Here is a 57,671-nt window from a genome sequence, read left to right as displayed (position 1 = left end):
GAGTGAGCATCGCTGCTCACTCGAATTTACCATATTCGATCTAAAAAAATTATAACAGAAATTTTCCCACTTGTAAATAAGAAGCTCTTAGAAGAGGGAAAGTTGGTTCTGGTCAGGCATCCCCTCTAAGACATTGTTGTTTTCAAAGAAGTCCATGATCTTCTGGGAAACCTTGCCACGAACCTGCAGGTCTTCCTTTGACAAAAATGGCGCTTCACTTCGGGCAGCCACGATCTGCTTGGCCGCGGAGTCACCTAAGCCGTCAACGGCGTTAAACGGTGCCAGAATGGTGTGCTTGTCCACGATCTTGTAAGTCGTAGCTTCAGACTCGTTGATGTCGACCATCTTGAAGTTGATCCCCCGCTCAATGGCTTCGTTGACCAGTTCCATGTAGGTCTGCAGGTCCTTTTCCAGCTTGGTCGCTGCCGTCCCTTTTTCCTTGATCCGGTTGATCAAGGCCACAACCGTGTTCTTGCCCCGGCTCATGGCTTCCAGGTCGACCTTGTCGGCTCTGACTGAGAAGTAGGCGGCATAGTAGATCTCTGGATAGTAGACCTTGAACCAGGCCACCCGGAGAGCCATCAAGATGTAGGCGGCCGCGTGGGCCTTCGGGAACATGTACTTGATCTTCAAGCAAGACGGAATATACCAGTCAGGAATGTTCTTATTTTCCTTTAAGACGGCCATGTTCTCATCAGAAATCCCCTTCCCCTTCCGGACAGTTTCCATGGTTGAAAAGGCAACTTCTTCCTTAACTCCCCAGCGGATCAAGTCAGTCATGATGTTGTCCCGGCAGCCGATCACGCTCTTTAACTTGCAAGTGCCGTTGTTGATCAGTTCCTCGGCATTGCCTAGCCAGACGTCCGTCCCGTGTGACAGGCCGGAAATCTGCAAAAGCTCGGCAAAGGTCGACGGCTTGGTCTCTTCCAGCATACCCCGGACAAAGGGGGTCCCGAATTCCGGCAGGCCCAGGGTCCCGGTCTTGGAATTGATCTGCTCTGGAGTAACGCCTAGGGCTTCCGGGCTGGAGAAAAGGGACATGACCTTAGGGTCATCAGTTGGAATCGTCAAAGGATCAATCCCGGACAAGTCCTGCAGCATTCTGATCATGGTCGGGTCCTGGTGACCCAGGATGTCGAACTTCAAGAGGTTGTCGTGGATCTGGTGGAAGTCAAAGTGGGTCGTCTTCCATTCCTTGGAGATATCGTCTGAGGGATACTGCAGGGGAGTCAGTTCATAGATGTCCTTATCATCCGGCAAAACGACGATCCCGGCCGGGTGCTGGCCGGTCGTGGCCTTGACCCCGGTAACCCCGATGGCCAGGCGGTCAACTTCCGCGTTGTTCATCTTGATTTCCGGGTGCTCGTCTTGATAGTGCTTGGCATAGCCAATCGCCTTTTTATCGGCCAGGGTACCTACGGTGCCGGCCTTAAAGGAGTGGTTTGGCCCAAACATAACTCTGATGAAATTATGGGCAACTGGCTGGTAGTCACCAGAGAAGTTCAAGTCGATGTCGGGCACCTTGTCACCATGGAAGCCCAGGAAGGTTTCAAATGGGATGTTCTGCCCGTCTTTAACCATCATGACCTGGCAGTCAGGACACTTTTTATCCGGCAGGTCAAAACCGGAGGCGTATTCGCCGTTTTCAAAAAATTCTGACTGCTTGCACTTCGGGCAGCGGTAGTGAGGCGGCATAGGGTTGATTTCAGTGATACCCATCATGGTGGCAACCAGGCTGGAACCAACGGAACCCCGGGAGCCAACCAAGTAGCCGTCCTTAACTGACTTGGCCACCAGCATCTGGGAAATCAGGTAAACAACCCCGTAGCCGTTACCGATAATGGCATCCAGCTCCCGGTCCAGACGGGCCTGGATATTGTCCGGCAAAGGATCACCATAAAGTTCGTGGGCCTTGTCATAGGTCAGCTTGCGTACCCGTTCAGCCGTATGCGGGATCTTTGGCGGGAAGCTTTCGTCTTGGACCGGCTGCACTCCCTCATCGATCATGGCATTGATCTTGTTCGGGTTGCTAATGACCACTTCTTTAGCAATGTCTTCGCCCATGAAGCTGAATTCATCCAGCATCTCCTGGGTGGTATAGAAGTGCAAGTCAGGGTGCTGCTTGTTGCGGTTTGGGTTACCCCTTTGAGCAGCCAGCAATACGTCCCGGTAGATGGCTTCATGCTTGTCAATGTAGTGGGCATCGCTAGTTGCCACGACCGGCTTGTTCAGCTCCTTGCCCAGCTTGTAAATATTGGTCAGAATTTCTTCCAGCTGGGCTTCATCAGCAATCAAGCCATCGGCAATTAAGCTGGAGTAGTTTGACGGCGGCTGGATTTCCAAAAAGTCGTAGAATTCCGCCTTCTTTTTGGCTTCTTCATAGCCCTTCTGCATCATGGCAATAAAGACCTCCCCCTGGCTGCAGGCAGACCCGTACAAAAGGCCGGCGTGCAGGCGGCGGAGTTCTGACTTAGGGGTTCTCAGCCCCTTGAAGTTGTATTTGATCCCGGCCAGGGAGACCAGTTCATATAAATTCCGCAGGCCTGGCTTTTGGTTCTGGGCTAAGACCGTAATATGGGTCGGCCGGGCCCGCTTGTAGCCTTCCCCGTTGCTGTAGTCGTTCATCTTGCCCAGGTCATCTTCCTGGTACTTGTCGTTAAAGGCATCCAAAAGCTTGAACATCAGGTAGCCGGTTGCTTCAGCGTCCTGGTTGGCCCGGTGGTGGTGCTCCAGGGCCACATTGTACTTGCGGCAAAGCGAATCCAGAGTGTGACGGGACTGTTCCGGGTGCAGGAGGCGGGAAACTTCCAAAGTGTCGACGACCGGCTGGCTGATTTCCGGATAACCGCAGCGCTTCAAGGCCGCATTAACAAAGCCCACGTCAAACTGGACATTGTGCCCGCAGAGCGGGTCATTGCCGTAAAAGTCCATGAACTGCTTAATTACGACAGCTTCGTCGTCAGCCGCCTGGACCATCTCGTCCGTAATTGAAGTCAAGTTAATCGTAGTTTCAGACAATGGATGGTGAGGGTTGATGAACTTGTCAAAGCGGTCGATAACTTCACCGTTTTTCATCTTGACCGCCCCGATTTCGATAATCGTATCGTAAACAGAAGACAGACCGGTCGTTTCAACGTCGAAAATGACGAATTCCTGGTCTTCATACTTCATGCTGGCGGGGTTTAAAACCAGCAGGCCGTGGTCTTCAACCATGTTGGCCTCCAGGCCCATGATGACCTTCATCCCGGTCTTTTTGCCCGCTTCAAAAGCATTCGGCAGGGCCTGCAGGCCAGCATGGTCAGTGATGGCGACGGCCGGCTGACCGAACTTCTTGGCTGTCTTGATGATGTCTGCTACATCGCTAGTCGCGTCCAGCTGACTCATGTTGGTGTGGACGTGCAATTCCACATGCTTTTCTTCACCTTGGTAGGCTTCTTGCCGGCCCACGTGCTCGGTTAATTCCATGCTGTAGATGTTGAAGATCAAGTCATGGGCATACTGGTCATCCTTAAGGCTGCCCTGCATGCGGATCCAGACACCAGGCTTAATGCCTTTCAAATATTCGATTTCTTCCTTGTCGGAATCACGGACGAACTTCTTAAAAGAAATAGAACCGGTATAGTCAGTCATTTCCCCGTAAAAAATAAAGGAGCCCGACCGCAGTTCCTGCATTTCCGCTTTGAAGACATGGCCTTCGACAACCGCGCTGCGCTGGTCTTCTGACAAGTCTTTCAACTGGGTAATCTCTGCCTTGTCGCTGATGGCGCCTGGGCCAAAACTGGTCTTCTTCCCCCGCCGGCCCTGGTAGCTGGGCCGGGGAGCTGGCTTTGGCTTGACCGGGGCCTGCTGGAAGGCTTCCTGCATGTTCTTCTCATGGGCTTCCACCAGCTGGGCCAGGCTTTCAAAGTCGCTTTGCCCGCCCTGGTCAGTAACTTCCGTCAAAAGCTTGACGTTAAAGAAGCCGTAATCGCGCAGCTCTAAAGAGAAGCTGTCCAAGAGCCGCTGCTCCAGAATCTTGTCAAAAAGCTGGCCATTGATTGGAATAACCCAGCGGCCACTATCTTCATGGGGCGCCTGCCCGACCAGGAAGTTCTGGGCTGCCGGATTGGCGGACAAGACTTCTGAATTTTCAACCGCGTACTGCCAGTAGTCTGGCAGGTATTGCTGCTGGCCATCAGCCGTTTCAACTATGAGCCGAGTATCAACAAAGTCATTAAATTCATGCTTAATTGCCTGGTTCAAGGCATTGTAGCTTTCAAAACGCAGTGGAGTAGTAAAAAAAACGTGGATATCCCATCTACGTTCTTTTCTGTAGACATCCACGTTTTTTATCTCCCCTGCCTGTAAAACCGCTTCGTCAGCTCCCCCTGCCGAAAAGCCGACTTGTTTTAACAATTTGAGAAAAAGTTGGTTTTTATCAGTCACGAGAGTTCAATCCTAATCTAATTCGTTGGCAATAAAGTCTTCCAAGTCGGCAACGGCCAGCTTTTGTGCCTGGTCGTCGCCTGGACGCTTGACTTCAACGATCCCGTCAGCCGCGTCGCGGCCAACAGTAATTCTGATTGGCGCGCCAACCAGGTCAGCATCGTTGAACTTGACGCCTGGCCGTTCGTTACGGTCGTCATAAAGGACGTCATACTTGGCAAACTTGGCTTCCAGGTCTTCGGCCAGCTTGCTTTGGATTTCATCCTTCATCTTCATCTGGATGATGTGAATCCCGAATGGCGCGATTTCCTTTGGCCAGGCAACCCCATTTTCAGTCGCGTGCTGTTCAACGACGGCTGAAAGCAGGCGGGTAACCCCAATCCCGTATGAGCCCATGATGACTGGCTGGGACTTGCCGTTCTGGTCCAGGAACTTGGCCCCCATGGTTTCCGTGTAGTAGGTCCCCAGCTTGAAGATATGACCAACTTCAATTGAGGTAGTAAACTTGAGCGGTTCATGGTCAACCGGGTCAGGTTCGCCTTCGTTGGCAACCCGGAGGTCAGCAAAGCGGTCAGCCTTGAAGTCCCGGTCCAAGTTAGCGTTGATGAATTGAGCATCGCTTTCGCCAGCACCAACGACCACGTTATAGAGGCCCTTGACAGTTTCGTCAGCCACGATTTCGTCAGCCCAGTCAGCATTTACCGGGCCAACGCCGCCCTTTCCGGCCCCGGTCAGTTCTTCCAGGTCGCTAGTTTCAGCAACCCGCAGGCTGTCGCAGTCCAAGAGGTGAGTCAGCTTGACTTCGTTGACTTCCTTGTCAGCCCGGATCAAAACCAGAACCTTCTTCTTTTCATCAACGATGTAGAGGACGCTCTTGACAATTCTGGTGGCTGGCACTTGCAAGAATTCTGCCAGCTTGTCAATGGAGTCGCAGCCTGGAGTAGCAACCTTTTCCATCGCCTTCAGTTCTTCAGGCTCTTGCTTGAAGGTATCAACGCTGACGGCCATTTCCAAGTTAGCGGCGTAGGTACCGGAAGCGTTGGTTGCAATAGTGTCTTCACCAACAGCGGCAGGTGCCTGGAACTCAATAGAGTTCTTGCCCCCCATAGTCCCGGAGTCAGCGATAACTGGCCGGACTTCAACGCCTGTGCGCTTGAAGATCTTGAGGTAGGCTGCCTTTTCATTATCAAACTGCTTGTCCAGCTGTTCTTGGCTGGCCGCGAAGCTGTAGCCGTCCAGCATTACAAATTCTCTGCCCCGGAGAAGACCGAAACGTGGCCGGTTTTCATCCCGGAACTTGGTTTGAATCTGGTAAAGGTGCAGGGGCATTTGCTTGTAAGACTTGAGGCTCTTAGCCACCACGTCAGTGAAGGTTTCTTCGTGGGTTGGCCCCAGCAGCATTTCCCGGCCATGCCGGTCCTTCAGACGGAACATTTCCGGGCCATACTTTGGCAGACGGCCTGATTCTTCCCACATTGAAGATGGCAGCATGTGCGGCATGATCATTTCAACGACGCCGGCATTAGCCATTTCTTCTTCAATGATCTTTTCAGTCTTGCGCAAGACCTTGTAACCCAGCGGCAGGTATGAGTAGACACCAGCCGTAACCTGCCGGATGTATCCGCCCCGCAGCATTACTTGGTGGCTCTTTGCAACCGCGTCGGCTGGAGTTTCCTTCAGCGTCGGCATGAAAAAGATTGATTGACGCATAATTAATTAAATTCTCCTAAACATTTATTATTTCAAGGACTACTTGATAAAGTAGCGGTAGATGTCGTTGCCAGTTACGGCGATAATCAAAATCAGCAAGAAGACCACTCCGATCAAGTCAACGACTGTCTCATGCTCCTCTGGAATCGGCTTGCCCCGCAGGAGCTCGATGAGTTCCAGCAAAAGCTTGCCCCCGTCCAGACCTGGAATTGGGATCAAGTTGACGATCCCCAGGTTGATGGACAGCATGCCAACAAAGGCCAGCATGTAGGTCAGACCCATGGAAGTTGCCTTTGAAGTTTCCGAGTAGATCCCGACTGGGCCAGACAATTTGTTTAAGCTGAAGTGCTTGAACAAGTTGCCCAGGGCCTGGAAGATCATTCCTGTTACCTGCCAGCTCAAGTCCCAGCCCCGCTTCAGCTTAGCGGAAAATGAGTTGTCGGCCTTAGCCACAATGCCAACCAGGTATGACTTGGTCTTCTTTGAGTACTTTGGCGTCAGCTGGACTGACTTTTCGCTTCCCTGCCGCTTGACCTTGACCGTCAGGGTCTTACCCTTAGAAGAGTCAATCGCCTGGCTGACCTGGTCAAAAGTATTAATCTTCCGGCCGTTGATGGCCACGATCCGGTCGCCTTTTTGCAAAACGTGCTGGGCCGGGGAGTTTGCCGCTACCTGGCCCACGGTCGTTGTTGCCGGGCCAACTGAAGCAAAGCTGTAGATCATCAAGACCACAAAGCCCAAAACAACATTCATAAACGGTCCGGCAAAAGAGGTTGCCAGTTTCTTCCATGGTTTGGCTGCCGGCAGCTGCACGTCCCGGGGGGTAATCTGCAGCTCGGTGCCTGTGTCGTCGATCATGGTCGCGTCATGGTCGACCTTGTAGGTCACCAGCTGGCTCTCATCGCCATTTTCATACCCTGCAATGGTCAGGTCATCAACCAGATCGGCCTTAGTCACCCGCAAGGGACGGCCTTCGATCGGCAGGTCTGATTCTGAAGCATCGATTCGCGTAACAATTCCAGCCTCATTCAGTTCCAAGACAACTGCCGTCCCCGGGTCGATTTCACTCTGCTCGTCAGGACCAGCCAGGCGGACATAGCCGCCCAGCGGCAGCCAGCGGATGGTATAAGTCGTTTGACCAGGCCGCCACTGAACCAATTTTGGCCCCATGCCGATTGAAAACTCGCGCACCAAAATACCGGCCTTTTTCGCCACGAAAAAGTGCCCGAATTCGTGGACAAAGACCACCAGGCCAAAAACTATAATGAAGGCTAGAATACTTTTCACAGCGACCTCCTAAATTCCAAAGATCAAGGCAACGATTGGCAAAACGAAAAGCGTGCTGTCAAACCGGTCCAGGATCCCGCCGTGGCCCGGCAGGATCTTGCCGGAGTCCTTAACCCCGTAGAAGCGCTTGTAGGCTGATTCAACCAGGTCGCCCATCTGGCCGGCGATTGACAGGAAGAAGGAAGCAATGATCAAGCTGGTCTTGTCGCCGCCGACTGGAGCCAGGTTGACATAAATTGCCGTCACGATAACCGCGATGATCACGGCCCCGATTGACCCTTCCCAAGTCTTGTTCGGGCTGATTACTGGCCAAAGCTTGTGCTTGCCGAACTTGCGGCCAACCATATAGGCAGCCGTGTCAGTAGTCCAGACAATCACGAAGGCAAAGAGCAAGCGCCACAAACCATGGACTGGATCGCTGTTTCTGATCGCAGCCAGGTAGTGGAAACCAGTCCCGATGTACAAACTTGACAGGACGTAAACGCCGATATCGTCAAAAGTCGTCTTGTTCTTAGACAGAACCGTCCAGGTCAAAAGAATCATTACGAAGGCATAGAAGACGCCCCACTTGCTCCAGTTTTTTGGCAAAAAGCCAAAGAAGGAGTTGGGCACGGTCCAGGTCAAGGTGGCCAGGGCAGCCAGGGTAAAGCCAACTGAGACCAGGATCTGCTTCTTCATCAAGAAGACTTCACTGATGCCGACGGCAGCTAAAAAGGCAGCCAGCCAGTCAATCCACATGCCCCCGGCAACCAGGACCGGGATAAAAATCAATAAAGCAACAACTGCTGTAATTACTCTTTGTTTCATATTACCTAACCATCTGTTTCATCTAATTTACCAAAGCGCCGATCCCGGTGCTGGTAGATCTTAACCATTTCGGCCAAGTCGTTTTCGTCGAAGTCCGGCCAGGCCTTGTCCGTAAAGGCAAGCTCTGAGTAAGCAATCTGCCAGAGCAGGAAGTTGCTGATTCTCTGCTCGCCAGATGTTCTGATCAAGAGGTCTGGATCAGAATAAGGGGCAAACTTGGCGGTCATCAGCTTGGCGGAGACCATGTCTTCAGTAATTTCTTCCGGCGTGATTTCCCCGCTGGCGGCCTCTTTTGCCAGAGCCTGCACGGCTGAAACAATTTCTTTTCTTGACCCGTAATTAAAAGCAAAGTTCAAAACCAGACCGGTATTGGCCGCGGTTTCCGCCATGGCCCGCTCAACCACTTCCCTGGTTGATTCCGGCAGGGCATCCAGATAGCCCATGATGTTGACCTTAACATTGTGGGCCTGCAGGCGGGGCATGAACTTGTCAAAGAACTTGACCGGCAGGTTCATCAAATAATTGACCTCATCCTTGGGCCGGGCCCAGTTTTCCGTCGAAAAAGCATAAAGAGTCAGGACTTTAATTCCCAACTCATCTGCCGCGAGCGCAATCTTTTCAACGTTGTCCATCCCGGCCTTGTGGCCCATGAAGCGCGGCATTTTCCGCTTCTTTGCCCAGCGGCCATTGCCGTCCATGATGATCGCCAAATGATTCAGCTGCTTATTCTTATCCATAATTAACCCTGAGTGATTTCCTTGCGCTTGTTGTCAGCCATCTGGTCAATCTTCTTGGTTGATTCGTCAGTAATCTTCTGGACTTCCTTTTCCAGGCGCCGTTCTTCGTCTTCAGTGATTTCGCCGTCTTTTTCCTGCTTCTTCAAAGCCTTCATGGCTTCCTGGCGGACATTGCGGACAGCAATCTTGGCTTCTTCAGCCAGCTTGCCGACTTCCTTGGCAATTTCCTGCCGCCGTTCCCCGGTCAGTTGCGGGATAACCAGGCGGATGACGTTACCGTCGTTAGCTGGCGTAAGGCCCAGGTCTGAAGCCAAAATGGCGTGTTCAATATCGTTCAAAGAAGTCTTGTCATATGGAGTGATTACCAAAACCCGTGGTTCTGGAATGGTGATCCCGGCCATTTGCACCAGCGGAGTTGGTACCCCGTAGTATTCAACCATCACCCGGTCCAAAAGGGAGGCGTTGGCTACCCCGGCCCGGACAGTTGCCAGATTGCTCTGGTAGACTTCGATCGACTTGTTCATGTTGCTCTTGGCTTTAGCAATCGTTTCGTTGTTCATTACTTGTCACCTCTGATAATCGTCCCGATGTTTTCGCCTTCAACTACCCGCTTGATATTGCCTGGAGTGTTGACGTTGAAGACGATCAATGGAATATGAGTGTCCATGGACAAGGAGCTGGCAGTTCTGTCCATAACTTGCAGGCCCTTGGAGATCATGTCCAGCTGGGTCAGTTCAGCAAACTTCTTGGCACTTGGGTCCAGGTTCGGGTCAGCAGTGTAAACCCCGTCAACCCCGTTCTTGGCCATCAAGATCACGTCAGCGTTAATTTCCGCTGCCCGCAAAGCAGCCGTGGTGTCAGTTGAGAAGTATGGGTTGCCAGTGCCGCCGCCGAAGATAACGACCCGGTTCTTTTCCATGTGGCTGATTGCGACCCGGCGGATGTAAGGTTCAGCTACCTGCCGCATGGAGATTGAGGTTTGCAGTCTGGTCTGCACGCCAGCAGTTTCCAGGCCATCTTGCAGGGCCAGGCCATTCATGATCGTGGCCAGCATGCCCATGTAGTCAGCTTGAGCTCTTTCCATGCCCAGCTTGGCCCCGGTTTCCCCGCGCCACATATTGCCGCCGCCGCAGACGACGCCGATTTGCACGCCCATTTCATGAACCAGCTTGATTTCGTGCGCCAATTTCTTGATCACAGTTGGGTCAATGCCAGTTCCCTTTTCCCCGGCCAAAGCTTCGCCGGAAATTTTCAAAATGATACGATTATATTTAACTTGACTCATAATGCCCTCCTAATTAGCTCTAACTATTTTACCATAAAACAGAAAACTGTCTCTCCTATTTATCCTATTTCACCAGCTTAAATTTGTAAAAGCAAATTTGCCGACAAAAAAAGGATGGGTTTTCCCATCCTTTTTCTTGCTAGAAGAAATTAGTTCTTCATTTGTGCAGCAACTTCAGCAGCAAAGTCTTCTTGCTTCTTTTCGATGCCTTCGCCGACTTCGAAACGAACAAAGCTTACTACGGAAGCATTGACTGATTCAAGGTATTGTTCAACAGTCTTGCTGTCGTCCATAACGTAAAGTTGAGCGAGCAAGGTGTTTTCTTGGTCAACTTTAGTATTGTCCAGCATGAAGCGGGCCATCTTGCCTGGGATGATCTTGTCCCAGATCTTTTCTGGCTTGCCTTCAGCCTTCAGTTCTGCCTTGATGTCTTCTTCAGCTTGAGCAATGACTTCGTCAGTCAATTGCGCCTTTGAACCATACTTAAGGTGTGGCAAAGCTGGCTTGTTGACCATGGCACGTGATTCGTTTTCTTGGTCAATCTTGTGGTTAAGTTGAGCCAGTTCTTCGAGGACGAAAGCTGGGTCAAGTTCCTTGTAGGACAGAACCTTTGGGCTCATTGCGGCAATGTGCATTGCAATGTGCTTAGCCACGGCTTCGTCGCCGCCTTCAACAACAGTCAAAACGCCGATGTGGCCGCCATTGTGTTGGTAAGCGCCAAAGTGTTGGTCATCAGTCTTTTCAAGAACAGCGAAACGGCGGAAGGAAATCTTTTCACCGATAGTCGCAGTAGCATTTACGTATGCTTCTTCAAGGCTTTCGCCTGAAGGCATGGTCAATGCCAAAGCTTCTTCGTTGTTAGCTGGCTTGCCCTTGGCAATAGTTTCAGCAGTTTCGTTGACCAAAGTCTTGAACTGTTCGTTTTGCGCAACGAAGTCAGTTTCAGCGTTGACTTCAACGATAGCAGCAACGTTGCCGTCTACGTAAACGCCAGTCAAACCTTCAGCAGCGATCCGGTTAGCCTTCTTGGCAGCCTTTGCTTCACCCTTTTCGTGGATGATTTCGATAGCTCTTTGCATGTCGCCTTCGGCTTCAACCAGTGCCTTCTTGGCGTCCATGACGCCGGCACCAGTGGTTTCACGCAATTCCTTGACTTGCTTAGCAGTAATGTTTGCCATTTAAAAAAGTCCTCCAGGTCAAACTAAATAACAGAATTCTTCCAAAGATAGTTTACGACAAATTATTCAGCGTCGTCTACTTCTTCAGCAGAGTTTTCTTCAGCGCTTTCAGACAATTCCTTTTCAACGTCGGCGTTATCTGCACCTTGCTTGCCTTCGATTACGGCGTCAGCCATAGCACCGGCGATCAAGCGGATAGCACGGATAGCGTCATCGTTTGAAGGGATGATTACGTCGATCGGAGTTGGGTCAGTGTTGGTGTCAACCATGGCTACAACTGGGATACCAAGCTTGTTAGCTTCGTGAACGGCGATCTTTTCCTTCTTAGGGTCAACGACGAACATTACGTCAGGAATCCGAGGCATGTCTTCGATACCGCCCAGGAACTTTTGCAGCTTGTCCATTTCCTTGGTCAGCAAAGAAACTTCCTTCTTTGGCAGTACGTCGAAGGTGCCGTCTTCAGCCATCTTCTTCAAGTCCTTCAGACGCTTAACCCGGCTTTGGATAGTAGTCCAGTTGGTCAAAGTACCACCCAACCAGCGTTGGTTGACGTAGTATTGACCTGCACGGGTAGCTTCTTCAGCGATTGCTTCTTGAGCTTGCTTCTTGGTACCAACGAACAGGAAAACACCGTCGTCTTGAGCAACAGCCTTAACGTAGTTGTAGGCGTCGTCAAGCATCTTGATGGTCTTTTGCAGGTCGATGATGTAGATCCCGTTTCTTTGAGTGAAGATGTATGGCTTCATCTTCGGGTCCCATCTTCTAGTTTGGTGACCAAAGTGTACACCAGCTTCAAGCAATTGCTTCATAGATACAACTGACATAAATAAATTCCTCCTAGGTTATTTCCTCTCAAGCGTTCATTTCAGCATTCAACCGTTTGTCTTTAGGCACCTGAACACCGATCGCTCTTGATGTGTTTTCTAGCGTGCAATCGCACGCTTATCTAGCTTACTCGATTTTTCCTTTAAGCGCAAGCTTTTCCGCCTAAAATTTAACCCCTTGCTCGTGCAAAAATTTTTCCTTCCAGGCCCGGTCATGATGCTTGAACCAATATTCCCGCTGCATGGCCGTCCGCTTGTCGGCATATTCTTCAAGATAGATCATTTCAACCGGCCGCCGGCTCTTGGTGTACTTGGCCCCTTTACCAGAATTATGAGCCTCCAGCCTTTTCTTTAAATCATTGGTGTAGCCGCCGTAAAAGCTGCCGTCGCTGCATAAAAGGACATAAAAGTAATGCTTTTCCTCTGGCAATTTGGCCTCTAAAATTTCCTTGATGGCCGGGGTATTGCTGCCGTCTGCCTCATGGACTTCGATGGCGTCGCGCAGAACCAGCCCGTCGCCTTTCCCGCTTCTGACCGCTTCAACGATGACTAAATTGGCGTCTTGCCCTCTTCTGGAGACAAAGGGCTGAACAGTCTTAACGGCCAGGTCATGCTTAAAGCCGTAATTGATGATCTCACCCAGCCGCTCTGGCCGGTGGACCATGAACATCTTCCCCTTCATTTTCAAGAGGCCGGCGGAAACGGCGATGATTTCTTCCAGGTTGATCTCCAGTTCATGGCGTGCAATGGCTTTAGACCGGTCCGGGTTCAGCTTGTGGCCGGCCGGGGCCTTGAAATATGGCGGATTGACCACGACGACGTCATAGCTGTCTTTTCGCAAAAAGCTGCCCGCGTCTTTGACATTGCCCTGGTAGACCGTGATCCGGTCCTGCATGTCGTTTAATTCAACCGACCGCCGGGCCTTGGAAACCATGTCTTCTTGCAGTTCAACATCGTCGTAATGGGCCTTGTTAAAAGCAGCCATGTAGAGGCTGGCTGCCGCGTTGCCGCTGCAGAGTTCAACCACCTTGGACCGGTTTTTGATGGCTTCTTTGGCCCAGTAAGCCAGAAGCAGGGTATCCAGGGAAAAGGCAAAAGACTGCCCGTCCTGGATGATTTTCAGCTGCTCGCCCAGCATGTAATCGATACGTTCATTTTCCTTTAGTTCAATCATGTAGTTCTGAAGCCCGTCCCTTATTCTTAGATGTGTTATAATTTATTCTACATCATTTGGAGGTTCTTTTATGCTTTATCGTATTTTCAGACCGATCGCCCGCTTCATCGTCTGGGTCTTAAACGGCCACCTGCATGTCCACCACAAGGAAAGACTGCCCGAAGGCACCTACATTTTGGTTGCCCCCCACCGGAACTGGTGGGAGCCGATTCTTTTCGCCCTGGCCGCCAGCCCTACGGAATTCATGTTCATGACCAAGCAGGAGCTGTTTAAAAATCCGGTCCTCAGCTGGATCTTAAACAATGCCCACGCCTTCCCGGTCAACCGGGAGCATCCAGGTCCTTCCGTTATCAAGATCCCGGTCAAGGGCTTAAAGTCAGAAGGCCTGTCTTTGATCATGTTCCCATCCGGCACCCGGCACTCAGCCTCCCTTAAGTCCGGCGCCCTGGTTATCGCCAGAATGTCCGGCCGGCCCCTGCTTCCGGCTGTCTACCAGGGCCCGCTTACTTTTAAAGGGGTCTTACAAAGAAAAGGCATGGAAATCAACTTTGGCAACCCGATCGTCATTGACCGCAAGACCAAATTGACCCCGGAAACCGAAGCTGCCTACAACCAGCAGCTGGAAGACGCCTGGAAGCGGATCGACCAGGAACTGGATCCGGATTTCCACTATGAAGCTAAATAATTAAAAATGACAAAACAACAAGAAAAAGGATTGAGCATGGACGCTCAATCCTTTTTCTTTATGCTTTTTTACTGCTGCTTATTACTTGTTATTTTCTAGGTATTCCATAATCTGGACGGCGTTAGTTGCCGCCCCCTTTCTGATCTGGTCGCCGGTGCACCAAAGAGTAAGGCCGTTAGGGTTGGTCAAGTCCCGGCGCAGGCGACCGACTTGCACGATATCCTTGTCGGAGTTTTCCAGGGGAGTTGGAGTGTAATCAGTAACCAGGAGGTCGCCGTCAAAAGCCGCGATGGCATTTTCAGCAGCTTCAACTGAGACCGGTTCTTCAGTGACAACCGTCACCGCAATTGAGTGGGACCGGTAGACCGGGACCCGGACGCAGGTGCAGGTCACCAACAAGTCTGGCAAGTGCAAGATCTTTCTGCCTTCATTCTGCATCTTCATTTCTTCAGTCGTATAGCCGTTTTCCAAAGGACTGCCAATGTCAGCGATGACGTTAAAGGCGATCTGGGCCGGGAAGACCTTGGCTTCCACGCTCTCGCCCTTGGTCAAAGCCGTCACTTCATCCTTCAGTTCGCTGATCCCGCCCATGCCGGCACCGGAAACGGCCTGGTAGGTGCAGGCGTTGATAGCCTTGATCGGAGACAACTTGGCAATTGGAGCCAGAGCCATCAAGGTAATGGCAGTTGAACAGTTGGGATTGGCAATCACGCCGTGGTGGTCTAAAGCATCTTGGCCATTAATTTCAGGAACTACCAAAGGCACGCCGTCTTCTTGCCGGAAGGCTGAGCTGTTGTCAATGTAGACTGCCCCGCTCTTTTCGACCAGGGGCCGGTATTCCTTAGACAGGCTGTTAGAAACTGCCCCCAAAACGTAGTCCAGGCCATTCAGTCTTTCCTGGCTGACCACTTCCAGGGTCAATTCCTGGCCAGCAAAGGGCAGCTTTTTACCCTTGGAGCGCTCGGAAGCAAAAACGCGCAGTTCTTCAACCGGCAATTGTCTTTCTTCAATACATTCCAACATCTGCCGGCCAACGGCCCCTGTAGCTCCTAAAATACCAATTTTCATTTATCGTTCCACTCTTTCTTCACTAATAAACTGCTGATAAATCGCCTTCGGCATTTGCCGCATGGCCCGGCCAACCACGGCCAGCATGGCCTGCTGGCTTTCGACCTGGATATCGTCCAGGTGCAGGTCCTGCTTTAATTCCGCCACGATCTCATAGAGATAGCGCTCGATTTTCTTGGTCTGGACCACAATGGAAAAGGTATCGACCGTGACCGGAACGCTTTCAATCGAGATCTGAAATTTTTCAAAAACGGCTAAGACCTTGCGTAAGAAGCCTGCCTCAGCTGAAACATGCGACTTAACCATGGTGATGACCGTAAAGTCCTGCTTGCCTGTAATCCCGGTGATGACATGAGGCGGCTCTTGCGCGTCAAGTTCACTGCAATCATTCATGATCATGGTGCCGGGATTTTCCGGATGATTGGTGTTGCGGACATTGATCGGGATGTTTTTCTGCCGGACGGGAAAAACCGCGTCGTCATGCAGGACATTTTCTCCCATATAGCTCATCTGCCGCAGTTCTGAGTAGGTAATCCGGGGAATCTGGACATGATCTTTGATAATGCGCGGATCGGCCACGTAAAAGCCGGGGATCACCACCCGCCGGCCCGGATCAACCTGGGCTTTTAACAGTTCCTGGCTTTTATCCAGGTCAATTGAGCCGTCGTAATGGAAACGGATCACCCGGCTGGAGTCAACAAAGTCCGCGTCCAGGTATTCAGCCAAGCAAAGGCCGGTCAAGTATTCGCCCCGGGAGACCAGGTAGTCCAAGTTCAAGTTCTGGGCCATGTTCTGCCGGATCTTGGCGAATTCTCCAGCCAAGTCGATTTTAAGGCCCAGGCTGCGCTTGATTTCCATGTACTTGTCCACGATAGACTGGAAAATCGACTCATAGCTGACGTCATAGGTAATGTGGGCCGCGCAGAGGTAGAGGAGGTCGGTGACCTTATGGTCCTCCTGCCCGCTCTTGCCGCAGGCGATGGTCACCACGTACTTGCGGTCCGGATCAGCCAAAATGATTTGCTTGACCTTCTTAAACTGTTCGCTATTGGCGACTGAAGAGCCGCCGAATTTGACTGCTTTACTCATCTGCCACTCCCGCCAAAAAGGCCGCCGGGTCCCCGCTTTCCTTGACCAGGCTTGAAATTTCCGCCAAAGTCAGCTTTTTGGTCAAAAATGCCTTTTCGCTGATTCTTTCTGCTACTACATCCTGGAAAAAATCCGCCCGGTTAGTCCGCAGGTAGAAAGTTTGCTCTTCTTCATCAGTAAGCTGACCCGGTTCAGCACTTTGCACGATTCCCTTTTTCCCTTCAGCCAGATCCAAGAGGTCTTGGACAGCCGCGTGGGCGGTTGGCAAAGAGCCTGCCCCCTGGCCCACGAATGTTTCCGGACCCAGGGAAGCGGAATCAGTTTCCAGGGCATTGAAGTTAAGGCCCACTCTGGCTAAAAGGCTGGTCTTTTTCAGCATGACCGGCAAAACCTGCAAGGACAGCTTCTCACCTGTCTGCCGGCCCCGGCCCAGCAACTTGATGGTCCGGCCATTTGCCTTGGCCCAGGCAAAGTCTTCCTTGGTCAAATGCCGTATCCCCCACTGGTCAACCTGGCTTGGATCAGCAATTTTGCCAAACGCAGTCAAGGCTGACAAGCAGACCTTGTAGCAGACGTCTCCGCCGTCGATGTCATCGCTGGGATCCTTTTCCGCGTAGCCCAGCTCCTGGGCTTCTTTTAAGCAAGCAGCAAAGTCCAGGTCCTTTTCTGCCATCTGGGAAAGGATGTAGTTGCTGGTCCCGTTAAAAATTCCCTGGAAGGACGTGACCGGCTCCAGGCGCTGAATGTGCTTGATGTTGTCAATCCAGGGGATGCCGCCGCCAACGCTGGCCTCATAGGCCAATACCAGGCCCTTTTGCCTGGCTAAGTCAAATAGCTCGCCGGCATAGACCGCCAGCATCTTCTTATTAGCCGTCACCACGTGCTTGCCGGCTTCCAGGGCCCGCTTAACATAGCTGTGGGCCGGTTCTACCCCCCCGATGCACTCGCAAACCACTGAAATTTCCGGATCGTTCACGATTTCCACAAAGTCAGTCGTATGCTGGTCATCCAGGATCTGTTCATCTCTGTGGACCAGGATTTTTTTTATTTTAATCTTCCGCAAAAGCGGAGTTTCAGCCTCTTCAACCAGCTTGACAATGCCGCCGCCAACCACGCCACGGCCTAAGATTGCAATTTGCATACCCGCCTCCGTTGTTTCTAATCTAGGGACACTTGTTTTTGAATCAAAAACATAGTATCATTATCCGCAAGGCCTGACAAGGGAAAAGTTACTTATTATTAAACAAAAATTAAAGCAATATGTCAAAGGAGAATTTGCCATGGCCGACTATTTTTACGTTCATAAAAAGATCCTGCCCAACTATCTGGAGAAGGTCCTAGAGGCAAGGGAAATGCTGGACAGCCGGGAAGCAGCCACCGTCACCGAGGCGACTGAGCGGATCGGCATCTCCCGCAACACTTATTACCGCTATAAAGACTATGTTTTTAGAGCCAAGGACCCTGCAAGGGGTCAGCAGGCGGTCTTGTCTCTGCTTTTAGCTGACCTACCTGGGGCCCTGTCAGCCGTTTTGACCTGCGTGACCGACCACCGGGCCTCGGTTTTGACTATTTCCCAGGCCATCCCTTTGGCCAGCCACGCCAGCGTCTTGATGTCCCTGGACCTGGCCGGCCTTGAAGGAGACATCAACACCCTTTTGGCTGATTTGAAAAGTCTCCCCTTTGTTAAAAATCTCCAGCTTGCCGGATTAGAATAATAAAAGAGCGCGTCTTCTGGGCGCGCTCTTTTTTGTCTTAATTCATTCTTAGTTTTCCCGGTTTTGCTGGAGGGTGTAAAGGTCATAGTAGTAGCCCTTTTGGGCCAGCAAGTCCTCGTGCTTGCCATGTTCGACGATTCTCCCCTTGTCTAAAACAATGATCTGGTCAGCATCAGCAATCGTTGACAGGCGGTGGGCAATAGCCAGGGTCGTGCGGCCCTGGCGGAGCTTTTTGAGTCCTGCTTGAATCAAACTTTCTGTTTCCGTGTCCACGTTGGCCGTTGCTTCGTCCAAAATCAAAATCTTAGGATTGGTTACCAGGGTTCGGGCAAAGGAAATCAGCTGTCTTTCCCCGCTGGAGAATTCCGATCCGCCTTCAATGACCTTAGCATGGTATTTCCCAGGCAATTTTTCGATAAAGCGGTCAGCCTGGACAGTTTTAGCGGCTTCCTCAATCTGCTCATCAGTGATCTTGTCATTGTACAAGCGGATGTTGGAAGCCACGTCCCCATAGAACATGAAGGGTTCCTGGAGAACCAGGCCTATTTTTTGCCGTAATTCTGCCTTGGAAAAGTCCCGGATGTCGATCCCGTCCAAAAGGATCTGGCCCGAGTGAAATTCGTAAAAGCGCATCATCACGTTGATGATTGAACTCTTGCCTGAACCCGTGTGGCCAACGATCCCCAGGGTCTCGCCTGGATTAAGGGTGAAGGAAACATCGCGGAGAACGTCATGCTTGCCGTCATATGAGAATGACACATGCTTAAACTCAATTTTCCCTTCCGTAATCTTGGCGTTGGCCAGCTCTTTTTGCTCAGGCTCGTATTCTTCCTGGTCCAAAATCTTGAAGATCCGCTTGCCAGCCACGATCCCGTCGGTAAAGAAGGTCAGCGAGTTCATCATGTCCGACAAGGGGTTAAAAAAGTTCTGCACATAGTTTGCAAAAGCATAGATCATCCCGGCCGGGACAAAAGTTGCCCGGAGGGGGTAACCGAACCAGACCAAAACGCAGGTTAAGGCCAACGAATAGAGCAGGGTCGTAAACGGCGACAAGAGCAGGCCGTTGGTTCTGATCAGCTTGAAGCGGGTCTGCATCTGCTGGCGGTTGATTTTTTCAAAATCATCGTCTATCCGCTTTTCCTGGCGAAACTGCTGGATCACGGAAATTCCGGCAATGCTTTCTTCTAGCTTGGTGTTGATCAAAGAGTTGCGGGCCCGGTATTCGTGGTAGATTTTGGAGCTGACCCGGTTATAAAGCCAGATTGCCCCAACGATAAGTGGAATAAAGGCCGTCACGATCCCCCCGGCCACCGGGTCAGCCATATACATGGCAATCAAGGCGGTTACCATGGAGACGATCCCTAACAGAAAGGCAGAGAAAACCTGCATAAAGTTGCCCAGGGTCATCGTGTCGTTGGTTACCCGGGACAAAATCGACCCGGCTGGAGTCTGGTCAAAATACCGCATCCCCAGGGTGTGAATTTTTGCATAAAGGACCCGGCGGACCTTTTCCAATGCCTTTTCCCCGGCCAGGGCATAAAGGTATTCATAGGTAAATTGGCAGACCGCCTTAAATACCACGCCAATGCCGTAGATCAAGGCAACATAATAAAACGTGCTGAAGTCAACCTTGCCCGCCTTCAAATAGTGGTCCATGTAATACCGCAGCCAGGTCGGCAAGAGCATATTGATCGCGGAAACTGCCACCATCCCTAAGACGGCAGTCAGTAATTCCCCCTTGTAAAGCCAGACAAAGGTCCAGAGCCGCTTTAAAATCTGCCCCTGCTCTTTGGTCGAAATCTGCTGCTGCCAGACTGACTGGAAGTCTTCATTATTCATCGTCATCTTCACCTACCTTCTGGGCTAATTCTTGCCGCTGCCACATCCGGGCATACCAGCCCCCCTTGGCCAGCAATTCTTCATGCGTCCCTCTTTCTGCCACCTGCCCGTCCTGCATGACCAGGATCAAGTCAGCATCCATTACGCTGCTTAAGCGGTGGGCAGCGATGACGGTAATTTTCTTTTCCCGTTCTTGCCGAAGCTTAGTCAAGATCGCCTTTTCAGTTTTGGCGTCAACAGCTGACAAAGCATCGTCCAAAATCAAGATTTCACTGTCATGAAGCAGGGCTCTGGCAATCGACATCCGCTGCTTTTGCCCGCCCGACAGGGAAACCCCGTTTTCCCCGATCATGGTCTCATAGCCATTTGGAAAGGCCAGGATATCGTCGTGAAGGGCGCTCTTTTTAGCCGCCACTTCGACCTCTTCCTGGCTGGCATCCGGCTTGGCAAAGGCAATATTGTCTCTGACCGACATGGAGAAAAGGAAGTTGTTTTGGGGAACGTAAGATATTTCTTTTAAGTAGACGTCCAGGGGAATCTGCCGGATGTCGTGGCCGGCAAAAGTGATCCGGCCCTTGTAGTTATCAAACTCCCGCATCAAAAGCTGGATAATGGTCGTCTTGCCTGAGCCAACCCGGCCAACCAGGCCGATAGTCTGCCCGTTTTTCAAGTCAAAGTCCACTGCCCCCAAGGCAGCCTTGTCTGGTTCATCCGGGTAGGCAAAACTGGTCACGTGATAGCGCAAATCTCCAGTCAGCTTCTGCTCCTTGTCCATTGAATCTGAGTCCACGATCAAAGATTTTTCATTGAGCAGGCTCATAATCCGGTCGTAGCTGGCGCTCCCCCGCTCAAGAACATTAAACAGGTAGCCAATGGCAAACATTGGCCAGACCATGGCCCCAATGTAGGACACAAAGGAAATCAGCTGGCCCAGGCTGATCGCTTTGCTGAGAACCAGCCGGCCACCGTAGATGATGGTAATGATGTAGGTAATCCCGATGATCATGGTAATCATTGGGTCGTAGAGTGAGTCGATCCGGAAGACCTTTTTATTGATATCTACCGTTTCATAGGTCATCTTGTTAAAAGCTGCCGCATCCTCCTTTCCCTGGCCAAAAGTCTTCAAGACCTTAATCCCAGACAAGGATTCCTGAGTCTTGTTGTTCAAGCGGGAAAAGGCCGCCTGCGAATCCATATAGGCGTCATGCAGGCGATCACCCAGGTAGCGGGCACAGAAGGCCAAAAGGGGCAGCGGCAGCATGGCCACCAGGGTCAAGCGCCAGTCTACCAGGATCATCATGGCCAGCAAGGTGGTCCCCCCGGTAAAAATCGCGTCGATCAAAGTCAAGATCCCGTCACCTGCTACGTTCTGCACGGCCTGGACGTCATTGGTTGCCCGGGCCATCAAGTCCCCGGTACGGTAGCGCTGAAAGAAGGTCCGGTCCATCTGCATAAAATGCCAGAAGAGCCGGCCGCGGAGTTCTTTTTCCAAAATCGCCGCTCCGCCGTAAATCTGCTTGCGCCAGAAATAGCGGCAGACATAAAGGGCCAAAGCCGCCAGCAAAATTGCCAGAACATAGCTAAAAAATTGCTGCCAGCTGATTCTCCCCGTATCCAGCTGGTCAGCCATCATGCCCAGGATCCGCGGCGGGACCAGGTTGGCTGCCGAAGTCAGGACTAAGGCCGTGATCCCTAAGGCGTAGCGCTTGCGGTGGGCTTTAAAGAACCAGCCCAGCTTGCTGAAAGTATCCATTTTTTCCTCCCTCTTTTATTTGGGTTTTATCTTTTTCTCCTTCTTTTCTAATCCCCATAGCCCGAAAAAAGAGCGCCAGGATTCCCCTAGCCCTCTATGGCTGACTAGACTAGTTCTTAGCTGCCTGATGCTTGATCATGTTCATCACTTGGTTGACCTTCTTGGCTGAAGGCTTCTGGCCCATTTGTGACATCATGGTTTCAACCATTTCCCGGGTAATCGGGGGATTCTTCTTAAAGTAGTTCTTCATGTAAGTCCGGGCACCGTAAAAACCAGCAACCGCACCCAGAAGAGCTGCCAAAATAATCAAGAAAATCGCCAAACCTAAATTCATTATCGCTAAACCTCCATTGGTCTTAATTTGTTATCCGCCTCAGCGGAGATGCATTCGTTAGTCACACAAATACTATCTTACAAAACTTCAGACCATTTTTAAAGGATAAATCTTATCTGAGAAGCTTTTTCTTCTGAATTTGCTTGGCTTTCTCCGGCGTAACGTCCTTGCCTTGATCGTCAACAATTACCAGGCTGTCCAGCTGCTGCTTGAAACCTGCCCGGAAGTTGGCGATAAACTGCTTGTGCAGTTCTTTGCGTTCAGCCTCTTCAGCCTCCGTCAAGCCGCTTTCCTGCTTCTTCTTGTATAATTCATTGATTCTTTTTCTGACTTGATCTGCTTCTGTCATATATATATCCGCCTTTCTAGTGATAAGAATAGTGTACTCGCTTTGCAAAAATAAAAAAAGTTTTAAGCCTAGAACGCCAGTTTGTAAACTTCCCGAATATTTGCTAAAATAAATAATAACCGACAATAAGATTTTTGACGAAGGAAAAGTAACTATGGCAACTCACGACTCAAAACAATTAGAAATTCTGCAATACATCTACGATACCGTTGAAAACCGCGGCTTCCCGCCGACGGTCCGGGAAATCTGCGCGGCAGTTGGCCTGTCTTCAACCTCCACTGTCCATGGCCATTTGACCAGACTGGAGCGCAAGGGCTACCTCATCAAGGACGCCACCAAGCCCCGAGCTTTGGAAATCACCCACGCCGGCCTTGACGCCTTGGGCATCAAGCCTAAAGACATTCCGGTCATCGGGGTTGTTACCGCCGGCCAGCCGATCCTGGCTGTCCAGGACGTGGAAGACTACTTCCCGCTTCCACCGAACCTGGCCAGTGATGCCGGTGAGCTCTTCATGCTCCGGGTACACGGCACTTCAATGATCAATGCCGGTATCTTGAACGGGGACTATGTCATCGTCCGCAAGCAGACCACGGCCCAGAACGGGGAAATCGTGGTCGCCATGACTGATGACGGGGAAGCAACAGTCAAGCGCTTCTTTAAAGAAGACCTCCACTACCGCCTGCAACCGGAAAATGATGCCATGGATCCAATTATCTTGAACCATGTACAAATTTTGGGCAAGGTCGTCGGTCTTTACAGAGCAAATATTGATTAATACAGTATTGCCGGTCAGCAAACTCGATTAGCTCATATTTTTTTGAAAAGATGTTTTGCTTTATGCAAAGCATCTTTTCCTTTTCAACCGTTTTCTGAAAACGGTTGACATTTTCATAGCGTTTTCTATTGCTATTTTCCTGAAACTCCGTTAATCTAATAACTATTCGACAAATTATTAGTTAAAGGAGTTTTCAATTAATGAATATCATCATTGCCTTACTGCCGGCCATCGGCTGGGGGGTTATGCCTTGGATCGTCAACAAGGTGCCAAACAGCAAGCCGGCCAACCAGATCTTCGGCGTCGGCATGGGGGCGACTATTGTCGGCATCATCGTGACTTTAATCCAGCATCCGGCCATTTCCATGCCAGTTTTCTTCCTGTCCCTTCTGTCCGGTGCTTTATGGACGATCGGTCAAATCGGCCAGTTCATCTCCTTCACCCGGATCGGGGTCAGCAAGACCATGCCGATCTCAACTGGCCTGCAGCTGGTCGGCAATACCATCATCGGGGCTTTGATCTTTGGTGAATGGAAGACCAGCAACAACTTTATCTTCGGGATCATTGCCCTGGTCATCATCATGGTCGGCGTCATCTTGACCGCCTACACTGAAAAGGGCGACGGCTTCACTCAGAAGACCACCAACAAGGACATCCTCTTCCTGGTCTTGACCACGATCGGCTACCTGGCCTACTCTGCCTTCCCGAAGACGATTACGGCAGACGCTGAATCCATGTTCCTGCCGCAAACCTTGGGGATCCTGCTGGGGTCTGTGATCTACCTGGCCTTCAGCGGCAACAAGGCTGCCTTCAAGGAAAAGGCCAGCTACCTTGACCTCTTTGCCGGCATCAGCTTCGGGATTGCAGCTTACGCCTACATCATCTCCGCTCAAGTCAACGGGGTGACCAACGCCTTCATCTACGGCCAGCTGAGCGTAATCATCTCCACTATCGGCGGGATGACTCTGCTGGGCGAACGCAAGCAAGGCAAGGAACTGGTCGCAACGCTTGCCGGCCTCTGCCTGATCGTTGTCGGCGCTATCCTTTAAATCTAAATCAAAATACTAAAATACAAATAATTTACATGCTAGCTAAAAAGCTAGGAGCATCTGCTCCTAGCTTTTTACTTTTTGTATTAGTTTTTCCGTCTTATTGAATCTTAACCTTCTGGCTTTCTGCATGTTTGACGTCAAAGCCGGAGACCTTGCCGAACCACTTCTTGACCAGCTGGTCATATTTTCCGTTGGCCCGCAGCTGCTTTAAGGCCTGATTGATCGCCTGGCGCATTTCGGTCTGGCCCTTTTCAACCCCGATGCCGTATGGCTCCTCAGCTAAAGAGGCCTTGGTCAAGGTGAATTCCGGGGTATCAGCGATCAAACCAGCCAAAATCCCGTTGTCGTCGATCATGACATCCCCTTGTCCGGCCTTTAAGGCGTTGAAGGCTGACCCGTAGTCGTCAAACTGCTTGACGCTAGCCTTTGGAGCCAGCTTAGCCACCTGGTTGGCCACGTCGGTCCCCTTGATGGCAATAACCACGACTCCCTTTTTATTCAAGTCAGCAATGCTTCTGATCTTGCTGGACTTCTTAACGATCATGGATTCGTTGGCGTTAAAGTAAACGTCAGAGAAGTCGATCACCTTCATCCGCTCCTTGGTGATGGTCATGGTTGAAATGACGGCGTCCAGGGAGCCGTTGTGCAAAAGGGTGATCCGGGTCTTTTCCGTGATCGGCCGGAAGACAGCCTTGCTTTTAGGGCCAAGGATCTGCTTGGTGATGGCCGTAGCCAGATCAATTTCAAAACCTTCGATCTTGCCGGTCTTGATGTTGGTCAAGCCGAACAGCTTGGTGTCTGGCCGGACCCCCCAGGTTATCTGCTTAGACTGCTTGGCCCGGGCATAGCTGCTCTCCTGCTTGCTGGAACAGGCGGTTAGGCTGGTCGCTAGCAAAAGCAGCAGACCGCAGGCCAAGGCCTGGATGATTCTCTTGATTGTTTGCGGCTGTCTTTTCATAGTTTTCATCTTTCTGTCATATCGGATCTATAAAATATTATACCCGATATTTTAGAAAGTTTCTTTTATTTATAATGAAAGTCTCTTTTTCTTGCTTTATTAAGTAAAACCAGGTTTATTCTTTACGAAATTAGTTTTTTTCAAAAATAAAGCCTTTTCCCAGAACTTTTCTCCATAAAAAAATTTAGATTAAAATCAGCCGTAGTCGACATTTTTCATGGCTGACCACTGCTTGCCCAGGCTTTGCCCGGCAATTTCAAAGGCCAAAAGCTGCTTCAAGTCAGCAAATTTTTCCACCTTCATCTGCCCGCCCTTCTCCAAACGCCAGGCGAGCTGCCGATAGACCTTTCGTTCACTGGACTGGCCCAGGCTGTACTGGCGGCCGGCTAAAGAAAACTTAATGTCGCAGCCGTCTTTAATCGCTTGGACAAATTCCTCCAGGCTGTCAAACTGCACGCTCCAGACAGCTACCTCGCTCATCTGGGGCCAGCAGTCAGCCAGGGACTGACCGCCTATCTGGCAGGTCAGAAATTCCTCCGTATTGGCAAAAAACTGCTGCTCTTCAGGCAAATCACAGTTGATCAAGGTCTTGCTGGCCGGGGTCAAAGGATTGCCGTCATCAACTAACAGCCACTGCTGGCCATTTAACTTAAAATGTATCTCATCGCTGTCATCAGCGGCTGTTTCTAATTCTTGAAAACCGGAAATCGGACGCTTGCTTACTGACATAAATGTCCTTTCTAAAAATCAAGATTTGATTATTAGACATTATTGTACATCTTTTTTAAGCCATTTGTCTCGTAATCTCTCCGATTGCCCGCCGCATTTCAGTCAAATCCAGGACACTATAGGCAAATTCTTTTCTGACCAGGTCATCTGGCAGGTATTCATCATACTTGTCAAAAACCGGCACTTCCTTTGGATAGAGCAAGTCCAAAGGGTCAAAGTCTTTAGCGACTTCTTCAGCCAGAATCTGGTAAAAGTCTCCTACACTGACATCCATGCTGAACTGGATGTAGTATGGCCGGACTGAGTCAATATTCTTAAGCCCTAAACGGCTGGCACATTTCAGGCGCAAGAAACGCTCTAGGGCCAGAAAAGCATAAGAACCCGTCCAAGGGAAAAGGCAGTAGGTCTTAGCCCCCAGGTTAATCAGCTGCTTATCTGGCAGGCCAGCGGCTTCCGCCATTGCTCTCGTTTCACTCAAGCGGGCAGCCGCGTTTTTCATCAAGTAAGGATACTGCCTCTCTTCTGCCAGAATCTTCCTCATCTGCTGGAGAACTTTGGGATGGATGTCGCCGGCTACATCCCCAAAATATGCTGGGATCCGACCTTTAACCTGGTGGACGTAGACCTGCCGGCGGCGACGGTCGATTTCTTCAACCACCCAGACATGGCCGGCGATGGCGATTTTTTCACCCAAGGGCGGGGGCTTAACGATCGTCCCCAGTTCTTCTGACTCAGCGTGGACGCTGTATTCCTCGTTTTCCTGGAAAACGGCGTAAAACTTGAAATTGTTGGTCACCCGCTCGCCGGCTAGGCCGACGATCAAGCCGCCATTTTCCGTCAGCTGGATCTGGTCGGTCTTGATCAAGTGGCGGAGCAAAACTCTATAGTCATCCTGGCTGACCCAGCGGAAGTAGGACAGGGTCAAAACCCGGGAAGCAAGTTCTGCCGGGCTCATCTCCCCGCCGGCCATCAAAGTAGACATGGTCTGGTGGTAAAGGAGGCTGTATGGCAATTGGTGGTCTCTTGGCGGTTCAACCCAGCGCTCTTGTAAATACAGCTCAACTAAGGCAATCCCCTGCAGAAGCGACCAAGGAAGCAAAACTGGCAGCATGGCCCGGCTTTCAGCCTGCTCTTCGCGCATGACAAGCCACATCTCTGCTGGATTGCCCCTCCGTCCAGTCCGCCCCATCCGCTGCAAAAAGCCGGAAACGGTAAAGGGCGCTTCAATTTGAAAGGCCCGCTCCAGCTGGCCGACGTCAATACCCAGTTCTAAAGTAGCCGTCGCGCAAGTCGTAATATTGGCATCTTCGTCTTTCATGATAGCCTCTGCCCCCTGCCTCAGGGCCGCGGACAGGTTGCCGTGGTGGATCATGAAGCGGTCTGGTTCATTCTTATATTCGCAATATTGCCTTAGAACCTGGCAGACAGCTTCACATTCTTCCCGGCTGTTAGTAAAGACCAGGCACTTTTTGCCCCTGGTATGGTCAAAAATATAGGCCAGGCCCGGGTCAGCTAATTCTGGTGCCTGGTCGCTGGCTTGATCTAAAACGGCCTGGGCCGGCAAGGCAGAATGGTCGCCAGCCTGGTTACCGCTTTTATAGAAATGCTCCATTGACAAGCGCCAGCGCTGGGGCTGGCTTTTCACCTTAGGAATCCTGGTCTGACGGCCCGATCCGGCCCCTAAAAACTGCCCAGCCGCTTTCGGGTCCCCGATCGTAGCTGACAGGCCGATCCGGCGGGGTTTAACACCAGCCAGCCGGTTTAAGCGCTCTAATAGGCAGAAGGTCTGCCCGCCCCGGCCGCTTCTTAAAAAGGAGTGCAACTCGTCGATGACAACATAGCGCAGATCGCCAAATAAGCGGGGAATATCCGCGTGCTTGTTGATTATCAGGCTCTCTAAGGATTCCGGCGTTATCTGCAGGACCCCCTGGGGCCTTTTGAACATTTTCCGCTTTTGAGCAGCCGAAACATCCCCATGATAGCGCCAAACCGGGACATCACTGCCTTCACAGATGTCTTTAAGCCGGTCATACTGGTCATTGATCAAGGCCTTTAAAGGGGCAATATAGAGGCAGGCAATAGAGTCAGCCGGATTTTCCGCCAAATCTGTCAAGATGGGGAAAAAGGCTGCTTCGGTTTTCCCGGAAGCAGTCGAAGCCGACAGAAGCAAATTATCGTCAGTAGCAAAAATTACCTGGGCCGCTGCTGTCTGCAAAGGCCGCAGGGTCTCCCAGCCCCGGGAATAGATATAGTCCTGGATGAAGGGAGCATAGCGGGAAAAAGCATCCATAAAAAACTTCCCTAATTAAAACTTAAATCGTAAATTCCGCAAAGTCGCTGGTCTTTTCATCAGACACGGCGTCTGACTTAGTGTAGGCAAAGTCCCCGTCTGTCAAAAGACTCTGCACGGTCTGGCCGGGATTTTGCAAGACAATGTCCAGCAGCTCGATAAAGTCCCGGATGATTTCTCTTGGGGTGATCATGCTGCTCGTGCCAACTCTGGCATATTCAATCTTGATAAAGTCAGCCAGGTCCTTTTCGCTGATCGTCCGCTCATAGCCATAAAGGCTGGCATGCATGTCGGCCAGTTTCTCCGTTAAAACCAGCATTTCTTCTGCCGTCAAGGGTTCCAGGCGGATCACGGGAGCATACAGGTCCCGCTGCCCTTCCTTGGCAAACTTGCCTTCGGCCAGGCGGGACCTGAGGGCTTCGTAAGAGTAAACGCCCCGCCGCCGGTCTTCGACTGCCTGGGGCGTGGCCCCCATAATAATGCCCAGGTACTTGGCCTTGCCCTGCATGGCGTCATTGTACATGCTGAGCAGCTTTTCATAGTTGTACTGACGGGAGATGGCGTTAGGAATCTTGTAGAGGTTGACTAATTCATCGACCATGATAAACATGCCGCTGTAGCCAGCCTGGCGGAAAAAGACGGCAAAAAGCTTCAAGTACTCGTACCAGTCTTCATCAGAAATAATGATGTTGACGCCCAGATCCTGCTTAGCTTCTGTTTTCAGCCGGTATTCCCCTCTAAACCACTTAACCACCTTACCCTTGGTATCCTCGTCGCCGGCCAGGTAGGCATGGTAATAGCGCTCTAACAGCTGGGCAAAGTCATAGCCATGCACCATTTCGCTCAAAGAGGAAATCTGGCTGACTATCTTTTGGTCAACGGCTGTCTGAAAGCCGGGGGCATCAAAAGGAATTTCACTGGCTACTGCCGTCTGGACATTGTTGATCCAGCGGTCCAGGACTAAAGTTAAGGCTCCGCCTTCCGGCCGGGTCTTGGTGGCCAGGTTCTGGATCAGTTCCCGGTAGGTGGCCAGGCCCTGCCCCTTGCTGCCCTGCAGGCGGCGTTCCGGGGACAGGTCGGCATCTAAGACGATAAAATTTCTGTCCATCACGTAGTTGCGGATGGTCTGCAGCAAAAAACTCTTGCCTGACCCGTACCGGCCCACAACAAAGCGGAAGGAGGCCCCGCCTTCTTTGACTAAGTCAACGTCGTGTAAAAGGGCCTCGATTTCCGCCTTCCGGCCCACCGTGATATATGGCAGGCCGATCCGGGGCACAACCCCGCCTTTAAGTGAACTGATAACCGTTTGGGCAATCCGCTTTGGAATCCGTTTCTTTTGCTCCACTATTTCTCCTCAATTCCTAATAAGTCAGCGAGGTCGCTCCGGTAATCTTCCACGATTTCTGCCTTCTGGCCATCGCAGTCGATTACGGCATCGCCGATTTCGTCAAAAATTTTCTCATTGATCTGGTCCACGACCACGCTTAAGAGCAGGTGCCGCTGGCGTAAAAAGTCCTGGTAGGGCTGGCCGGAAAAAAGAGCCAAAAGCAGCTGCTCTTCATTCTCGTCTAAGCCCAGGCCGCTGGCAGCCGTTTCATCAATGTCCTTTGTCATCTTTTCTTCTGCAGCAGAAGACTCAGATACTTGCTTATTACTCTCGCTAGTAATTTTCTCAGCTTCTTCGGCCTCCAGCTGCCGCTCTTCTTCAGTCAGCAGGCTTTCCTTGGTTTCAGCCGCGTCGGACCGGATCTGGTCCAGGGTGGCCAGGTTGATCTTAACCTTTGGCCGAGCCCTTTCTATCAGAATTTCCTGGTAGTCAGCAATTCCTTGCACGATTGCCTGCTTAAAAGCGGGAGGCAGGTCTTTTTCTTTTAAGGCTCGCCCCTGCTTAAAGGCCTGCCGGCTCAAGCGGTCAAATTCATGCATGAAATTGGCCAAAAGCTGCCTCTGCCGGCCGGAAGGCCAGTAGACTTCATTACTCCACTGCCCGCCCTGGCAGCGGTAGACAAGGCCTGGCCCTAAAATGAGCTCAGCGTCTTTGACCGGATCAAGGCTGAAGAAAACCGTATCAGCAAACATTTCTACCGGCAAGGTCGTTTTTTCCCCGACCAAAAGCTTAAGCAGCTGGTAAGGATTCAGGCGGACTTCCTGCCAGACCTGGGCCAGAAGCTCATAAAACTTCTCCGGCTCCTTTTTCAGCAAGGGATTGTTCTTGGGCAAATAAGAAGATAAGCAGCAGATGGCCTGGTAGAGTTCCTGTCCGCTCGCTTCACCAGACAGAAGATTATGATAAACTTCCCCCCGCATCAGCTCATCTTCAAAATCCGGCCGGATTTCCTCAAGAGCAAAACCGTAATAAACCAGGTAGTTCTGCAGGATGTGCTTTTCCTGCCAGCTAGTGGAAATATCCTTTTGCTCCACGCACTTGGCAAAAAGAAGGCGGAGCTGACGGAGGCCATCGGCTTTATCCTTAACCCCGATCTGGCAGACTAATTCACTGGCCAGCAAATAGACATAGGCAGCCGGAGCTGGCTTGTACTTGCCCTGCCGGAACTTAGTCCGCCAGGAAAAATAGGACCGCAACTGGTCGACGGTCAGATCATGGTAGACTGGTCGCTGCTTGTTAATTGGGACCATTTGGGCAAAGTCATCTTCATAATTAGCCATCAGCATCCCCTGCCGGTAAAAATTGCTCTCCCGCCGGGGTACGGCCAAATAGTCGTAGCTCTCCTGCATCTGCTTGATCCCTTCCGGGATCACGGGCTGGCCTTTTTCAACCAGCAGGCGGTCAAAGTCGCTGTCTTTGAAAAAGGCTGGCCGCTTAGGAATTACTTCTTCTTGGAAGTCTTCTCCCTCATCATCCAGCAGGTAGATTTCATGCTCTTGCCTATCTTCTGCCGTATTTTTCGCTGCTTCCAAGGGCCGGGAGCTCTGATAGGCAGAATCCAGGGTCTTGTAAAAAAAGCGGTCGTTTAAGGCAGGATTATCTAAATCAACCTTGATCCAGGCCGGGTCCTGCATGAAGACGGCTGGTCCAAAAGCCGACTGGGCAGCCAAAAACTTAGCCAAGGACCCGGCTTTCAGTTCAACAGTTTCGCGGCCGTCCTTCTTAAGGAGCAAGGCGAAACTTTCATTTGCTCCCGGGACCGTGACGGCGGCCAGGGTTTGCCCGGCCAGGTCGACATAGCTGGCCTCAATACCATATTTGCTTTGAATGTAGTCGGCTACTTCCGCCAAATGCATGCCTGCCCCTCCTTGCTGTTTTTATCATAATTATAGCACGATTTTTCGAACGTTAGTTCCAAAACGCGTAAAAATAAAACTGCCTTGCAAAATGCAAAGCAGTTTCAGATTCGTTGTCAGAATTAACGACGACGTTCTGCGATACGAGCAGCCTTACCGCTACGAGTCCGCAGGTAGTAAAGCTTAGCACGACGTACGCGGCCGTGACGGGTAACTTCAACCTTGGCAACACGTGGAGTGTTAACTGGGAAAGTCCGTTCAACGCCAACGCCGGAAGCGATCTTACGAACAGTGTAAGTAGCACCGATGCCAGTGCCCCTCTTCTTGATTACGACACCTTCGAAGATCTGGATACGTTCGTGAGTACCTTCAACAACACGTACGTGAACACGAACAGTGTCCCCGGCACGGAATTCAGGCATGTCATCACGAAGTTGTTCTTTAGTCAATTCTTGAATTAATGGATCCATTATTGTTTCTCCTTCTACGGCATTCATCAACCTCTCTGGGCCAGCGGAACACCCCTAATTTTTATTGGCAAAATACCACGTCTAATAGAATACCATCTTTAGCCAGGCAAAGCAAGCTTCTTTAGTCCAAAATCTTGAGCAAGTCTTCCTTTTGCAGGCTGGCGCTGGAAACAGACTCTGCCGTCAAGATGCCTTGCGCCAGCTGGCTCTTGGCTTCCTGCAAGTCCAAAATAGCTTCCTCAACCGTATCCTTGGCAATCAGCTTGTAAACCGTTACCTTCTTTTCCTGGCCGATCCGGTGGGCCCGGTCAGTTGCCTGGTTCTGGGCCGCCACGTTCCACCATGGGTCATAGTGAATGACGGTATCCGCCCCGGTCAAGTTAAGGCCCGTCCCTCCGGCCTTAAGGGAAATCAAGAAGACCTTAGCCGGACTGTCTTTATGGTTGAAGACGTTGACTAAAGTCAGCCGTCTGGCTTTAGGAGTCTGGCCATCGATCCGTAAAAAGCCGATTTCCTCTGCCTTCAGGCTTTCTTCCAGCAGGTCCAGCATGCTGGTAAACTGGGAGAAAAGCAGGACCTTGTGGCCCCCGTCAATCGCGCTCTTGATCAAATCCACGCAGGCCAGGCGCTTTTCAGATTCGCCCTTGTAGTCTTCATAAAGCAGGCCCGGGTCGCAGCAGATTTCCCTGATCCTGGTCAATGCCGCCAGAATCTCTATCTGCTCGCGCTTGATACCTTCATCGTCCTCAGCCATAACCTTATTTTTCAAGCGGGCAATTTCAGCGTCATAGAGCTTTCTCTGCTCCTTGCCCATGCCGACATAGCGGACTTCCTCCAGCTTGTCCGGCAGGTCCTTGAGGACGTCTTTTTTCAAGCGTCGGAGGATAAAAGGACCGACCATCTGATTGAGCCGGTTCAAGCAGTCCTGGTCGTCTTCCTTAACGATCGGACTTTCAAAATCCTTCTTAAATTCCCGGTAACTCTTTAAAAAGCCTGGCATGACGAAGTTAAAAATACTCCAGAGCTCACTTAAGCGGTTTTCAATCGGCGTACCGGTCAAGGCAAAGCGGTGTTTGGCTTTAACCACGGAAACCGCCTTAGCCGCGGCTGTCCGCGGATTTTTGATCATCTGCGCCTCATCGATTACTTCATAGGCAAAAGTATGCGGCTCATAGTTGGCAATATCGCGCTTAAGCAGGTCATAAGACGTGATTACAACGTCAATTTCAGTCAAGTCTGCCAATTGCCCGCTTCGTTCTTTCTTAGAGCCAGACAAAACCAGCGTCTTCATTTCCGGGGCAAACTTTTTAAACTCAGCTTCCCAGTTAAGAACGAGAGAGGCCGGAGCCACGATCAAGCTCGGCTGGTCCTGTTGACTGGCCAGGAGGCTGATCACCTGCAAGGTCTTGCCCAGACCCATTTCATCCGCCAGAATCCCGCCAAAGCCATGCTGGGCCAGCCGGTTCATCCAGGCAGTCCCGGTCTTTTGATAAGGCCGGAGGATCTTCTCTAGGCCGGTTGGCAGTTTTAGCGGCGCTTCTTTTTGGTCAAAGTCAGCAAGTAATTGCTGGAAGTGGTCGTCTCTTTCAATTTCGCCCATCTCCTGCTCTTTTAAGAGCTGGTCGACGTAAAGGGCCCGGTAGGCCGGCATTTCCAGCTGTTCTTTGCCAAAATCCTTAGCGGTTAAATCTAAGTTTTTAGCTAAAAGGGCCAGCTTTCCCAAGTCCTGGCTGGCTGGATTAAGGAAGCTGCCGTTCTTCAAGCGGATATACTTCTTCCGGTCCTTGTACTGGCTGAAGACCTCCGCTAATTCTTCTGGCGTAAGCTCGCTTTTCAGATCCAGGCGCAAAAGCCCGTCACTTAAGGAAAGGCCAAAAGCCAGATTCAGCCTGTCTTTAAGCTTGAGCTTTTTAAAGGCTGGAGTAACTTCAACTTCATCAAAGGCGGCGAACAATTTCGGCATCCCTTCCAAAAGCTGGTATACCGCTTCGTCATCCCCTTTATCCAAGAGGCAGTCGCCGTCTTCCAGGTCAAAAAATTTCTCCAGCAGAGCAGCCAGCTTCTCTTCCTTGTACCAGTCCCGCTTAATTGCCCGCTCCCCGCTTGCGCCCAAGCGGACCGCCTTGCCTTGATAAAAGACCCGGGCCTGGCCAACTACTTCATCGCCCTCAACATCCAGGCGCAGCTGGCTATTTTCCAAGCCTCCTGCTTCTTCTAAAAGCTGCTGGGCAGCCGGGCTAATGGTCAAATTGCTGTATTTTTTCAAAAGAGGCAGGACAGTAGCCTTGAATTGGCTCAGCTGGTTTATGTCAAAGGACACGTCAATGTTTTCTTTGTTGCCAAAAAGGGCGTACAGCATATTGCCGAGCTTGCCAGCAACAAATGCTTCATCTGTCAGCTGGTAGCTGGCCCGGATCCCCCGGAGAACCGGCGGGCAAATCCCGGTAATGCTGATCCCCCGGCCCCCGTATACATCGATCTCAAGCTCAGCTTTTTCCAGTTCGCCCCGCTTAGCAGGGACGACCTGCTTATTGTCCAAGTTTTCGACTTCGCTGCCTTCAACCGCCGCGAAAAAACCGTCAATCCGACCGGAAGCAATCTCAATGCTTCTTTTTGACTCTCCGTAAATGTCTGCCCCATCTGCCGCGATCGTAGCCAAGAAGCTGAACAGGCGCTGGCTGGCCGGGTCAAAAGAATCTGGTGATACCAAGACTTCTTCCTTGCCCAGGGATATTGGCCGCCAGCTTAAGACATCGTCGACAAAATTCTGGATGTTTTTCACCACGTAAAGGCGCTTTTGGCCGACTTTAAACTTGACTAAAAAAGAACCGCCCGGCTCTTTCTCCAGCTGGGCCAAAAGCTTCACGTCCTCTAAGGCATCCTGGTCGAATTCTTCCAGCATCTCTGCCCTGGCCAGGGCACGGTCTGCCTGGTAGTCAGTTACTTCACCCGGGTTTTCCCGCATGATCATCAAAACCAGCTTCTGCAGGAGGGCAATTTCATGCCGGCAAGGGCCGGTAATTTCGTCTTGCTTGCATTCCGCAATATTGCACTTCAACTCGCTTACTTGCTTAAGGCCAACTTTAACGTTGACCTTGTTCCCGTTCCCGCGGTTGGCGAAATGGCTGAAGCCGGTAGCCGTTAACAGGGGCTGCTTATCATTAGCCTGGCTGTCATCCAGGTTAACGGCTACCAAATGGGCCAGGGCCGGATTATCCAAGATCCGCTCCCAAAGGACCGGGTCAAAGTCAACCGATGCAAGAATCTTGCCAGGATCAAAAATATAGTTGACATATTTTCTGCCAAGGCCGTAGACCTTTTCAATAATCTCTTCCTGCCGCTTTTTGCGGTCGCTTGCAGGCAATTCGCTGGTCAAGGGTTCTTGAATGGCCTGCATCCCTTCAATAAAAAGCTCCGTGGCGTACAAGCAGGCTGCCTCGTGCTTGCAGTTGTAGCCTTCAGCCGCGTAAGGGCAGTCACAGTCCATCCACTTGATCTCGCTCCAGTCATCAGAGAAGTCAATCGTTACGTCATAGCTTTGCCCGGGCTTGCCAACCCGGCAGTGGATGCCGGCCGGCAATTCACTGTAGCTGGGCGCGTAGACCCAGTCCTTTTTCCAGTAGTCCCTTCCCCGGTCCAGGATCCGGTTGGAAAAAAGCTTTCTCCATTGCAGGGTCATCTAATTCCCCTTTTCTATAGCTTGTCTTCTTCAGCCTGCTCGTCTTCTCTGATCTGCCGCAGCATTCTGACCTCTTCCGGGGTCAAGTCCCGCTTCTCCAGCAAGTCCGGCCGGTGCAGCTTGGTGGCCTTTAAAGCCTGGTAGTGCCGCCATTCATTGATCTTGCCATGGTTGCCTGAAAGGAGGACTTCCGGCACCTTTTGCCCCTCAAAATCAGCTGGCCGGGTGTATTGCGGATATTCCAAAAGGCCGTCTGAGAAGGATTCTTCAACTGTAGACAGGGCATTGCCCAGAATCCCTGGCAGAAGGCGGACAGTGGCATCGATCATGCTCATGGTCGGCAGTTCCCCACCAGTCAAAACGTAGTCACCGATTGAGACCATTTCGTCAGCCAGGTCGTAAACCCGCTGGTCAAAGCCTTCAAAGTGGCCGCAAATGAAGGTCAGGTTTTCTTCCTTAGACCATTTCTGGGCCATCTGTTCATTGAAGGTCTTCCCCTGGGGAGCCGTAATGATGACCTTGCCCTTGTTTTCCAGTGAATCAAGGGCAGCCTTGATCGGCTTGACCTGGAGAACCATCCCGGCCCCGCCCCCATAAGGAGTATCGTCGACTGACTTGTGCGGCCGGTCAGAAAAATCGCGGAAGTTGACCAGGTTCAGCTTCCACTTGCCATCTTCCTGGCCCCGGCCCAGCAGGGAAACCTGCAAGGGGGTAAACATTTCAGGAAACAGGGTCAATACGTTGATGTTCACTATCTCAAGCCCTCCATTAATTCAACCCGGACTTCTTTTTTATCAATATCCACGCTCTTAACGACCTGCGGGATGTATGGGAGCCAGAAGCTCTTGCCGTTTTCGTCAGTTACTTCCCAGATGTCATTGGCGCCTGGCGCTTCGATATCAGTCAATTCGCCGATTTCTTCCCCGCTTTCATCGTCCAGGACCTTGCAGCCCAAGAGCTCCCGGTAGTAGTAGACCCCGTCAGGCAGTTCCCCCTGGTCTTCTTCGCTGATCAAGATTTCCGTCCCCTTCAGCTTTTCCGCCTGGTCAATATCAGTGATTTCCGCAAAAGTTACCAGCCAGAACTGCTTAAAGGGCCGGCCAGCAGCTACCGTCACTTCCCGGCTATCGTCGCCCAGGTAAAGGCGGGAACCAGCTCTGAAACGGTCTTCTGGAAAATCGGTGGTCAAAGCGACCTTGACTTCACCCTTCAAGCCATGGGTCGCGATAATTTTGCCAACATTGTAGTAATTCATGGTGTATATTTTTCCTTTTCAACAAAAAAAGTTTGAAGCTAGTGCCCCAAACCTTTTCCAATTATTTGTTGTACTTTTCGTCGTGCAACTTAGCCATCAAGCCAGCGCCTGAAAGAAGTGAACGAACAGTGTCTGAAGGTTGTGCACCCTTCTTCAGCCATTCAAAGATCTTGTCTTCATCAAGCTTCAATTCCTTTGGTTGTGAAACTGGGTTGTAGTAACCAACTTCTTCGATGAAGCGGCCGTCACGAGGTGCACGTGAATCTGCTACAACAATCCGGTAAAATGGCTTTCTCTTGGCACCCATACGGCGCATACGAATCTTAACTGACATTAATTAGTCCTCCTAAATTTTAATAGTTATACTATAACACCCAAAAAGCAGCCTGTAAAGTGTTTTTACTTAACAGCCTGCTCTTTTTTAAAATTATGAGTGGAAGCGCTTGACCTTCTTCATTTTCTTGACCTTCTTCTTCTTGAAGCTCTTCCCCATCCGCCGCATGGCCATCTTGGCCATCGGGCTGTTCATGCCAGGCAATTTCTCCAAGTCCTTGAAGTTCCCCTTGGTCACCTTGGACATCATGTCCTTGGCCGTCTTGAACTCCTTGATCATCCGGTTGACTTCCACAATCGGCACGCCTGACCCGGCCGCGATCCGCCGGCGCCGGCTCGGGTTAAGCAGGCTTTCGTCTTCTCTTTCGGCTGGCGTCATGGAGTAGACGATGGCCTTGGTGTGGGCGATCTGCTTCTCATCGATTGAGAAGTTCTTCAATTGCGGGTTATTGGCCATACCGGGAATCATCTTCATGATTTCATCCAGCGGCCCCATCTTTTGCACCTGTTCCAGCTGGTCGATAAAGTCGTTGAAGTCAAAAGTGTTTTCCCGCATCTTCTGGGCAACTTTTTCCGCCTGCTTGGCATCGTAGTCCTGCTGGGCCTTTTCTATCAAGGTCAGCATGTCCCCCATGCCCAGGATTCTGGAAGCCATCCGGTCCGGGTGGAAGACTTCCAGGTCGGTCAGCTTTTCCCCTTGCCCAGTGAAGAGGATTGGCTTGCCGGTGATGGCTCTGATAGACAAGGCGGCCCCGCCCCGGGTGTCACCGTCCAGCTTGGTCAAGATGACCCCAGTCACGTCCAGGCGTTCATTGAAGGTCTTGGCCACGTCAGCAGCGGCTTGCCCAGTCATGGCGTCAACTACCAAGAGGATGTTGTCCGGCTGGGCGACCGCCTTGACTTCTTCTAGTTCCTTCATCAAAGGTTCGTCGATTTCCAGCCGGCCGGCCGTATCGATGATCACGTAGTCGTTTCTGTGGACGGCGGCTTCTGCCAGACCGTCTTCTACAATCTTGGCCACGCTCTTTTCTTCCGGGTCGCTGTAAACCGGGACCTTTAAGTCCGCCCCGATTTGCTCGAGCTGGTCAATGGCCGCTGGCCGGTAGATGTCGCCGGCAATCAAAAACGGCCGGGCTTTTTCTTCCTTCATCAAGCGGTAGGCTAATTTGCCGACCGTGGTGGTCTTACCAGTACCTTGCAGACCGACCATCATGATAACAGTTGGGATGTGCGGTGACTTGGTTAAGCCGACCGCTTCTTCCCCCATCATCTTGGTCAGTTCTTCATTGACGATCTTGATGACCTGCTGGCCTGGAGTCAGTGATTCCTGCACTTCCTGGCCCAGGGCCCGCTTTTTGATGGTCTTGATAAAGTCCTTGACCACCTTGAAGTTGACGTCGGCTTCAAGCAGGGCCAGGCGGATTTCCCGGGAGGCGGCGTTGATGTCTTCTTCAGAGATCTTCCCCTTCCCGGTCAAGTTGCGCAGGGCCTTCTGCAAACGTTCGCTTAAATTTTCAAATGCCATTTTATTCTCCTCTAATTATCTGCAGCAAGTCTTCCAGCTGCAATTTGGCCGTTTCCTGGTCACCGGCGGCCAGGCTGGCTAAGGCCTGGCTGATGCCTTCTTCCAATTGGCCGTAACTGGCCAGCAGCCGCAGCTTGTCTTCGTATTTTTCCAAAGACTTGGCGCTGCGCCGCAAATTGTCATAGACCGCTTGTCTTGAAACATTCCGGTTGTCGGCAATTTCGCCTAAAGACAGGTCGTTGTAGTAATAATCTTCAAAATAATCCTGCTGGCCCTGGGTGAGCAAGGCGCCGTACATGGCGTACAGGTCACCCAGAGCTTCGTTTTTGCTCAATTCATCCATCCTTTTCACCTAATTACCAGTATAGCAAAAAGTACTGCAAGTGCAGTACTTTTAGAGATTTTTATCCATATTAAAAGTCAGCTTGGACAGCTTGATGGCTTCCTTAAAGAGCTGGCCCCAAAGCTTTTCACTTTCCTGGCGGCAGTGGGCCACCGTTTCCTGGTTAGCCTTGGTCAAAAAGGTGGTCAGTTCTTCGCCAGTGAGGCCTTGGGCCTGGTCGGTTACTTCGGCCACCCGGGCGCGGAAGTAGCGGTTCAGCTTTTTTAAAACTACAGCAGGTCGTGGAAGAGGCCGACGGCATAGTTGGCCGCGTCAAAGTCGGCCAGGTCTTCTGCCTTTTCGCCCAGGCCAACCAATTTGACTGGCAGCTTCATTTCGTGGCGGATGGACAGAACCACCCCACCCTTGGAGGACCCGTCCAGCTTGGTTAAGACTAAACCAGACAGCTTGGTCGTCTTGTCAAAGTCCTTGGCCTGCAGGAGGGCGTTTTGGCCAGTTGACCCGTCCAGAACCAGGAGGGTTTCAGCCGGCTGATCTGGCAGGCGCTTCTTGATGGTCCGCTGGATTTTTTCCAACTCGTTCATCAAATTGACCTTGTTTTGCAAACGGCCGGCCGTGTCAACCAAGAGATAGTCTGCTTCTTCCGCGATCGCCCGCTCTAAGCCGTCGTAGACCACGGCAGCCGGGTCAGCCTTGTCTGGGCCAGTTACGACTGGAACACCGGTCCGCTTGCCCCATTCAACCAGCTGCTCAACCGCGCCGGCTCTGAAAGTGTCGGCAGCGACTAACAGAACCTTCTTGCCCTGGTCGTGGAAACGCTTGGCCAATTTGCCGACCGTAGTGGTCTTGCCGGCCCCGTTGACGCCGACGAAGAGGTAGACATTTGGCTTGGCGTTTGGATCGTAGGCCAGCTTTTCGTTTTCGCTGTTGGCATTTTCGTCATAGAGTTCCACCAGCTTTTGAACAATGACCCGCTTTAAGTCATCCCGGCTCTTGGCCTTTTGCAGCTTGGCTTCTTCTCTGAGCTGGTCAGTCAGTTCTTCACTGGTCTCATAGCCAACGTCAGATTCAATCAGCAATTCTTCCAAGTCGTCAAAGAAGTCTTCGTCAACCGTTCTGAATTTAGCCAAAAAGGCATTGAGGCGGGCACCAAAACCCTTGTTGGACTTCTCCAGCCCCTTTTCATAGAGCTCGGTTGTCTTTTCTTCTGTACTTTCTTCTGCTGGTTCAGTGGTCTCTTCTTCAGCTTCAGTCTTTTCTTCTGCAGTTTCAGTAGTTTCTGTTTCTTCTTCTACATCTTCTGTAACTTCAGCAGATTCTTCTTCAGCTGCTTCAGTAGATTCTTCATCAGCGGTTTCTTCTTGCTCTTCAGCCTTTTCTGCTACCGCTTCTTCAGAAGTTTCAGTAGTCTCTGCAACTGCCTCATTTTCTGTTTCAGCATTTTCTTCTGCGGCTTCTTCCTGGTCAGCCTTGACTTCTTCTGGCTTTTCTTCGTCTTTTTGGCCGAACAGGCTCTTTTTGATTCGATCAAATAATCCCACGATTATACCTCATCTTTTAAATCTTTCAAGGAGACCGACAAAATCTGGGATACCCCGGATTCCTGCATGACCACCCCGTAGAGCTGGTCGGCTTGTTCCATGGTCCCCCGCCGGTGCGTAATCACGATAAACTGGGTCTGGCTGTCATATTGGCGCAGGAAACGGGCAAAGCGGACGACATTGGCATCGTCCAGGGCCGCTTCCACTTCATCCAGCACGCAGAATGGCACTGGGTTGACTTCCAGCATGGCAAAAAGCAAGGTGATCGCCGTCAGCGACCGCTCTCCGCCGGACAGAAGGCTCAAGCGCTGCAGTTTCTTGCCAGGCGGCTGGGCGATGATTTCCACCCCGCTCTCCAGCAAATCGTCCGGATCCGTCAAGGTCAAGCGGGCATTGCCTCCACCAAAGACCACCGGGAAAAGGCGGCTGAAAGAGGCCGAAATCTGCTGGAAGGTCTGACCGAAGCGGTCCTTGACTTCCTGGTCCAATTCATCCATCGACTGCTGCAGGTTGCTTCTTGCTTCCAGCAGGTCGTTCTGCTGCCCTTTCAAGAAGTCATAGCGGTCCTTGACTTCCTTATATTCGTCAATCGCGCCCAAGTTGACCGGGCCGATGTCTTCCAAAGACATCCGGTGCAGCTTGACGCTGCGGCGCAGGTTCTGCTGGTTTTCTTCCGTATTTTCCAGCTTGGCCTGGGAAAGCGCGGCTTCATAAGTCAAAGAGTAGTCTTCCCTTAAACTGTCCAGGTGCTGCTTGAGCTGGCCTTTAACCGTGGCCAGCTTGACTGAGAACTCTTCTTGTTCACTAGCCGCGTCTTTTCGCAAGTCATAGTTTCTGGTCGCCACGGCTTCCAGCTGGTTGATTTGCCCGTTTAGCTGGCCCAAAAGCTGGCTGGCTGCATCCAGGTCAGCCTGCTTGTCTTTTTGCTCAGCCAGGAGCCGGTCTTTCTCCAGGCCCAGCTCCTCTTTCTTGCTGGCTGACAATTGACTGGAATTGTCCAAAGCAGCCAGTTTTTCTTCCAGCTGCCCGATCTGCTTCTGGATAGCCGCCTTTTGCCGGCCGAGCTCAGCTTTTCTGGCTTGCAGGTTTTCCTGCTTGTTGGCTAAAACCGCCAATTGCGGGTCAAGCTCAGCCAATTTTTCTTGCACGCCCTGGTTTAAATCAGTGTAGTTCTGAATGGTCTCTTGTAGGCTGGCCAGGTCGCGTTTTTGCTGGTCGGCCAAAGCGGCCAGCTCTTCCTTCTTAATCTTTTGGGCCTTTACTTTGTCAGTCAAATCTGCCAGGTAGGCAGCTTGTTCAGCCTGCTGGGCCTGGTAGAGCTGAACGGCGCTTTCCAGGCGCTTGACTTCTTTTTCCTGGCTTTGGAAGGTCAAGACTGCCGCGCTCAAGTCCTGCTGCAGACTCTGCAGGTCCCGACTGATTTGCTCCCGGGTCTCCTGCTTGTCTTTAACTTGCTTGTCTAAGCCTGCCAGCTTTTCTTCTTTGATATGGAACTGTCTTTCTAATTCCTCCAGCATGGCGGTCGTCTTGTTGATTTCAGCCGTTGTCTGCAAAGGGGAATTATTCCGCTGGTTGCGTGCCCCGCCAGTCATGGCCCCACCGGGACTGATGACATCCCCGTCCAAGGTAACGACCCGGTAGTGGCCGATCTGCCTGGAGACAGCCAGGGCCGTGTCCATATTGTCAACGATAATGATGCTGCCCAGCAGGTACTGGATAGCTTCTGAAATGTCAGTATCGCCCTTAGCCTCAACCAATTCGCTGGCCAGGCCTTGAAAGCCGGCAAAGCGTTCCAGAGCCTGCCGGGTTGAAGCGGGAATTGCCCGGTATCTTAATGCATCCAGGGGCAAAAAAGTTGCCCGGCCCAGTCTTCTGACCTTCAACTGCTGGATGGCATCTTTAGCCGCCATCCGGTCTTTAGCTACCAGACTTTGAACGCTGCCGCCAAGGGCAGTCGTCATGGCTGCTTCCAGGTCAGCCGGGAAGGTTAAAAGCTCCCCAACTGCCCCGATAATGCCCGGGAAGCGGTCTGGCTGGTTTAAAACCTGTTTGACCCCCGCATAGTAGCCATCATGCCGCTTCTGGATATTGACCAGGGCATCCCGGCGGGCAGTCAGCCGCTGGAGGTTGGTCAAATCTGCCTGCAGCTGCTTTTGGGCAACCTGCTGTTCGGCAGCTAATTTCCCTAATTGGTCGCTGGCTTCCTTTAATTCCGCCTGTAGCTGGTCAATTTCTGCCCGCAGCTTTTGCCCTTTCAACCGCAAGCCTTCCAGTTCTTCCTGGCTCTTGGCCAATTGGCTGGAGGCATCTTCATAGCGCTGGTCCTTGCTCTCTTTGGCCCGCTTGATTTCCCCTTCCAGGTAAACAAGCTGGTTGTTGGCACTGGTTTGGTCCTGCAAGGTCTGAATATATTGCGAGCGCAGGTCTTCTACTTTCAACTTGAGGCTGGCCGGGTCTTCTTTCAGCTGGTCGACCAGCTTTTGTCTTTTGCCTTTCAGCTGATCCAATTGCCCGACATATTCAGCTTCCTGGTCAGCCAATTTGCTGATTTCCGCATCCGTAGCCGCCAGATTTTCCTTTAAATCAGCCAGCTGTCTTTGGTATTCCAGCCTGGTTGCCTGGTCAAACTGCCGGGACTGCTGGGAAACCTGCAAGGAAGTGTTGATTTCTGAGAGCCGGTTGGCCAATTTAAGGACTTCCGCTTGCACCTGGTCCCGCTTTTGGCTTTCCAGCTGGAATTCCTGCCGCTTGGCTGCCAGCTTGGCCTGGGACTGCTTGACTTCCGCGTCCAGCCGGCTTAGAAGTTCCTGGCTCTTGGCCAATTTCTGGGAAACTTCCCTTTCTTCCTGGGCCAAGTCGGCGATTTCAAAGGCCAGCAGGGTCTTTAAGTCCTCATCAAGGGCGGCTTTTTGGAATTGGTATTCCTGGGCCAAGGAGCTCTGTTCATGCAAGGGCTCCAGCCGCTTCTCCAGCTCGTTGACCAGGTCGTTGATCCGGATCAGGTTGTCATTGGTCGTCTCCAGCTGCCCTTGAGCCTGCTGCTTTTGCTGCTTAAAGTGGAGCACCCCAGCTGCTTCTTCGAAAATTCCTCGTCTTTCCCGGGCCTGGGAATTGAGGATCTGGTCCACCCGCCCCTGGGAAATAATAGCCAGGCTGTTTTGGGAAATGCCGGAATCCAGAAAGAGCGCCCGGACATCCCGCAGACGGACCGGCTGCTGGTTGATCAAGTATTCATTGTCGCCGGACTTTAAGATCCGCCTGGTAATTGAGACTTGGTCAGCTGAAAAATCCAGTTCCCGGTGTCGGTTGTCGAAAACCATGGTCACTTCTGCCCGGTTTGAGGGCTTGCGGAACTGGCTCCCGGCAAAAATCACGTCTTTCATGTTGCGGCCACGCAGGGATTTAGCACTGCCTTCCCCCATGACCCAGCGAATGGCTTCAGTAATGTTGCTCTTGCCTGACCCGTTAGGGCCGACAATGCCGGTAATCCCCTTAGTAAAGTCAATCACCGTCTTGTCTGCAAAAGACTTGAAGCCTTCCAAAATCAAACTAGTTAAAGGCACTATTTTCCTCCATTCAAGTGCTCCAAGGCGTGGCTGGCCGCGTCCTGCTCAGCCTTCTTCTTGTTGCGTCCTTCCCCGCTAGCTAGCTTCTTTCCGTCGACCAGGACTTCAACTTCAAAGTGGGGCGGCTGCTGGCTCTCATTCAACACCCGGTATTCGATGGTCACGCTGCCGTTTTGCTGCAAAAGTTCCTGCAGGTCCGTCTTAAAGTCCCGGGACGGGGTAAAGTAGCCAGCCGCGATTAAAGGATAAACGGTCTGTCTAAGGAACTTTTCAACAGCTTCAATCCCCTGGTCTAAGAACAAGGCACCGTTGAAGGCTTCGAAGACGTCTTCCAAAAGGGCCTTGCGCTTGCGGCCGCCAGCTTTTTCCTCACCAACGCCCAGTTTGATTTCTTTTTTAAAGCCGCAGTCCAGGGCCACTTTTGAGAAGCCTTCAGTGCGGACGATATTTGATCTCAATCTTGTCAGTTCCCCTTCATTTAAGTGTTGGAAGTGGCGGTAAAGGTAGTCAGAGACTGTGAATTCCAATACCGCGTCTCCCAGAAATTCCAACTTTTCATAATTCCCCAAAGTTTTGCCGGGATTTTCATTGACATAGGAGGAATGGGTAAAGGCTTCCTCCAGCAAGCGGACATCCTTGAAGCGGATCCCGTATTTTTCATCCAGCATTTTAATAAATTTAGTTGAGACCATGAACTATACATCCTTTCATAACACTAAGAATTATATCAAAAGCCCGCCATAAGGGCGGCTTTTTTACCTAAATCCAAGAAAAAAACTCTGCCTTGTCCGGCAAATGGACAAAACAGAGTCGCAGATTATTTTTTATAGCCGATTTTATACCATAATGGATGGCTATTGTTCATTTCTGCCGGTTCATAAGAGAGGTTGACCAGCTGCTTGTTGATGGCTGTAATCTTGTAGGAACTGGTCAAAGGAATTACAAAGGCTTGCTCTTGCATGTACCTTTGCCACTTTTTGAAGACCTTGATCCGATAGTTGATGTTAAAGGCGGCATCTGAGTCCATCGCTTCCAAAAGCTGGGTATTGGTCTTGGTAGCAAAACGCTCCAGGTTGTACTGGGTCCCCGCCCCGTAGATGCCATTTTGGGAAGGCTCATTGTTTAAAGTCCAGCCGGCGATGAACATGTCGACCTGGCTGTCATCTTGGAAGAGTAGGTTGTAAAAAGTATTGAATTCCAGCAGGTGGCCAGTGGTCAGTTTGACGTTTAAGCCAATTTCTTTCCACTTCTTAATGTAGTTGTTGATGATCTTGCTTTGGCTGGCGTCACCGGTCATGGCAGCCAGGTGGATCACCAGCTTATGCCCCTGCGGGTCACGCCGGTATTTTTCCCCCGACCGGAGCTTGTATCCTGCCTTGTCCAAAAGCTTTTTCGCCTTAGCTGGGTTATAAGGATAACCCTTGCTCTTGTCATCGTAGTAGTCGCCAAATTGCGACGGGATCAAGCTCTTGATGCGGAAGGTCAAGCCAGACGTATACTTGCGCTGGATCTGGGTGACGTTCATCGCGTAGCCAATAGCCTGTCTCAGAGACTTATTGGCCATCTTGGAATTCTTATTCATCTTGACTGAGTTGGTCTTCTCGTCCCACTTCCCCAGCTTGAAGCCCAGATAGTTGTAGCTCAAAGGAATCGTGGCCACGAACCTGTAGTTTTTGGTAGTCCTGATCTGCTGCCACTGGGAGTTAACAACTTCGATGATGTCGTAAGTTCTTTCTTTAATGGCCGTGGAGACCGACTTTGGCGAAATAATGGAGATGGTGATCTTGCTCAAGCTCGGCGTCCCCCGCCAGTAGTATTCATTGCGGGTCCAAACCACCTTCTGGCCCGCTTCAATGCTCTGGACCTTGTAAGGTCCAAAGTAAACAGGCTTTTTGCGGATTTCGATGCAGGTTCTCAGCTTACTGAAAGGCACATTCTTAAGGTAGTGATATGGCAGGGCAGATTCCCAAAAGTAGCCGTTACCGGACTTCAGCATCCCCGGGTGCATTTCTTTAAAGTGAATCACGACCTTGCGGCCATTTTCCCCATCCGGCATTTCAATCCCGCTGATCGTCTTGTCTTTCCCGTCATGGTATTCCTTCAAGCCCGCCACATCCTGCAAGGAAGAAGTATAGTGAGAACTTTTTGTAGCCTTGTTGGCAATTACTTCATAGGCATATTCCACGTCTTTAGCAACGACCTGCTTGCCGTCAGACCACTTGACCCCTTTTTTTATATTAATGGTGATCTGCTTGGCCTGCCGGTCCAGGCTGAAGCTTGCCGCCCCGCTGTCTGTGATATTGTAGCTGTTGTCCGTGTCAAATAAAGATTCAGAGCCAAACTGGGCCAAAGTGGCATCAGTTGTTGAATCAGCCAGTTCATCAGAAAAAATCCCCGTGAAAGGAGTATCAGTTTCTAAGGCTACCTTGATGCCGCCGCCCTTTTTAGTCTTGGCAAAACTGGTAGCCACTGGGAACTGCATGGCATCTTCTGCCCCGCTGTTGCCATTTTGCTTGCTTTTCTCCGTCTTTTGCCCGCAGGCCGCCAGACTTAGGGCCACTAGCAGGCAAAGCGTTATTTTCGTTAGTCTTTTCATCAATCAAGAGTCCTTTTGCTAAATTGCTACATAATATAGTTTACCATAACAAAAGCGGCAAGACCGGGCCCTAAGCCGGGAGAACAGAAAAAAGAGGAGGGAAAACCTCCTCTTTTGAGAAATTATTTATTATCTTTTACTTCTTAAAGCCAGTTTCGTACCACAGGGTAGCTGCTTTTGATGGCTTAGTTGAGTAGTTGACCAGCTTGCTGTTAACCGCAGTGATCGAGTATGAGTTAGTCAAAGGAATTACAAAGGCTTCCTTTTGCATGTATTGTTGCCATTCGTGGAACTTTTGTACCCGGTAGCTGTGGTTAAAGGCCTTGTCACTGTTCATTTCCTTCAGCAGCTTAGTGTTTTCACTAGTTGCAAAACGTTCATAGTTGTAAGGAGCCTTAGGACCGTAGAGGTCATCTTGGGAAGGTTCACTGGACAGGGACCATGCGCCCATGAAGACGTCTACTGATGGGTCATCGTTTTGAATCTTGTCATAGAAGGAGTTGAATTCGATCAAACGGCCAGTGGTCAAAGTTACGTGCAGGCCGATCTTCTTCCATTGCTGGAGGTAGTTTTGCACGGTTGCTTCATAGGTTGAAGTCCCACTCATGGCTGCCAAGTGGATGGTCAACTTCTTACCATTTGGATCCCGGCGGTAGGTTTCACCCTTCTTCTTCTTGTAGCCGGCCTTGTCCAACAAAGCGTTGGCCTTCTTGATGTTCAGTGGGAAGCCCTTCACGCTCTTGTCATAAAAGTCACCGAAGGCTTCTGGCACTAGAGTCTTAACTCTGAAAGACAAGCCTTGGGTGTAGTGCTGGGTTACTTCATCAACGTTCATGGCATAACCCATGGCTTGACGGAGATAGCGGTTGCTCATCTTAGAGTTCTTGTTCATCTTGACTGAGCCGGTCTTCTTGTCCCACTTGCCGACCTTGAAGCCCATGTATGAGTATGACAATGGAATATGGGCAACGAAGTTATAGCCCTTAGTCCCCTTAACTTCCTTCCATTGGGAGTTAACAACGTCAATCATGTCAAACTTCTTGGACTTGATTGACTGGGAAGCTGAATTTGGTGAGATCACAGAGATAGTGATCTTGTCCAGCTTGGCCTTGCCACGGTAGTAGTAAGGGTTTCTTACCCAAGTAGCTGATTGGCCCCGGACCAGCTTGGAGAGCTTGTAAGGACCAAAGAAGAGTGGATTCTTCCGGACCTTGTCACTGGATTGCAACTTGCTGAACGGTACATCCTTCAAGTAGTGGTAAGGTGCGGCATATTCCCAGAAGAAGCCGTTACCGGACTGGGTCATGCCTGGTTTCATTTCCTTAAAGTGCAGATTAAAGTGCAGAACCACCTTGCGCCCGCTTTCACCATCAGGCATTTCGATCCCAGAGATCTTCTTGGACTTGCCATCGTGGTATTCTGCCAAGCCGACGATGTCGGCAAGTGAGCTGGTGTAGCGGGATGACTGGCTGGCCTTGTTGGCGATGATTTCGTAAGAGTATTCAACGTCCTTGGCAGTTACCTGCTTGCCGTCAGACCACTTGACCCCCTTCTTAACTTCGATAGTGACCGTCTTGGCCTGCCGGTCCATCTTGAAGGTAGCGGCACCCTTGTTATTGATCTTGTATTGATCATCGGTTGCAAACAGACCTTCATTCCCAAAAGCCATAAAGTCTGAGTCGGGTGCGCTGTCGGAAAGTTCGTTCAAGAAAACACCCTTGACTGGCGTGTCAGATTCTTCTGCGACAGTGATGCTGCCGCCCTTCTTGGCAGTTGCAGTTGCCGTAGCTTCCGGGAATTTCTTGGCATCCTTAGCCCCGCTGTTGCTGGAGCTGGAGCTGGAGCTGCTCTTGCCGCAACCGGCCAGCAAAGCTGCCCCGGCCAGAAGTACTCCAAATGTTCCGAGCATTCTTCTCTTCATAATTTAATTTACCTCCACACAATATATTCAAAAGATAAAACACACAGCATATGAATAGTTATCGAGATAGCAATTCACAAAGTTTATCTTTCATGCCTTTTACTTTAACATTTTCATTTTTAAAAGTCAATGAGAAATTTAATTTAATACTAATTTCTTTAGTTTTCTCTTTGCCGGGCGTCGCCAGCCTTTTGCAGGGCCTGGCCGACATAGTTGATGCTCAAGCAGATCACCAAAAGTAGGACAGTTGCCGGCAGCCAGAGCCACGGCCGGTCAATGATGTTAACCGGGTCACTGGCAAAACCGATCAAGGTCCCCAAAGATGGAATATTGGTTGGCAAACCATAGCCGATGAAAGACAGGCCAGTTTCAATCCCGATGTTGCCGGAAACGCTCAAAACGACATCGATGATGATCATTGATGCAATATTTGGCAGAATTTCCTGGAACATGATCTTGGTATTTGAAGAGCCTGAAGTCTTAGACGCCAGAACATAGTCTCTTTCTCTTTGTGACAGAATGAATGACCGGTAGTATCTGGCTTCACCCGTCCAGCCGAACATCGAAATCAGCAGAACCAAAGTCATGGCATTATAGTTTGGCAGAACCGTTACCAAAACGATCAAAATTGGCATTTGCGGCAAAATCTGCACGAAGTCGACGATTCTCATGATGATGGAGTCAGTAGTGCCGCCATAGTAGCCGGCTACAAGGCCGACTATTAAGCCAACCAGTTCACAGAAAAGAGTGACCAAGAGACCAATCATAATCGAGTTGCGCCCGCCCATGATCAACAGATTCAAAATATCCCGGCCACCGTCATCAGTTCCCAACAAGTGGCCGTTTTGTCCCCAGCCGGCGTATGATTCCAAAATGTGCATTTCAGTAACCTTGCTGCTGTCAAGGAATAAAGAACCGCCAAAGGTAAGTAGCAAAATAACGACAATGGTGCAAAAGGCTATAGTCGCAGCCTTGCTTTTAAAAATTTCTCTAAAAGTAATCTTTAAAGCGGATGGTGGAATTTGGGCCCGGTCATCCTGCTTCTTTTTACCAACAGTAAATAAAGCCATCATTTCACCTCTACTTCACGCGAATTCTCGGGTCAACCAGACTCATGATAATGTCAGACAGCAGGTTGCCCAGCAGGGTCAAGGTCCCGAAAATCATAATCAAAGCCGTCAAAGTGGTATAGTCACGCTGGCTGATTGAGTCAAGGAAAAGCTTCCCCATCCCCGGGAAGGAGAAGACCGTTTCAATGATCAGTGACCCGCCAAGCAGACCGGTGATGGTGTTCCCCATAAAGGCAGCGATCGGGAGGAAAGAATTCCGCAAGATGTGCTTGTTGAAGACGACTTTTTCCGGCACGCCCTTGCTACGGGCAGTCTTAACATAGTCTTCCACCTTGTTGTCAATGATCCCGGTCCGCAGGTATTGCACTGTCCCAGTCGTGGCGATGATCGCATAGAGAATTGCCGGCAAAATCATGTGCTGCAGGCGGCTAAAGAAAACTCCCCAGAAGCCACTGGCATTGGCGGCAACCGTCCCGCTGATCGGAAACCAGCCCAGAGTAAAGCCGAAAAGCCAAAGGCCCAGCAGGTAGAAGACAAAGCCTGGGATAGCATATGTCACGTAGTTAAAAACTGAGATTGCCCGGTCCTGCCATTCACCTTCATGCTTGCCGGCGCTGATCCCCATCGGGATAGCAATGCCGTAAAGAATGATGGTTGACAAAAGCGAAAGCCAGAAAGTGTTCTGGGCCCGGTCGGCAATCAAAGATGCTACTGGGACGTGCTGGATGTAGCTTTGCCCCAAATCACCATGCAAGAGGTTCTTAATCCAGCGTACGTATTGCACCGGTACCGGGTCATTCAAACCATATGCCTGCTTTAAGCCGGCAATTTCCTTAGGACTTGAGTTAGGGTTGATCAAACCGGTAAAGGGATCCCCTGGCATCATTTTGGCCAGCATGAAGACAATAATGCTAAGCAGGATCAATTGCGGGATCATGATCAAAACCCGTCTTAAGACTGTTTTCCACATTTGCTATTCTCCTCCCTTGATCTGCTCTTTAGGCAGGGCTACCTGGTGGTTGGGGCCAACCTCGGTCAATGGGTAGACCCGGCCATCTGCATCATACCAGTTTGCCTGGTCCTGCAAAAATTCCCGTTCGATTTCCCGCCGTCTAGCCGCGTGTTCCGCCCGGTGTTCAACATCAACCTTCGGAATCGCGGACAAGAGGCGCTTGGTATAAATGTGCGCCGGATTCTTGTAAATTTCTTCCTGGCTGCCCACTTCCACCAACCGGCCCCGGTGCATGATTGCCAGGTTTTCTGACATGTGCTTGACCACGCCCAGGTCATGGGAAATGAACAAGAAGGCAATGTTGTACTGCTGTTGGATGTGCTTCATGAAGTTCAAAACCTGGGCTTGAACTGACAAGTCCAAAGCACTCGTTGGCTCATCGGCCACGATTAATTTCGGATTAGTGGCAACTGCCCGGGCAATCCCAATTCTCTGCCGCTGACCACCGGAAAATTCATGGGGAAACTTGTAAATCGCATCACTTGGCATCCCGACGATGCTCAGCAGCTCCTGGACCCGGTCACGTTCCTGGTCAGTGGTCAAGTTTTCAAAGTTCCGGATCGGTTCTGCGATAATGTCTTCAATCCGCTTGCGGGGGTTAAGACTGGACATGGAGTCCTGGAAGATCATCTGCACGTCCTTGTTGTAGTTCATCTTCCGGCGGACGGATTCCTTGGTTATGTCTTCACCCTTGTAGAGAATCTGCCCGCTGGTCACCTTCTCCACGCCAACGATTGCCTTGCCAGTCGTGGACTTGCCGGAGCCTGATTCACCGATCAAGCCATAAGTTTCCCCTTCCTTGATTGAAAAAGAAACCCCGTCAACTGCCCGGACATAATCAGTAATTCTGTTCCAAAAGCCCGACCGGATTGGGTAGTGGACTTTCAGATCTTTAACTTGGATAATTTCTTCTGCCATACTTGCTACCTATCCTTCATCTTGAAAGTGGAAAGTCTTCCAGCAGGTGCAGCGGACAAAGTGATTTGGCTCAACTTCGTGCAGCTGCGGGTCTGCTTCATGCGCTTCAGCTGGAATCCAAGGAATTCTAGCCGCGAAGCGGTCGCCGGTCCGCGGCATGTTTTTCAGTGAAGGAACAGTTCCCTGGATTACATGCAGGTCATCCTTGTCATCATCTGACTGTGGAATGGAATTTAACAGTGACCGGGTGTACGGGTGCAAAGGATGAGTAAACAAAGTTTTCACATCAGCTTTTTCTACAATTTGCCCCGCATACATCACGGCTACTTCATCAGCCGTTTCCGCTACAACGCCCAAGTCGTGGGTGATCAAAATGATGCCAGAGTCCGATTCTTTCTGGATCTTCTTGAGCAGGTCCAGGATCTGGGCTTGAATGGTCACGTCCAAAGCAGTCGTTGGTTCGTCAGCAATGATAATTTCCGGCTTGCAGGCCACCGCCATCGCGATGACGACTCTTTGCCGCAAACCACCGGAAAGTTCATGCGGGTACATGTCATACATGGCTTCCGGCTTAGGCATCCCTACTTGATTGAAGAGTTCAATCACCCGGTCACGGCGCTGCTGCTTGTTCATATCCGTATGGTAAAGCAAGGCTTCCGCTACCTGGTCCCCAACCTTCATCAAAGGGTTCAAACTGGCCATCGGGTCTTGAAAAATCATGCCAATATTGTTGCCGCGAACTTGGTTAAACAAATCCTCACTCAAATTGACCAAGTTCAGGTTCTTGTACCTAATTTCTCCTTCGACCCGGGTGTTTTTCCGGTCATACAGGCCAACGATGCTGGAGGCAATCGTACTCTTGCCGCAGCCGCTTTCGCCGACAATAGCCAAAACTTCGTTGCGCTTGAGAGTAAAACCGATGCCATCAGCCGCGTCATAGAACTTGCCCTGCAGGCGGTAGCCGGTATGAAGCTTTTCGACGTCTAGTAAAACGTTTTGCTGATTATCCAACTTTTTTCTCCTTCAAAATAATTATTAGTCAGTAAATAAATACTACACTAGTAAATTTTAACCTTTTTCAAATCTCTTGCAATAGTTTTTTAATTATTTTTTCTAGTGCTTTTTAGTTATTTCTTCATCATTTCTGCCAATCCACATCATAATCATTAAATTATTGTTTGCTTTTTATCATATTTGTCGCCATTTCCTGGAAAGAGACCACAAAAAAAGCATTTGCCGCAGATCTTTCTTTGGCAAATGCTAATTAAATATTAGTTGTTTTCATTTCGTTTTCAATGCACTTTAGCCTTGGTGGCTCTTGATGTAAGCTACCGCGTCAGCGACTGTGATAATCTTAGCAGCGTCTTCATCAGGAATTTCAGCGCCGAATTCGTCTTCCATCTGCATGATGAATTCTACCAAGTCGATGGAGTCAGCGTCCAGATCCTTGGTAAAGTTAGTGTCCATAGTGATTTTGTCCTTGTCCAGCTGGAAGTTGTCAGCGATCAAAGTGGCAATCTTGTCAAAAATTTCTGCTTCAGTCATTATTCTTTCTCCTATAATTTCTAACTGCCCGCTTGCTTGGGCTATTTTCTTTTTCTTATCCTTACTTGCTGAATTCTTGCTTAAAGGTATTTGTTAAGTCTTCAGCCAAAATCTTGTCGATCTGCTTAACCGCGTAGTAGACGGCCCGGGCGTCTGACCGGCCATGCTGCTTGACGACTGGTGAGTTTAAGCCGAGCAAAACCGCCCCGCCATACTTGGCCGTGTCAAAGCGGCTGGCTACAGACTTCAAGGCGTCTTTAGCCAGCAGGGCCCCCAGCTTGGCCTTAACACCATTGTTCAAAAGGCCGTCTTTCAGCATGTGGATGATGACGCTGGCCGTTCCTTCGATGCTCTTTAAGACCGCGTTGCCGGTAAAACCGTCTGTGACCACAACGTCGGCCTTACCTTGCAAGAGTTCGTGCCCTTCAATGTTGCCGGTGAAGTTCAAGGAGCTGCCCTGCAAGAGCTGGTAGACTTCCTTGTGCAGGTCGTCGCCCTTGTCAAATTCAGCCCCATTGTTTAAAAGAGCTACTCTTGGCTTGGAAACGCCACGGACCTTTTCCGCATAGTAGGAGGCCATTTCCGCCCATTGCAGCAGGTATTCCGGCTTGCTAGTAGCATTAGCGCCAACGTCAATGATGTTGAAGCCGTCATCTGAAGATTCAACTGGCATGGTCGGCATGAGGCCTGGCCGGGCCACGCCCTTGATCCGGCCGACAATGAAGATCCCGCAGGTTAACAGGGCCCCGGTATTGCCTAGTGACAGCAAAGCGTCTGCCTTGCCTTCCTTGACCCAGTTAGCTGCCACGACCATGGAAGAATCCTTCTTGGTCCGCATGGCCTTGACTGGCTCATCTTCATCAAGAATAACTTCCGTGGTGGCCACGATTTCGATCTGGTCATCGCCTGCTGGCAGCAGCTCTTTCAGCTTGCCTTCATCGCCGAAGAAGATAAACTTGTCTTCCGGCAGTTCAGGCTTGGCCTTTAAAACTGCTTCTACAATCGCCTCAGGAGCGTTTTCCCCGCCCATGGCGTCAATCGCGATTTTTCTCATCAATAATCTCTTTTTCTATATTGGACTAAGCTCTCGCTTGTACGATTTTCTTATATTTTATCACAGCTTGCAGGTCTGCCAACTTTTCTGCTTTCAGGTCCGGATCAGCCTGGACGATCCGCTTGGCCTCATCCCTGGCTACCACCATGACCTGGTAGTCGCTGACAACGCTGCCCGTCCTGAATTCCGGCAGGCCTGACTGAGCCTTGCCAAAGAGGTCACCCTCGCCCCGCATCTTGAGGTCTTCTTCGGCGAGCTTAAAGCCGTCGTTAGTTTCAGCCACGATCTTCATTCGCTGCTTGCCGGCTTCTGTCTTCGGGTCAGCTAAAAAGACGCAGTAGCTTTGCGTCTGCCCCCGGCCGATCCGGCCACGCAGCTGGTGGAGCTGGCTTAAGCCAAAGCGGTCAGCGTCAAAGATGACCATCAAGTTGGCATTGGCCACGTCAACGCCAACTTCAATCACGCTGGTAGTAACCAGAATATCGACCTCCCCTGCCGCAAAGCGGTCCATGATCTGCTCTTTGTCAGCTGCCGCCATTTTCCCATGCAAAAGGACAACTTCCTGGTCTGGAAATTCACCGGCCAGCCTGTCGTGCAGGGCTTCAGCATTTTCCAGGTCAATCGTTTCCGACTCACTGATCAAGGGCGTAACCGCATAAATCTGGAAGCCTTCCGCCAGTTGCTGGCGCATCAATGAATACACCTCATCTAGCTGGCTGCTGGTCTTCCAGTAGGATTTAATCGGCTTACGGCCGGCTGGCAGGTGTCTGATTTCTGACAAGGCGGTGTCGCCATAAACAGTCAAGGCCAATGAACGGGGAATCGGGGTCGCCGTCATGGCCAGGATATCCGGCCGGTCCCCCTTGTTGATCAAGGCCAGGCGCTGGACAACGCCAAAACGGTGCTGCTCGTCGATAATAACCAGGCCCAGCTTTTTAAAGGCCACTTGCTCTTGGATCAAGGCATGGGTGCCGATCACCACATTGATGATGCCATCAGCCAGCTCCTTGTAGATTTCCCGCCGCTCCATGGTTTTAGTTGATCCCGTTAAGAGGGCTACCCGGACGCCGAAATCTTCCAGCATGGCGGAAATTTTGTGATAGTGCTGGTTGGCCAGAATTTCAGTTGGCACCATCAAGGCGGCCTGGTAGCCAGCCGTCACTGCCCCGTAAATGGCAAACACGGCCACTACGGTTTTCCCGGACCCAACGTCCCCCTGAAGAAGGCGCTGCATCTGCTGGTCAACAAACATATCGGCAAAAATCTCATTAATCACCTTTTTCTGGTCAGGAGACAGGGCAAAAGGCAGAGACTTGGTCAGCTTGCCGATTTCTTCCAGGTCGTAATGCTTGGCATAACCACTGTGGCTCTTATTTTGGCTGGACATCAAGGCCAGCTGCATTTGAAAGAGGAAGAATTCCCGAAAAACAGCGCTTCGGCGGGCCTCCTTAGCCTCAGTCAGGTCTTTAGGGTGGTGCATGGCGATGACCAGGTCCTGGTCAGCCATGAGCCGGTAGTGCTTCCGCAAGTCCTCTGGCACAGCATTGCCGATCTCATCCATGCTTTCGGCAATCGCTAGGTCGATCATGGTCTGCAGCTTCTTTTGCTTGATCTGCCGGTTGACCGAATAAATCGGCGCCATCCCGTCATCACTGTTTTTATTGGCTAAGAGCTTATAAGCTGACAGGCTCTGCTTTCTCAGGTCATATTTGCCATAGACGGCGATTTCCTGGCCCACGCTCAGCTGCTTGGTCAGCCATGGCTGGTTAAAAAAATTGACCATGATAATATCATGATCAATTCGTAGTTTGAAGCTGACCCGGCTCTTGTGGTAGCCAAAGTAATTCTGGTAGGGGTTGGTGGCCACGATCCCCTTCAGCATGACCTTCTGTCCGTCCTCCAGCTGGTCCAGCGGCAGGTTCTCCAGTTCGTCATAGCGGTAAGGGAAGTAGAAGAGCAAGTCGTAGATGCTGTAAATGCCCAGCGACTGCAAAGCTTCTGCCGTCTTGGCCCCCACGCCCTTCAAGGCCGTCACCGGTCTGAAAATAGCTTCGTTTAAAGTCATTATTCTACAGAAATCAAGAAGTTGTAAACTGGTTGGCCACCGTCGTGAATTTCGAATTCGTAGTCATCATCTTCGTGAGCTGCTTCCAGGCGGTCAACAACTGCCTGGGCTTCTTCTTCAGTAGCATCGCTGCCGTACATCACGGTCACGATTTCAGAGTCTTCATCCAGCATCTTTTCTGTCATAGCGACAGTTGCGACAATTGGATCAACGTCGTCAACCACAATAGTGCCATCAACGATACCAATGAAGTCGCCCTTGTGGATTTCAACGCCGTTGATTTCAGTGTCACGGGTTGCCCGGGTTACTTCACCGGACTTGACAGAGCCAAGTTCATTAGTCATGGCTTCAACGTTCGCGTCAACACTGGCTTCCGGGTTGAAGGCCAGCATAGCAGTTAAACCTTGCTGGATAGTCTTGGAAGGCACGATGCCGACTGGGATTTCAGCAACTTCAGCAGCCTGCTTGGCGGACATGATGATGTTGCCGTTGTTTGGCAGGATGATCGCCTGCTTGGCGCCAGACTTGGTGATGGCGTCCATGATGTCTTGAGTTGAAGGGTTCATGGTTTGCCCGCCGGAGATGATTCGGTTGACCCCTTCGCTTTCAAAGAGCTTGCGGACACCGTTGCCGGAAGCCACTGCGATCACTGCAAAGTCAACGCTTTCTTGTTGTTCTTGCTCGTTGTCAACGATCGTTTCGTGCTGAATCCGCATGTTGTCGATCTTGATCTTGCCCAATTGGCCGAATTGTGACCCGTAAAGGAAGACCTTGCCTGGGTATTCAGTGTGAACGTGAACCTTGGCGATTTCTCCGTCAGAAACTGCTAAGAGGGAGTCACCCAGTTCTGACAGGTAGCTTCTGAATTCTTCCAGGTCGAATGGCTTCTTGTTTGGCACGTCAGCCTTGAGGTCAACCATGATTTCAGTACAGTAGCCGTTGGCAATGTCGGAAGTTGCCAGTTGCCCTTGCACTGCCTGGTGGTGGGTAGCGTTGATCAAGGAGTTCATTTCGTCAGCATCTGGCACGTACTTGTCATCGAAGTTTTCACCCAAAAGGCCTTCCAGGAAGCCTTCATAGATAAAGACCAGACCTTGGCCGCCGGAGTCAACCACACCGACTTGCTTAAGAACTGGCAGCAGGTCAGGAGTGCTCTTCAAAGCTTCCTTGGCGCCTTCAACGATCGCCTGCATTACTTCTTCTACATCATCGGTTTCATTTGCCTTGTTAGCACCTGCTTGAGCGCCGACCCGGGCCACAGTCAAGATGGTCCCCTCAACCGGCTTCATCACAGCCTTGTAGGCAGTAGCTACACCATTGCTAAAGGCATTTGCCAATTCCTGGGCGTTCAAAGTGGTCTTGCCTTGAGTTGCCTTGTAGAAGCCGCGGAAGAGCTGGGAGGTGATAACCCCACTGTTGCCGCGCGCGCCCATCAGCATCCCCTTAGCCAGGCTTTCGGTCAAGTCGCCGAC

The 57,671-nt window shown here is 51.0% G+C and carries 46 protein-coding genes and 1 pseudogene (1 of these 47 cut by a window edge); 4 read left to right on the top strand and 43 right to left on the bottom strand.

Features of this window, described 5'->3' with window-relative positions:
* Nucleotides 1-87 precede the first annotated feature (87 nt).
* The 10 genes from DS743_RS04905 to DS743_RS04860 all read right to left on the bottom strand — a co-directional run bounded on the left by DS743_RS04905 (nucleotide 88) and on the right by DS743_RS04860 (nucleotide 13,427).
* Complete coding sequence (locus tag DS743_RS04905) at nucleotides 88-4,425, bottom strand: PolC-type DNA polymerase III (RefSeq protein ID WP_072544174.1); 4,338 nt, start codon at nucleotides 4,423-4,425, stop codon at nucleotides 88-90.
* 12 nt (nucleotides 4,426-4,437) lie between these two features.
* Nucleotides 4,438-6,135 (bottom strand): proline--tRNA ligase, encoded by a 1,698-nt coding sequence (locus DS743_RS04900; RefSeq protein WP_013439809.1) that lies wholly within the window; start codon nucleotides 6,133-6,135, stop codon nucleotides 4,438-4,440.
* 39 nt (nucleotides 6,136-6,174) lie between these two features.
* A complete protein-coding gene (rseP, locus tag DS743_RS04895; RefSeq protein WP_035184625.1) occupies nucleotides 6,175-7,422 on the bottom strand; it encodes an RIP metalloprotease RseP in 1,248 nt (415 codons plus the stop codon).
* Nucleotides 7,423-7,431: 9 nt separating this feature from the next.
* On the bottom strand, nucleotides 7,432-8,229 hold the full coding sequence (locus DS743_RS04890; protein WP_002876734.1) for a phosphatidate cytidylyltransferase: 798 nt from the start codon (nucleotides 8,227-8,229) through the stop codon (nucleotides 7,432-7,434).
* A 5-nt stretch (nucleotides 8,230-8,234) separates the two neighbouring features.
* The gene (gene uppS, locus DS743_RS04885; protein WP_003615440.1) at nucleotides 8,235-8,966 is read right to left on the bottom strand and encodes an undecaprenyl pyrophosphate synthase; all 732 of its coding nucleotides are present in this window, start codon (nucleotides 8,964-8,966) and stop codon (nucleotides 8,235-8,237) included.
* A 2-nt stretch (nucleotides 8,967-8,968) separates the two neighbouring features.
* Complete coding sequence (frr, locus tag DS743_RS04880) at nucleotides 8,969-9,526, bottom strand: ribosome recycling factor (protein WP_013439811.1); 558 nt, start codon at nucleotides 9,524-9,526, stop codon at nucleotides 8,969-8,971.
* Nucleotides 9,526-10,251, bottom strand: a complete 726-nt coding sequence (gene pyrH, locus DS743_RS04875) for a UMP kinase (protein WP_002876740.1) — start codon at nucleotides 10,249-10,251, stop codon at nucleotides 9,526-9,528. Before pyrH ends, frr begins: the two co-directional genes overlap by 1 nt.
* A 149-nt stretch (nucleotides 10,252-10,400) precedes the next feature.
* Nucleotides 10,401-11,429: a translation elongation factor Ts gene (gene tsf / locus DS743_RS04870; RefSeq protein WP_003615444.1), complete on the bottom strand. Its 1,029-nt coding sequence runs from the start codon at nucleotides 11,427-11,429 to the stop codon at nucleotides 10,401-10,403.
* 62 nt (nucleotides 11,430-11,491) lie between these two features.
* Nucleotides 11,492-12,253: a 30S ribosomal protein S2 gene (gene rpsB / locus DS743_RS04865; RefSeq protein WP_002876742.1), complete on the bottom strand. Its 762-nt coding sequence runs from the start codon at nucleotides 12,251-12,253 to the stop codon at nucleotides 11,492-11,494.
* A gap of 163 nt (nucleotides 12,254-12,416) precedes the next feature.
* Nucleotides 12,417-13,427, bottom strand: a complete 1,011-nt coding sequence (locus DS743_RS04860; protein WP_003615447.1) for a GIY-YIG nuclease family protein — start codon at nucleotides 13,425-13,427, stop codon at nucleotides 12,417-12,419.
* A 70-nt stretch (nucleotides 13,428-13,497) separates the two neighbouring features.
* Between DS743_RS04860 and DS743_RS04855 the strand changes: the two genes are divergently transcribed.
* A complete protein-coding gene (locus DS743_RS04855) occupies nucleotides 13,498-14,112 on the top strand; it encodes a lysophospholipid acyltransferase family protein (RefSeq protein ID WP_003615448.1) in 615 nt (204 codons plus the stop codon).
* 81 nt (nucleotides 14,113-14,193) lie between these two features.
* On the opposite strand, the gene DS743_RS04850 is transcribed toward DS743_RS04855, so the two are convergent.
* Genes DS743_RS04850 through DS743_RS04840 form a run of 3 tightly spaced genes read right to left on the bottom strand, consistent with a single transcriptional unit; the run spans nucleotide 14,194 to nucleotide 17,410 of the window.
* A complete protein-coding gene (locus DS743_RS04850) occupies nucleotides 14,194-15,180 on the bottom strand; it encodes an aspartate-semialdehyde dehydrogenase (protein WP_003615449.1) in 987 nt (328 codons plus the stop codon).
* On the bottom strand, nucleotides 15,181-16,269 hold the full coding sequence (locus DS743_RS04845) for an amino acid kinase family protein (protein WP_035184627.1): 1,089 nt from the start codon (nucleotides 16,267-16,269) through the stop codon (nucleotides 15,181-15,183).
* Nucleotides 16,262-17,410 carry a homoserine dehydrogenase gene (locus DS743_RS04840; protein WP_072544173.1) on the bottom strand — a complete coding sequence of 383 codons (1,149 nt, stop codon included), beginning with the start codon at nucleotides 17,408-17,410 and terminating at the stop codon, nucleotides 16,262-16,264. The genes DS743_RS04845 and DS743_RS04840 overlap by 8 nt, the downstream gene beginning before the upstream one ends.
* Before the next feature lie 139 nt (nucleotides 17,411-17,549).
* On the opposite strand from DS743_RS04840, the gene DS743_RS04835 reads away from it, so the two are divergent.
* The gene (locus DS743_RS04835; protein WP_002876762.1) at nucleotides 17,550-17,984 is read left to right on the top strand and encodes an ACT domain-containing protein; all 435 of its coding nucleotides are present in this window, start codon (nucleotides 17,550-17,552) and stop codon (nucleotides 17,982-17,984) included.
* Between the two features lie 48 nt (nucleotides 17,985-18,032).
* Here the strand turns inward: DS743_RS04835 and DS743_RS04830 are convergent, their stop codons facing one another.
* The 4 genes from DS743_RS04830 to DS743_RS04815 all read right to left on the bottom strand — a co-directional run bounded on the left by DS743_RS04830 (nucleotide 18,033) and on the right by DS743_RS04815 (nucleotide 22,259).
* Complete coding sequence (locus tag DS743_RS04830) at nucleotides 18,033-19,823, bottom strand: ABC transporter ATP-binding protein (RefSeq protein WP_035184829.1); 1,791 nt, start codon at nucleotides 19,821-19,823, stop codon at nucleotides 18,033-18,035.
* Nucleotides 19,816-21,576 carry an ABC transporter ATP-binding protein gene (locus tag DS743_RS04825; RefSeq protein WP_013439817.1) on the bottom strand — a complete coding sequence of 587 codons (1,761 nt, stop codon included), beginning with the start codon at nucleotides 21,574-21,576 and terminating at the stop codon, nucleotides 19,816-19,818. Before DS743_RS04825 ends, DS743_RS04830 begins: the two co-directional genes overlap by 8 nt.
* Before the next feature lie 109 nt (nucleotides 21,577-21,685).
* Complete coding sequence (locus DS743_RS04820) at nucleotides 21,686-21,910, bottom strand: YneF family protein (protein ID WP_002876770.1); 225 nt, start codon at nucleotides 21,908-21,910, stop codon at nucleotides 21,686-21,688.
* A 112-nt stretch (nucleotides 21,911-22,022) separates the two neighbouring features.
* Entirely contained in the window at nucleotides 22,023-22,259 is a 237-nt protein-coding gene (locus DS743_RS04815) for a DUF896 domain-containing protein (protein WP_002876771.1), read from the bottom strand.
* A 154-nt stretch (nucleotides 22,260-22,413) separates the two neighbouring features.
* Here DS743_RS04815 and lexA point away from each other — a divergent pair, with 154 nt between their 5' ends.
* Both lexA and DS743_RS04805 read left to right on the top strand, forming a co-directional pair.
* On the top strand, nucleotides 22,414-23,034 hold the full coding sequence (gene lexA / locus DS743_RS04810; protein WP_002876773.1) for a transcriptional repressor LexA: 621 nt from the start codon (nucleotides 22,414-22,416) through the stop codon (nucleotides 23,032-23,034).
* A 200-nt stretch (nucleotides 23,035-23,234) separates the two neighbouring features.
* Nucleotides 23,235-24,083: a GRP family sugar transporter gene (locus tag DS743_RS04805; RefSeq protein ID WP_025895396.1), complete on the top strand. Its 849-nt coding sequence runs from the start codon at nucleotides 23,235-23,237 to the stop codon at nucleotides 24,081-24,083.
* 100 nt (nucleotides 24,084-24,183) lie between these two features.
* On the opposite strand, the gene DS743_RS04800 is transcribed toward DS743_RS04805, so the two are convergent.
* The 26 genes and pseudogenes from DS743_RS04800 to fakA all read right to left on the bottom strand — a co-directional run.
* On the bottom strand, nucleotides 24,184-25,044 hold the full coding sequence (locus tag DS743_RS04800) for a transporter substrate-binding domain-containing protein (protein ID WP_035184630.1): 861 nt from the start codon (nucleotides 25,042-25,044) through the stop codon (nucleotides 24,184-24,186).
* A gap of 195 nt (nucleotides 25,045-25,239) precedes the next feature.
* The gene (locus DS743_RS04795) at nucleotides 25,240-25,773 is read right to left on the bottom strand and encodes a hypothetical protein (RefSeq protein ID WP_003615463.1); all 534 of its coding nucleotides are present in this window, start codon (nucleotides 25,771-25,773) and stop codon (nucleotides 25,240-25,242) included.
* 55 nt (nucleotides 25,774-25,828) lie between these two features.
* On the bottom strand, nucleotides 25,829-28,063 hold the full coding sequence (locus tag DS743_RS04790) for a DEAD/DEAH box helicase (RefSeq protein WP_035184631.1): 2,235 nt from the start codon (nucleotides 28,061-28,063) through the stop codon (nucleotides 25,829-25,831).
* Nucleotides 28,064-28,085: 22 nt separating this feature from the next.
* Nucleotides 28,086-29,408 carry an ATP-binding protein gene (locus DS743_RS04785; RefSeq protein ID WP_035184632.1) on the bottom strand — a complete coding sequence of 441 codons (1,323 nt, stop codon included), beginning with the start codon at nucleotides 29,406-29,408 and terminating at the stop codon, nucleotides 28,086-28,088.
* Nucleotides 29,408-31,306, bottom strand: a complete 1,899-nt coding sequence (locus tag DS743_RS04780; RefSeq protein WP_035184633.1) for a TerB N-terminal domain-containing protein — start codon at nucleotides 31,304-31,306, stop codon at nucleotides 29,408-29,410. Before DS743_RS04780 ends, DS743_RS04785 begins: the two co-directional genes overlap by 1 nt.
* 122 nt (nucleotides 31,307-31,428) lie before the next feature.
* Entirely contained in the window at nucleotides 31,429-31,776 is a 348-nt protein-coding gene (gene rplS / locus DS743_RS04775) for a 50S ribosomal protein L19 (RefSeq protein ID WP_035184635.1), read from the bottom strand.
* Nucleotides 31,777-31,897: 121 nt separating this feature from the next.
* Nucleotides 31,898-35,455, bottom strand: a complete 3,558-nt coding sequence (locus tag DS743_RS04770) for a DEAD/DEAH box helicase (protein WP_141372424.1) — start codon at nucleotides 35,453-35,455, stop codon at nucleotides 31,898-31,900.
* Nucleotides 35,456-35,469: 14 nt separating this feature from the next.
* Complete coding sequence (gene trmD, locus DS743_RS04765; protein ID WP_035184636.1) at nucleotides 35,470-36,207, bottom strand: tRNA (guanosine(37)-N1)-methyltransferase TrmD; 738 nt, start codon at nucleotides 36,205-36,207, stop codon at nucleotides 35,470-35,472.
* Nucleotides 36,207-36,710 carry a ribosome maturation factor RimM gene (gene rimM, locus DS743_RS04760; protein ID WP_003615480.1) on the bottom strand — a complete coding sequence of 168 codons (504 nt, stop codon included), beginning with the start codon at nucleotides 36,708-36,710 and terminating at the stop codon, nucleotides 36,207-36,209. The genes trmD and rimM overlap by 1 nt, the downstream gene beginning before the upstream one ends.
* 61 nt (nucleotides 36,711-36,771) lie before the next feature.
* Nucleotides 36,772-37,044, bottom strand: coding sequence for a 30S ribosomal protein S16 (gene rpsP / locus DS743_RS04755; protein ID WP_002879737.1), 273 nt, complete (start codon nucleotides 37,042-37,044; stop codon nucleotides 36,772-36,774).
* A gap of 93 nt (nucleotides 37,045-37,137) precedes the next feature.
* On the bottom strand, nucleotides 37,138-38,568 hold the full coding sequence (gene ffh, locus DS743_RS04750) for a signal recognition particle protein (protein WP_035161969.1): 1,431 nt from the start codon (nucleotides 38,566-38,568) through the stop codon (nucleotides 37,138-37,140).
* A gap of 1 nt (nucleotide 38,569) precedes the next feature.
* Nucleotides 38,570-38,911: a YlxM family DNA-binding protein gene (gene ylxM / locus DS743_RS04745; protein WP_025895400.1), complete on the bottom strand. Its 342-nt coding sequence runs from the start codon at nucleotides 38,909-38,911 to the stop codon at nucleotides 38,570-38,572.
* A 51-nt stretch (nucleotides 38,912-38,962) separates the two neighbouring features.
* Nucleotides 38,963-39,178 (bottom strand): annotated as a pseudogene (locus DS743_RS04740) (C69 family dipeptidase); the annotation flags it as partial.
* A gap of 2 nt (nucleotides 39,179-39,180) precedes the next feature.
* A complete protein-coding gene (gene ftsY / locus DS743_RS04735; protein WP_072544171.1) occupies nucleotides 39,181-40,452 on the bottom strand; it encodes a signal recognition particle-docking protein FtsY in 1,272 nt (423 codons plus the stop codon).
* Between the two features lie 2 nt (nucleotides 40,453-40,454).
* On the bottom strand, nucleotides 40,455-44,015 hold the full coding sequence (gene smc, locus DS743_RS04730; RefSeq protein WP_035184641.1) for a chromosome segregation protein SMC: 3,561 nt from the start codon (nucleotides 44,013-44,015) through the stop codon (nucleotides 40,455-40,457).
* The gene (gene rnc, locus DS743_RS04725; RefSeq protein WP_013439831.1) at nucleotides 44,015-44,710 is read right to left on the bottom strand and encodes a ribonuclease III; all 696 of its coding nucleotides are present in this window, start codon (nucleotides 44,708-44,710) and stop codon (nucleotides 44,015-44,017) included. The genes smc and rnc overlap by 1 nt, the downstream gene beginning before the upstream one ends.
* Before the next feature lie 125 nt (nucleotides 44,711-44,835).
* The gene (locus tag DS743_RS04720) at nucleotides 44,836-46,614 is read right to left on the bottom strand and encodes an oligopeptide ABC transporter substrate-binding protein (protein WP_035184643.1); all 1,779 of its coding nucleotides are present in this window, start codon (nucleotides 46,612-46,614) and stop codon (nucleotides 44,836-44,838) included.
* A gap of 136 nt (nucleotides 46,615-46,750) precedes the next feature.
* Nucleotides 46,751-48,535 carry an oligopeptide ABC transporter substrate-binding protein gene (locus DS743_RS04715; RefSeq protein ID WP_141372426.1) on the bottom strand — a complete coding sequence of 595 codons (1,785 nt, stop codon included), beginning with the start codon at nucleotides 48,533-48,535 and terminating at the stop codon, nucleotides 46,751-46,753.
* Between the two features lie 158 nt (nucleotides 48,536-48,693).
* A complete protein-coding gene (locus DS743_RS04710; protein WP_035184646.1) occupies nucleotides 48,694-49,605 on the bottom strand; it encodes an ABC transporter permease in 912 nt (303 codons plus the stop codon).
* A gap of 10 nt (nucleotides 49,606-49,615) precedes the next feature.
* The gene (gene opp4B / locus DS743_RS04705) at nucleotides 49,616-50,575 is read right to left on the bottom strand and encodes an oligopeptide ABC transporter permease (RefSeq protein WP_035184648.1); all 960 of its coding nucleotides are present in this window, start codon (nucleotides 50,573-50,575) and stop codon (nucleotides 49,616-49,618) included.
* Between the two features lie 3 nt (nucleotides 50,576-50,578).
* The gene (locus DS743_RS04700) at nucleotides 50,579-51,535 is read right to left on the bottom strand and encodes an ATP-binding cassette domain-containing protein (protein WP_003612022.1); all 957 of its coding nucleotides are present in this window, start codon (nucleotides 51,533-51,535) and stop codon (nucleotides 50,579-50,581) included.
* A gap of 9 nt (nucleotides 51,536-51,544) precedes the next feature.
* On the bottom strand, nucleotides 51,545-52,546 hold the full coding sequence (locus DS743_RS04695; RefSeq protein WP_002879718.1) for an ABC transporter ATP-binding protein: 1,002 nt from the start codon (nucleotides 52,544-52,546) through the stop codon (nucleotides 51,545-51,547).
* Nucleotides 52,547-52,837: 291 nt separating this feature from the next.
* Nucleotides 52,838-53,080, bottom strand: a complete 243-nt coding sequence (acpP, locus tag DS743_RS04690) for an acyl carrier protein (protein WP_003615490.1) — start codon at nucleotides 53,078-53,080, stop codon at nucleotides 52,838-52,840.
* Between the two features lie 61 nt (nucleotides 53,081-53,141).
* Nucleotides 53,142-54,134 (bottom strand): phosphate acyltransferase PlsX, encoded by a 993-nt coding sequence (gene plsX / locus DS743_RS04685; RefSeq protein ID WP_072544170.1) that lies wholly within the window; start codon nucleotides 54,132-54,134, stop codon nucleotides 53,142-53,144.
* Between the two features lie 25 nt (nucleotides 54,135-54,159).
* The gene (gene recG, locus DS743_RS04680; RefSeq protein WP_035184654.1) at nucleotides 54,160-56,199 is read right to left on the bottom strand and encodes an ATP-dependent DNA helicase RecG; all 2,040 of its coding nucleotides are present in this window, start codon (nucleotides 56,197-56,199) and stop codon (nucleotides 54,160-54,162) included.
* Nucleotides 56,199-57,671: the 3' portion of a DAK2 domain-containing protein gene (gene fakA, locus DS743_RS04675; RefSeq protein WP_035184656.1), read on the bottom strand. 192 nt of this gene lie beyond the right edge of the window; only the last 1,473 of its 1,665 coding nucleotides appear in the window; the start codon falls outside the window, past its right edge; its stop codon occupies nucleotides 56,199-56,201. The genes recG and fakA overlap by 1 nt, the downstream gene beginning before the upstream one ends.

This window comes from Lactobacillus leichmannii, assembly GCF_024701915.1.
GTDB classification, from domain to species: Bacteria; Bacillota; Bacilli; order Lactobacillales; family Lactobacillaceae; genus Lactobacillus; species Lactobacillus delbrueckii.
The sequence above is the reverse complement of the archived record's forward strand: the minus strand, read 5'-3'. Positions and strand labels throughout refer to the sequence as shown.

What these genes read in the sequence shown, in the direction of transcription:
- DS743_RS04815 (WP_002876771.1), bottom strand. Translation starts at nt 22,259, where the DNA reads ATGACAGAAGCAGATCAAGTCAGAAAAAGAATCAATGAATTATACAAG.
- DS743_RS04860 (WP_003615447.1), bottom strand. Translation starts at nt 13,427, where the DNA reads ATGATTGAACTAAAGGAAAATGAACGTATCGATTACATGCTGGGCGAG.
- pyrH (WP_002876740.1), bottom strand. Translation starts at nt 10,251, where the DNA reads ATGAGTCAAGTTAAATATAATCGTATCATTTTGAAAATTTCCGGCGAA.
- DS743_RS04720 (WP_035184643.1), bottom strand. Translation starts at nt 46,614, where the DNA reads ATGAAAAGACTAACGAAAATAACGCTTTGCCTGCTAGTGGCCCTAAGT.
- rpsB (WP_002876742.1), bottom strand. Translation starts at nt 12,253, where the DNA reads ATGTCAGTTGTATCTATGAAGCAATTGCTTGAAGCTGGTGTACACTTT.
- DS743_RS04835 (WP_002876762.1), top strand. Translation starts at nt 17,550, where the DNA reads ATGGCCGACTATTTTTACGTTCATAAAAAGATCCTGCCCAACTATCTG.
- DS743_RS04830 (WP_035184829.1), bottom strand. Translation starts at nt 19,823, where the DNA reads ATGAATAATGAAGACTTCCAGTCAGTCTGGCAGCAGCAGATTTCGACC.
- DS743_RS04900 (WP_013439809.1), bottom strand. Translation starts at nt 6,135, where the DNA reads ATGCGTCAATCAATCTTTTTCATGCCGACGCTGAAGGAAACTCCAGCC.
- ffh (WP_035161969.1), bottom strand. Translation starts at nt 38,568, where the DNA reads ATGGCATTTGAAAATTTAAGCGAACGTTTGCAGAAGGCCCTGCGCAAC.
- DS743_RS04770 (WP_141372424.1), bottom strand. Translation starts at nt 35,455, where the DNA reads ATGACCCTGCAATGGAGAAAGCTTTTTTCCAACCGGATCCTGGACCGG.
- uppS (WP_003615440.1), bottom strand. Translation starts at nt 8,966, where the DNA reads ATGGATAAGAATAAGCAGCTGAATCATTTGGCGATCATCATGGACGGC.
- DS743_RS04715 (WP_141372426.1), bottom strand. Translation starts at nt 48,535, where the DNA reads ATGAAGAGAAGAATGCTCGGAACATTTGGAGTACTTCTGGCCGGGGCA.
- DS743_RS04700 (WP_003612022.1), bottom strand. Translation starts at nt 51,535, where the DNA reads ATGGCAGAAGAAATTATCCAAGTTAAAGATCTGAAAGTCCACTACCCA.
- DS743_RS04890 (WP_002876734.1), bottom strand. Translation starts at nt 8,229, where the DNA reads ATGAAACAAAGAGTAATTACAGCAGTTGTTGCTTTATTGATTTTTATC.
- DS743_RS04845 (WP_035184627.1), bottom strand. Translation starts at nt 16,269, where the DNA reads ATGAGTAAAGCAGTCAAATTCGGCGGCTCTTCAGTCGCCAATAGCGAA.
- rpsP (WP_002879737.1), bottom strand. Translation starts at nt 37,044, where the DNA reads ATGTCAGTTAAGATTCGTATGCGCCGTATGGGTGCCAAGAGAAAGCCA.
- tsf (WP_003615444.1), bottom strand. Translation starts at nt 11,429, where the DNA reads ATGGCAAACATTACTGCTAAGCAAGTCAAGGAATTGCGTGAAACCACT.
- DS743_RS04850 (WP_003615449.1), bottom strand. Translation starts at nt 15,180, where the DNA reads ATGAAAATTGGTATTTTAGGAGCTACAGGGGCCGTTGGCCGGCAGATG.
- rnc (WP_013439831.1), bottom strand. Translation starts at nt 44,710, where the DNA reads ATGGTCTCAACTAAATTTATTAAAATGCTGGATGAAAAATACGGGATC.
- DS743_RS04790 (WP_035184631.1), bottom strand. Translation starts at nt 28,063, where the DNA reads ATGGATGCTTTTTCCCGCTATGCTCCCTTCATCCAGGACTATATCTAT.
- lexA (WP_002876773.1), top strand. Translation starts at nt 22,414, where the DNA reads ATGGCAACTCACGACTCAAAACAATTAGAAATTCTGCAATACATCTAC.
- DS743_RS04840 (WP_072544173.1), bottom strand. Translation starts at nt 17,410, where the DNA reads ATGCAAATTGCAATCTTAGGCCGTGGCGTGGTTGGCGGCGGCATTGTC.
- recG (WP_035184654.1), bottom strand. Translation starts at nt 56,199, where the DNA reads ATGACTTTAAACGAAGCTATTTTCAGACCGGTGACGGCCTTGAAGGGC.
- DS743_RS04825 (WP_013439817.1), bottom strand. Translation starts at nt 21,576, where the DNA reads ATGGATACTTTCAGCAAGCTGGGCTGGTTCTTTAAAGCCCACCGCAAG.
- ylxM (WP_025895400.1), bottom strand. Translation starts at nt 38,911, where the DNA reads ATGGATGAATTGAGCAAAAACGAAGCTCTGGGTGACCTGTACGCCATG.
- DS743_RS04855 (WP_003615448.1), top strand. Translation starts at nt 13,498, where the DNA reads ATGCTTTATCGTATTTTCAGACCGATCGCCCGCTTCATCGTCTGGGTC.
- acpP (WP_003615490.1), bottom strand. Translation starts at nt 53,080, where the DNA reads ATGACTGAAGCAGAAATTTTTGACAAGATTGCCACTTTGATCGCTGAC.
- frr (WP_013439811.1), bottom strand. Translation starts at nt 9,526, where the DNA reads ATGAACAACGAAACGATTGCTAAAGCCAAGAGCAACATGAACAAGTCG.
- rplS (WP_035184635.1), bottom strand. Translation starts at nt 31,776, where the DNA reads ATGGATCCATTAATTCAAGAATTGACTAAAGAACAACTTCGTGATGAC.
- DS743_RS04820 (WP_002876770.1), bottom strand. Translation starts at nt 21,910, where the DNA reads ATGAATTTAGGTTTGGCGATTTTCTTGATTATTTTGGCAGCTCTTCTG.
- DS743_RS04710 (WP_035184646.1), bottom strand. Translation starts at nt 49,605, where the DNA reads ATGGCTTTATTTACTGTTGGTAAAAAGAAGCAGGATGACCGGGCCCAA.
- opp4B (WP_035184648.1), bottom strand. Translation starts at nt 50,575, where the DNA reads ATGTGGAAAACAGTCTTAAGACGGGTTTTGATCATGATCCCGCAATTG.
- DS743_RS04805 (WP_025895396.1), top strand. Translation starts at nt 23,235, where the DNA reads ATGAATATCATCATTGCCTTACTGCCGGCCATCGGCTGGGGGGTTATG.
- DS743_RS04800 (WP_035184630.1), bottom strand. Translation starts at nt 25,044, where the DNA reads ATGAAAAGACAGCCGCAAACAATCAAGAGAATCATCCAGGCCTTGGCC.
- DS743_RS04795 (WP_003615463.1), bottom strand. Translation starts at nt 25,773, where the DNA reads ATGTCAGTAAGCAAGCGTCCGATTTCCGGTTTTCAAGAATTAGAAACA.
- plsX (WP_072544170.1), bottom strand. Translation starts at nt 54,134, where the DNA reads ATGAGAAAAATCGCGATTGACGCCATGGGCGGGGAAAACGCTCCTGAG.
- DS743_RS04780 (WP_035184633.1), bottom strand. Translation starts at nt 31,306, where the DNA reads ATGCATTTGGCGGAAGTAGCCGACTACATTCAAAGCAAATATGGTATT.
- rimM (WP_003615480.1), bottom strand. Translation starts at nt 36,710, where the DNA reads ATGAATTACTACAATGTTGGCAAAATTATCGCGACCCATGGCTTGAAG.